The 55,243-nt window shown below is 64.7% G+C and carries 56 protein-coding genes and 4 pseudogenes (1 of these 60 running past the window's edge); 29 read left to right on the forward strand and 31 right to left on the reverse strand.

Annotated elements, in window-relative coordinates:
* Positions 1-111: 111 nt before the first annotated feature.
* The 9 genes and pseudogenes from OEJ37_RS09115 to OEJ37_RS09150 form a co-directional block, all read right to left on the reverse strand.
* Entirely contained in the window at positions 112-426 is a 315-nt protein-coding gene (locus tag OEJ37_RS09115; protein ID WP_174417243.1) for a high-potential iron-sulfur protein, read from the reverse strand.
* A 56-nt stretch (positions 427-482) separates the two neighbouring features.
* Positions 483-824, reverse strand: coding sequence for a cytochrome C oxidase subunit IV family protein (locus OEJ37_RS09120; protein ID WP_152858036.1), 342 nt, complete (start codon positions 822-824; stop codon positions 483-485).
* An 8-nt stretch (positions 825-832) separates the two neighbouring features.
* A complete protein-coding gene (locus OEJ37_RS09125) occupies positions 833-1,540 on the reverse strand; it encodes a heme-copper oxidase subunit III family protein (protein WP_175920031.1) in 708 nt (235 codons plus the stop codon).
* A complete protein-coding gene (locus tag OEJ37_RS09130; RefSeq protein WP_263344061.1) occupies positions 1,537-2,148 on the reverse strand; it encodes a cytochrome c oxidase subunit 3 in 612 nt (203 codons plus the stop codon). The genes OEJ37_RS09125 and OEJ37_RS09130 overlap by 4 nt, the downstream gene beginning before the upstream one ends.
* Positions 2,145-3,899 (reverse strand): cytochrome c oxidase subunit I, encoded by a 1,755-nt coding sequence (ctaD, locus tag OEJ37_RS09135; protein WP_175920033.1) that lies wholly within the window; start codon positions 3,897-3,899, stop codon positions 2,145-2,147. The genes OEJ37_RS09130 and ctaD overlap by 4 nt, the downstream gene beginning before the upstream one ends.
* A gap of 24 nt (positions 3,900-3,923) precedes the next feature.
* A complete protein-coding gene (locus OEJ37_RS09140; protein WP_263344062.1) occupies positions 3,924-5,072 on the reverse strand; it encodes a c-type cytochrome in 1,149 nt (382 codons plus the stop codon).
* A 392-nt stretch (positions 5,073-5,464) separates the two neighbouring features.
* Positions 5,465-5,977, reverse strand: coding sequence for a hypothetical protein (locus OEJ37_RS09145; RefSeq protein WP_152858027.1), 513 nt, complete (start codon positions 5,975-5,977; stop codon positions 5,465-5,467).
* An 82-nt stretch (positions 5,978-6,059) separates the two neighbouring features.
* A pseudogene (locus OEJ37_RS35080) lies at positions 6,060-6,158 on the reverse strand (DUF3293 domain-containing protein); the annotation flags it as partial.
* A gap of 247 nt (positions 6,159-6,405) precedes the next feature.
* A complete protein-coding gene (locus OEJ37_RS09150) occupies positions 6,406-6,915 on the reverse strand; it encodes a DUF1269 domain-containing protein (RefSeq protein WP_174417095.1) in 510 nt (169 codons plus the stop codon).
* 374 nt (positions 6,916-7,289) lie between these two features.
* Between OEJ37_RS09150 and OEJ37_RS09155 the strand changes: the two genes are divergently transcribed.
* The 3 genes from OEJ37_RS09155 (at position 7,290) to OEJ37_RS09165 (ending at position 9,702) form a co-directional block, all read left to right on the forward strand.
* Positions 7,290-7,502 carry a DUF1059 domain-containing protein gene (locus OEJ37_RS09155; protein WP_174417094.1) on the forward strand — a complete coding sequence of 71 codons (213 nt, stop codon included), beginning with the start codon at positions 7,290-7,292 and terminating at the stop codon, positions 7,500-7,502.
* 456 nt (positions 7,503-7,958) lie between these two features.
* The gene (locus OEJ37_RS09160) at positions 7,959-9,362 is read left to right on the forward strand and encodes a GGDEF domain-containing protein (RefSeq protein ID WP_263344065.1); all 1,404 of its coding nucleotides are present in this window, start codon (positions 7,959-7,961) and stop codon (positions 9,360-9,362) included.
* A 175-nt stretch (positions 9,363-9,537) separates the two neighbouring features.
* Positions 9,538-9,702: an FmdB family zinc ribbon protein gene (locus OEJ37_RS09165; protein ID WP_263344066.1), complete on the forward strand. Its 165-nt coding sequence runs from the start codon at positions 9,538-9,540 to the stop codon at positions 9,700-9,702.
* Here the strand turns inward: OEJ37_RS09165 and OEJ37_RS09170 are convergent.
* Positions 9,691-9,921, reverse strand: a pseudogene (locus OEJ37_RS09170) (IS30 family transposase); the annotation flags it as partial. The gene OEJ37_RS09165 and the pseudogene OEJ37_RS09170 overlap by 12 nt on opposite strands.
* A 559-nt stretch (positions 9,922-10,480) precedes the next feature.
* Between OEJ37_RS09170 and OEJ37_RS09175 the strand changes: the two are divergent.
* Positions 10,481-11,749: an alginate lyase family protein gene (locus OEJ37_RS09175; RefSeq protein WP_263344068.1), complete on the forward strand. Its 1,269-nt coding sequence runs from the start codon at positions 10,481-10,483 to the stop codon at positions 11,747-11,749.
* Positions 11,750-12,426: 677 nt separating this feature from the next.
* Here the strand turns inward: OEJ37_RS09175 and OEJ37_RS09180 are convergent.
* Positions 12,427-13,584, reverse strand: coding sequence for a DUF4382 domain-containing protein (locus tag OEJ37_RS09180; RefSeq protein ID WP_263344069.1), 1,158 nt, complete (start codon positions 13,582-13,584; stop codon positions 12,427-12,429).
* A 496-nt stretch (positions 13,585-14,080) separates the two neighbouring features.
* Positions 14,081-14,986, reverse strand: a complete 906-nt coding sequence (locus OEJ37_RS09185) for a helix-turn-helix transcriptional regulator (protein ID WP_263344070.1) — start codon at positions 14,984-14,986, stop codon at positions 14,081-14,083.
* A gap of 63 nt (positions 14,987-15,049) precedes the next feature.
* Here OEJ37_RS09185 and OEJ37_RS35085 point away from each other — a divergent pair.
* Both OEJ37_RS35085 and OEJ37_RS09195 read left to right on the forward strand, forming a co-directional pair.
* Positions 15,050-15,229, forward strand: a pseudogene (locus OEJ37_RS35085) (IS5/IS1182 family transposase); the annotation flags it as partial.
* A 237-nt stretch (positions 15,230-15,466) separates the two neighbouring features.
* Positions 15,467-16,534, forward strand: a complete 1,068-nt coding sequence (locus OEJ37_RS09195) for a hypothetical protein (RefSeq protein ID WP_263344161.1) — start codon at positions 15,467-15,469, stop codon at positions 16,532-16,534.
* Here OEJ37_RS09195 and OEJ37_RS35090 read toward each other — a convergent pair.
* The gene (locus OEJ37_RS35090) at positions 16,434-17,060 is read right to left on the reverse strand and encodes a UDP-N-acetylglucosamine 2-epimerase (protein ID WP_263344074.1); all 627 of its coding nucleotides are present in this window, start codon (positions 17,058-17,060) and stop codon (positions 16,434-16,436) included. The genes OEJ37_RS09195 and OEJ37_RS35090 overlap by 101 nt on opposite strands.
* Before the next feature lie 176 nt (positions 17,061-17,236).
* Between OEJ37_RS35090 and OEJ37_RS09205 the strand changes: the two genes are divergently transcribed.
* Positions 17,237-17,551 carry a hypothetical protein gene (locus OEJ37_RS09205; RefSeq protein WP_263344075.1) on the forward strand — a complete coding sequence of 105 codons (315 nt, stop codon included), beginning with the start codon at positions 17,237-17,239 and terminating at the stop codon, positions 17,549-17,551.
* A gap of 128 nt (positions 17,552-17,679) precedes the next feature.
* Here the strand turns inward: OEJ37_RS09205 and OEJ37_RS09210 are convergent, their stop codons facing one another.
* Positions 17,680-18,531, reverse strand: coding sequence for an aldo/keto reductase (locus OEJ37_RS09210; protein WP_263344076.1), 852 nt, complete (start codon positions 18,529-18,531; stop codon positions 17,680-17,682).
* A gap of 210 nt (positions 18,532-18,741) precedes the next feature.
* Here OEJ37_RS09210 and OEJ37_RS09215 point away from each other — a divergent pair, with 210 nt between their 5' ends.
* Positions 18,742-19,713: a LysR family transcriptional regulator gene (locus OEJ37_RS09215; RefSeq protein ID WP_263344078.1), complete on the forward strand. Its 972-nt coding sequence runs from the start codon at positions 18,742-18,744 to the stop codon at positions 19,711-19,713.
* Positions 19,714-19,814: 101 nt separating this feature from the next.
* On the opposite strand, the gene OEJ37_RS09220 is transcribed toward OEJ37_RS09215, so the two are convergent.
* Both OEJ37_RS09220 and OEJ37_RS09225 read right to left on the reverse strand, forming a co-directional pair.
* Positions 19,815-20,171 carry an STAS/SEC14 domain-containing protein gene (locus tag OEJ37_RS09220; protein WP_175920039.1) on the reverse strand — a complete coding sequence of 119 codons (357 nt, stop codon included), beginning with the start codon at positions 20,169-20,171 and terminating at the stop codon, positions 19,815-19,817.
* Positions 20,172-20,353: 182 nt separating this feature from the next.
* Positions 20,354-21,259 (reverse strand): LysR family transcriptional regulator, encoded by a 906-nt coding sequence (locus tag OEJ37_RS09225; protein ID WP_152858001.1) that lies wholly within the window; start codon positions 21,257-21,259, stop codon positions 20,354-20,356.
* Between the two features lie 118 nt (positions 21,260-21,377).
* Between OEJ37_RS09225 and OEJ37_RS09230 the strand changes: the two genes are divergently transcribed.
* The 3 genes and pseudogenes from OEJ37_RS09230 to OEJ37_RS09240 all read left to right on the forward strand — a co-directional run bounded on the left by OEJ37_RS09230 (position 21,378) and on the right by OEJ37_RS09240 (position 22,661).
* Positions 21,378-21,968, forward strand: a complete 591-nt coding sequence (locus OEJ37_RS09230; protein WP_174417084.1) for a flavodoxin family protein — start codon at positions 21,378-21,380, stop codon at positions 21,966-21,968.
* Positions 21,969-22,040: 72 nt separating this feature from the next.
* Positions 22,041-22,196 (forward strand): annotated as a pseudogene (locus OEJ37_RS09235) (aldo/keto reductase); the annotation flags it as partial.
* Positions 22,197-22,370: 174 nt separating this feature from the next.
* On the forward strand, positions 22,371-22,661 hold the full coding sequence (locus tag OEJ37_RS09240) for a DUF1330 domain-containing protein (RefSeq protein ID WP_263344079.1): 291 nt from the start codon (positions 22,371-22,373) through the stop codon (positions 22,659-22,661).
* A gap of 267 nt (positions 22,662-22,928) precedes the next feature.
* Here the strand turns inward: OEJ37_RS09240 and aroE are convergent, their stop codons facing one another.
* Genes aroE through OEJ37_RS09265 form a run of 5 tightly spaced genes read right to left on the reverse strand, consistent with a single transcriptional unit; the run spans position 22,929 to position 26,835 of the window.
* Positions 22,929-23,762, reverse strand: coding sequence for a shikimate dehydrogenase (gene aroE, locus OEJ37_RS09245; protein WP_175920137.1), 834 nt, complete (start codon positions 23,760-23,762; stop codon positions 22,929-22,931).
* A 7-nt stretch (positions 23,763-23,769) separates the two neighbouring features.
* Positions 23,770-24,981, reverse strand: coding sequence for a CaiB/BaiF CoA transferase family protein (locus OEJ37_RS09250; RefSeq protein ID WP_174417081.1), 1,212 nt, complete (start codon positions 24,979-24,981; stop codon positions 23,770-23,772).
* Complete coding sequence (locus OEJ37_RS09255) at positions 24,981-25,439, reverse strand: MaoC family dehydratase (RefSeq protein WP_263344080.1); 459 nt, start codon at positions 25,437-25,439, stop codon at positions 24,981-24,983. Before OEJ37_RS09255 ends, OEJ37_RS09250 begins: the two co-directional genes overlap by 1 nt.
* Before the next feature lie 2 nt (positions 25,440-25,441).
* Positions 25,442-25,834 (reverse strand): VOC family protein, encoded by a 393-nt coding sequence (locus OEJ37_RS09260; protein ID WP_263344081.1) that lies wholly within the window; start codon positions 25,832-25,834, stop codon positions 25,442-25,444.
* Between the two features lie 41 nt (positions 25,835-25,875).
* A complete protein-coding gene (locus tag OEJ37_RS09265) occupies positions 25,876-26,835 on the reverse strand; it encodes a ketopantoate reductase family protein (protein WP_263344082.1) in 960 nt (319 codons plus the stop codon).
* Between the two features lie 95 nt (positions 26,836-26,930).
* Between OEJ37_RS09265 and OEJ37_RS09270 the strand changes: the two genes are divergently transcribed.
* The 3 genes from OEJ37_RS09270 (at position 26,931) to OEJ37_RS09280 (ending at position 31,340) form a co-directional block, all read left to right on the forward strand.
* Positions 26,931-27,836, forward strand: a complete 906-nt coding sequence (locus tag OEJ37_RS09270; RefSeq protein WP_263344083.1) for a LysR family transcriptional regulator — start codon at positions 26,931-26,933, stop codon at positions 27,834-27,836.
* Positions 27,837-28,073: 237 nt separating this feature from the next.
* Positions 28,074-29,486, forward strand: coding sequence for an HD domain-containing phosphohydrolase (locus OEJ37_RS09275; protein WP_263344084.1), 1,413 nt, complete (start codon positions 28,074-28,076; stop codon positions 29,484-29,486).
* 84 nt (positions 29,487-29,570) lie between these two features.
* The gene (locus tag OEJ37_RS09280) at positions 29,571-31,340 is read left to right on the forward strand and encodes a histidine kinase (protein ID WP_263344086.1); all 1,770 of its coding nucleotides are present in this window, start codon (positions 29,571-29,573) and stop codon (positions 31,338-31,340) included.
* A gap of 157 nt (positions 31,341-31,497) precedes the next feature.
* On the opposite strand, the gene OEJ37_RS09285 is transcribed toward OEJ37_RS09280, so the two are convergent.
* From OEJ37_RS09285 to OEJ37_RS09310, 6 genes are all read right to left on the reverse strand, one after another.
* Positions 31,498-32,388 carry an AidA/PixA family protein gene (locus OEJ37_RS09285; RefSeq protein WP_263344087.1) on the reverse strand — a complete coding sequence of 297 codons (891 nt, stop codon included), beginning with the start codon at positions 32,386-32,388 and terminating at the stop codon, positions 31,498-31,500.
* 65 nt (positions 32,389-32,453) lie between these two features.
* Positions 32,454-32,957, reverse strand: a complete 504-nt coding sequence (locus tag OEJ37_RS09290) for an inclusion body family protein (RefSeq protein WP_152857976.1) — start codon at positions 32,955-32,957, stop codon at positions 32,454-32,456.
* Between the two features lie 406 nt (positions 32,958-33,363).
* Complete coding sequence (locus tag OEJ37_RS09295; RefSeq protein ID WP_174417076.1) at positions 33,364-33,747, reverse strand: GtrA family protein; 384 nt, start codon at positions 33,745-33,747, stop codon at positions 33,364-33,366.
* 16 nt (positions 33,748-33,763) lie between these two features.
* Positions 33,764-34,807, reverse strand: a complete 1,044-nt coding sequence (locus OEJ37_RS09300) for a glycosyltransferase family 2 protein (RefSeq protein ID WP_174417075.1) — start codon at positions 34,805-34,807, stop codon at positions 33,764-33,766.
* A 24-nt stretch (positions 34,808-34,831) separates the two neighbouring features.
* A complete protein-coding gene (locus OEJ37_RS09305) occupies positions 34,832-36,181 on the reverse strand; it encodes a glycosyltransferase family 87 protein (RefSeq protein WP_263344089.1) in 1,350 nt (449 codons plus the stop codon).
* Entirely contained in the window at positions 36,178-37,416 is a 1,239-nt protein-coding gene (locus OEJ37_RS09310) for a glycosyltransferase family 87 protein (RefSeq protein ID WP_174417073.1), read from the reverse strand. The genes OEJ37_RS09305 and OEJ37_RS09310 overlap by 4 nt, the downstream gene beginning before the upstream one ends.
* 1,049 nt (positions 37,417-38,465) lie before the next feature.
* Between OEJ37_RS09310 and OEJ37_RS09315 the strand changes: the two genes are divergently transcribed.
* The 15 genes from OEJ37_RS09315 (at position 38,466) to OEJ37_RS09385 (ending at position 51,431) form a co-directional block, all read left to right on the forward strand.
* Positions 38,466-38,657, forward strand: a complete 192-nt coding sequence (locus tag OEJ37_RS09315; RefSeq protein WP_263344090.1) for a Flp family type IVb pilin — start codon at positions 38,466-38,468, stop codon at positions 38,655-38,657.
* Positions 38,658-38,797: 140 nt separating this feature from the next.
* Positions 38,798-38,980, forward strand: coding sequence for a Flp family type IVb pilin (locus OEJ37_RS09320; protein WP_152857964.1), 183 nt, complete (start codon positions 38,798-38,800; stop codon positions 38,978-38,980).
* A gap of 91 nt (positions 38,981-39,071) precedes the next feature.
* Positions 39,072-39,281, forward strand: coding sequence for a Flp family type IVb pilin (locus OEJ37_RS09325; RefSeq protein WP_174417071.1), 210 nt, complete (start codon positions 39,072-39,074; stop codon positions 39,279-39,281).
* A gap of 28 nt (positions 39,282-39,309) precedes the next feature.
* The gene (locus OEJ37_RS09330; RefSeq protein WP_263344093.1) at positions 39,310-39,849 is read left to right on the forward strand and encodes a prepilin peptidase; all 540 of its coding nucleotides are present in this window, start codon (positions 39,310-39,312) and stop codon (positions 39,847-39,849) included.
* 32 nt (positions 39,850-39,881) lie between these two features.
* Positions 39,882-41,282: an ATP-binding protein gene (locus OEJ37_RS09335; RefSeq protein WP_263344094.1), complete on the forward strand. Its 1,401-nt coding sequence runs from the start codon at positions 39,882-39,884 to the stop codon at positions 41,280-41,282.
* Positions 41,283-41,317: 35 nt separating this feature from the next.
* Positions 41,318-42,157 (forward strand): Flp pilus assembly protein CpaB, encoded by an 840-nt coding sequence (cpaB, locus tag OEJ37_RS09340; protein ID WP_175920050.1) that lies wholly within the window; start codon positions 41,318-41,320, stop codon positions 42,155-42,157.
* A gap of 104 nt (positions 42,158-42,261) precedes the next feature.
* Positions 42,262-44,190, forward strand: a complete 1,929-nt coding sequence (locus tag OEJ37_RS09345; RefSeq protein WP_263344096.1) for a type II and III secretion system protein family protein — start codon at positions 42,262-42,264, stop codon at positions 44,188-44,190.
* Positions 44,191-44,211: 21 nt separating this feature from the next.
* The gene (locus OEJ37_RS09350; RefSeq protein WP_174417066.1) at positions 44,212-44,514 is read left to right on the forward strand and encodes a hypothetical protein; all 303 of its coding nucleotides are present in this window, start codon (positions 44,212-44,214) and stop codon (positions 44,512-44,514) included.
* A gap of 25 nt (positions 44,515-44,539) precedes the next feature.
* Entirely contained in the window at positions 44,540-45,805 is a 1,266-nt protein-coding gene (locus OEJ37_RS09355) for a pilus assembly protein TadG-related protein (RefSeq protein WP_263344097.1), read from the forward strand.
* A gap of 12 nt (positions 45,806-45,817) precedes the next feature.
* A complete protein-coding gene (locus OEJ37_RS09360) occupies positions 45,818-46,351 on the forward strand; it encodes a TadE/TadG family type IV pilus assembly protein (protein ID WP_174417064.1) in 534 nt (177 codons plus the stop codon).
* The gene (locus tag OEJ37_RS09365) at positions 46,348-46,791 is read left to right on the forward strand and encodes a TadE/TadG family type IV pilus assembly protein (protein ID WP_174417063.1); all 444 of its coding nucleotides are present in this window, start codon (positions 46,348-46,350) and stop codon (positions 46,789-46,791) included. Before OEJ37_RS09360 ends, OEJ37_RS09365 begins: the two co-directional genes overlap by 4 nt.
* Before the next feature lie 22 nt (positions 46,792-46,813).
* Positions 46,814-48,022 (forward strand): AAA family ATPase, encoded by a 1,209-nt coding sequence (locus OEJ37_RS09370; RefSeq protein ID WP_174417062.1) that lies wholly within the window; start codon positions 46,814-46,816, stop codon positions 48,020-48,022.
* A 19-nt stretch (positions 48,023-48,041) separates the two neighbouring features.
* Positions 48,042-49,409, forward strand: coding sequence for a CpaF family protein (locus OEJ37_RS09375; protein WP_174417061.1), 1,368 nt, complete (start codon positions 48,042-48,044; stop codon positions 49,407-49,409).
* Positions 49,410-49,442: 33 nt separating this feature from the next.
* A complete protein-coding gene (locus OEJ37_RS09380) occupies positions 49,443-50,420 on the forward strand; it encodes a type II secretion system F family protein (RefSeq protein ID WP_174417060.1) in 978 nt (325 codons plus the stop codon).
* A 36-nt stretch (positions 50,421-50,456) separates the two neighbouring features.
* A complete protein-coding gene (locus OEJ37_RS09385) occupies positions 50,457-51,431 on the forward strand; it encodes a type II secretion system F family protein (protein ID WP_263344099.1) in 975 nt (324 codons plus the stop codon).
* Positions 51,432-51,753: 322 nt separating this feature from the next.
* Here the strand turns inward: OEJ37_RS09385 and OEJ37_RS09390 are convergent, their stop codons facing one another.
* From OEJ37_RS09390 to OEJ37_RS09405, 4 genes are all read right to left on the reverse strand, one after another.
* Complete coding sequence (locus tag OEJ37_RS09390; RefSeq protein ID WP_263344100.1) at positions 51,754-52,710, reverse strand: transporter; 957 nt, start codon at positions 52,708-52,710, stop codon at positions 51,754-51,756.
* Between the two features lie 36 nt (positions 52,711-52,746).
* Positions 52,747-53,274 carry a flavin reductase family protein gene (locus OEJ37_RS09395; RefSeq protein ID WP_174417057.1) on the reverse strand — a complete coding sequence of 176 codons (528 nt, stop codon included), beginning with the start codon at positions 53,272-53,274 and terminating at the stop codon, positions 52,747-52,749.
* Positions 53,275-53,279: 5 nt separating this feature from the next.
* A complete protein-coding gene (locus tag OEJ37_RS09400; RefSeq protein WP_174417056.1) occupies positions 53,280-54,518 on the reverse strand; it encodes a styrene monooxygenase/indole monooxygenase family protein in 1,239 nt (412 codons plus the stop codon).
* Positions 54,519-54,579: 61 nt separating this feature from the next.
* On the reverse strand, positions 54,580-55,243 hold the 3' portion of the coding sequence (locus OEJ37_RS09405) for an SDR family oxidoreductase (RefSeq protein WP_174417055.1). It continues 125 nt past the right edge of the window; 664 of the gene's 789 nt are visible here — the last part of the coding sequence; the start codon falls outside the window, past its right edge — the gene reads right to left on this strand; its stop codon occupies positions 54,580-54,582.

Genomic DNA, 55,243 nt, shown 5'->3' on the forward strand with positions numbered 1-55,243 from the left:
CGCGCCTCATTCGGTTGCGCCCGCAGCCACCGGTTGATCGTTCTCGGTAAGAAGCTTTCGAGTGACGGTTATGGCCGCGGCTGCCCATGCGAATCGGCCACGGCGTTCCTGCTACGCCTTTTTCGCATAGGCACTGCACCAGCCTTTGGCATTGACCTGCTTGCCGCCGAAAACGGTGCACGGCGCCATCGCGACGCCGGTCTTGCCCTGGAAGAACTGGCAGTTCGCACAAGCCTGGCCCGCCTGGAATTGAGGGAACTTCGCATGGTCGACCCGGCTTGCATCCGTCTTGTAGCCGAGGGCCTGCGCATTTGCATCGGATTCCTGAACGGAACCGGCATCTGCCGCCGCCGCGCGGCGTCCGAATGCCAGCGCGGATGCCAGAACGGTGGTGGTTGAAATAAAACGTCGGCGTGAAAATTTCATCGCGTCCTCCTTCATCTGCGAAGCGCTCGTCACATGACGAACGGGTGGCGAAGGGATCAGTGGAAGAAGAGTTCCCGCATGCCGAACGTGTGATGCGCTTCGGCAGCCATCAGCACCATCAGCACCAGCAGGCACAGGGGCGGTATCAGGATCGCGTACACCAGCGCCAGCCGCTCCCACATCATGTGCATGAAAATCGACACGATCAGCCCGGCCTTGGCGATCATGAGCACGACGATCAGCACCCAGCGCAGCAGGCCCTGCACGTTGAAGTAGTCCACCAGGTACGACAACGTGCTCAGGACGAACAGCAGGCCCCAGATTTTCAGGTAGATGCCGATCGGATGCTGCTGGCCGTGCGCGGCGTCGGGTCGTTCGGCGGGATCGGTGTGGTCCATGGCATCCCTCACCACAAATAGAACAGCGCGAAGATGAACACCCACACCAGGTCGACGAAGTGCCAGTACAAGCCGGCAATCTCGACGATCTGGAAGTTGCCGTGCTCGCTGAACCCCGGCTGCAGGATCTTGCGTGCGATCAGCAGCAGGTAGATCACGCCGCAGGTCACGTGAAAGCCGTGGAACCCGGTGATCATGAAGAAGCACGCGCCAAACTGCGCCGCGCCCAGCGGGTTGCCCCACGGGCGGATGCCTTCATGGACGATCAGCTTGGTCCATTCGAAGGCCTGCATCGACACGAAGGTCGCGCCCAGCAGCGCGGTTGCCAGCAGCAGTGCGGCGGCGCGCCTTGCGTCGCGCCGGTAGCCGAAGTTGACGCCCATCGCCATGGTGCCGCTGCTGCTGATCAGCGTGAACGTCATGATGGCAATCAGCAGCAACGGCACATCCACGCCGCCCACGGTGAGCCCGAACACCTTGGACGGGTTGGGCCACGGGACCGTGGTCGACATGCGCACCGTCATGTAGCCGATCAGGAAGCTGCTGAAGACGAAGGTGTCCGACAGCAGGAAGATCCACATCATCGCCTTGCCCCACGGCACCTTGAAGGCTTCGCGGTCGGCCGACCAGTCCGTGACGATGCCGCGCCAGCCGTCGGGCCCGGCGTCGGCGGGCGGGGTGGCGGCGGATTCGGTGGGGAGCGTGGGCGAGGTCATGGCGCGGCTCCATACAACGGCCCGCAGATGGCGGCGACGAACCCGGGCGTGAGCCACCACATCGCCGCCAGCAGCACGAGCCAGACTGCCAGCAGGAAATGCCAGTAGAGGGCGCACAGCGCGATGGCGCGCTGGGCCCGGAACGGGTCCGCGCGCCGCAGAAGCGCAATCGTCACGGCCCAGGCCGCCAGCCCGCCCAGCACATGCAATCCGTGCAGGCCGGTGAGCAGGTAGAGGAAACTGTTTGAAGGATTGACGGTGACGGTCTGCCCGGCCGCCGACAGCATGCGCCAGGCGGCCAGTTGCCCGATCACGAACACGGCCGCCAGCACACCGCCGGACACCAGCCAAGCCACGCGATGCAAGGTCAACTGCCGGGCACGCTGCATGGCAAGGCTTGCCAGCACCAGCGCGCCGGTGTTCCACCACAGCAGCGCCGGATGCGGGATCGGCTGCCAGTCGGGCTCGCGCATGCGCATGGCATACGCGAGCAGCAGCAGCGAAAACAAGGTCGTCGCCACCGCCATGAAGACGATCAGGCCGACGCGGCTCGCATTCGGCGACACGGGCGGTGTGTCGGGCACGAAGGGGCGGGGCAGTGTGGTCATTCGCGTGCCTCGCCGGGTTGAAGCGTCGGGTGGGCCGGTTCAGGCGCGATCGCCGGCGGCTGGCTTTGCGGGATGAAGTCTTCCTCTTGCCCCGGCGGACTGTATTCGTACGCCCAGCGGTAGACGACCGGCGGCGCGGCGCCCCAGTTGCCGTGCACCGGCGGCGTTTGAGGCGTCTGCCATTCCAGCGTGGTGGCCCGCCACGGGTTGCCGTCGGCGCGCTTGCCGCGCGCGAGGCTCCACGCGAGGTTGTACAGGAACAGCAACTGCGCCACCGCAACGATCAGCGCGACGACGGTGATGAACGTGTTGAGCGTCTGCGCCGAGTGTGGAATGAAGCTGTAGCCCTCGTACGCGTAATACCGCCGCGGCATGCCCAGGATGCCGAGATAGTGCATCGGGAAGTAGATCGCATAGGTGCCGACGAAGGTGATCCAGAAGTGCGCGCGCCCGAGCGTGTCGTCGAGCATGCGGCCCGTCACCTTCGGATACCAGTGGTAGATGCCGCCGAACACCACCAGGATCGGCGACACGGCCATCACCATATGGAAGTGCGCGACCACGAAGTACGTGTTCGACAGCGGAATGTCCACGCTTACGTTGCCGAGATAGAGCCCGGTCAGCCCGCCCAGCACGAAGGTGCTGATGAAGCCGATGGCAAACAGCATCGGCACGGTCAGGTGGATATCGCCGCGCCACAGCGTCAGCACCCAGTTGTAGACCTTGAGGGCGGTCGGGACGGCGATGATCAGCGTGGTCGTCGCAAAGAAGAAGCCGAAGTACGGGTTCATGCCGGCGATGAACATGTGGTGCGCCCAGACCACGAAGCTCAGCGCCCCGATGATGACGATGGCCCACACCATCATCCTGTAGCCGAAGATGCTCTTGCGCGCGTGCGTGCTGATGAGGTCCGACGCGATGCCGAAGGCCGGCAGCGCGACGATGTAGACCTCCGGATGCCCGAAGAACCAGAACAGGTGCTGGAACAGCAGCGGGCTGCCGCCGGCATGCTTGAGCGTTTGCCCCATCGACACCACGGCCGGTATGAAGAAGCTGGTGCCGAGCGTCCTGTCGAGCAGCATCATCACCGCCGACACGAACAGCGCCGGAAACGCCAGCAGCGCCATGATGGTCGCGATGAAGATGCCCCACACCGTGAGCGGCATGCGCATCAGCGTCATGCCGCGCGTGCGCGCCTGCAGCGTGGTGGTGACGTAATTCAGGCCGCCCATCGTTGCCGCGACGATGAAGATCGCCAGCGACACGAGCATCAGCACGATGCCCCATTCCACGCCCGGCGTGCCCGGCAGGATGGCTTGCGGCGGATACAGCGTCCAGCCCGCGCCGGTCGGCCCGCCCGGCACGAAGAAGCTCGCCGCCAGCACCAGCACGGCCAGCAGGTAGACCCAGTAGCTCAGCATGTTGAGGAACGGGAACACCATGTCGCGCGCGCCGAGCATCAGCGGGATCAGGTAGTTGCCGAAGCCGCCCAGAAACAGCGCGGTCAACAGGTAGATCACCATGATCATCCCGTGCATGGTGACGAACTGGTAGTAGTGGTTGGCGTCGATGAAACTGAACTTGCCCGGAAAGCCGAGCTGCAAGCGCATCAGGTCCGACAACACGAGGCCGACCAGGCCGATGGCGATGGCCGTCAGCGAATACTGCACGGCGATGACCTTGTGGTCCTGGCTCCAGACATAGCGGGTCCAGAAGCTTTGCGGGACGTGGTCGGTGTGCGCGTAGGTCATTGCGTTTGCTCCGCCGGGGATTCGCTAGGGATTCGTTGCGCTGCTGGCGGCCGGACCGCCCAGCGATTCGATGTAGGTCACCAGCGCGGTCAGCTCCTGCTCGCTCAGGTCGAAGGTCGGCATGATGGGTGAGAAACCCTTCACGACGCGGGCCTTCGGATCGCGGATGAAGGCGCGCAGATAGGCTTCGTCCACCTTCGCGGTGCTGCCGTCGGCCATCGTTTCGGTCTTGCCGTACAGGCCCTTCCAGGTGGGGCCCACACGCGGGCTGCCGTCCACGGTATGGCAGGCGATGCAGCCCTTGGCCGCCGCCAGCGTCTTGCCCTGGTCGGCAAGCGCCTGGGCGCTGCCGCCCGCAGCGGCGGCAGCTGCCTGCACCGCGGCCTGCTGCCGCTGCTCGAACGTGCTTTGCCGCGCCAGCCAGCGCGAGAACGATGCTTCGTCTTCCACCACCACCACGCCGCGCATGCTGGAGTGCCCCGTACCGCAAAGCTGCGCGCACAGGATGTCGTAACGCCCCACCTTGGTCGGCGTGAACCAGAAGGTGGTCACCATGCCGGGCACCATGTTCATGCGCGCACGGAACGGTGGTACGTAGAAGTCGTGCAGCACGTCGCGCGAGCGCGTCAGGACCTGGATCGGCCGGTTGAGCGGCAGGTGTACCTCGGGCGTCTCGATCAGGTAGTTGTCACGGCCGTTGGGATCGGCGGGGTTCAGGCCGAAGGGATTGTCGTTGCTGATGTAGCGCACGTCCGTCGTGCCCAGCTTGCCGCCGGGGCCGGCAAAGCGGAAGCGCCATTGCCACTGCTGGCCGAGCACCTCCATCTGCAGCACGTTGCGCGGCGGCCGTACGTAGTCCGCGTAGACGAAGAGCCCCGGTGCCAGCAATGCCGCCACGCCGACCGAGGTCAGGCCGATCAGCCACCATTCCAGCCGCTTGTTGTGCGGTTCGTAGGCCGCGCGATGCCCGCCGCGGTGGCGGTAGCGCACCAGTGCGACCACGATGAACAGGTTGATCGCGATGAAGAACGCGCCGGTAATGACGATCGTGATCGTCAGCATGTCGTCCATGCGCACCCAGTTCGATGCGATCGGCGTGATCCACCATGGACTGGCAAAGTGAAACCCCACCGCCAATACGATGATCAGGATCAGGGCAATCGCAAGGGCCATAAGCCGCCTCGCTGCGTGTCACGCGCTGGAGCCGCTGATACGACGACGACGCGCGTGGCGTCGTCGTTGTTCCGCCTTGTCGCACTTCGAACTGTCTGCACCGGCACGTCCGGCCGGGACCGATTCGCTAGCGCTGTAAGCGGCTCTAGAACAAAGGTAGTCCTCTCCTCTGCATCGTGCAAGGCAGCGCCACGGGGCGCGCGCCCCTATGCGGATCGCGCGAACGTAGCGGTCACTCGCCGCGATGCAGTGCGAAACGGCCGCCTCCGGCATGGGTTTCCAACGCGGCTGTTTCCCGAGGGCGCCGGGTGTTTCGGGTCTGTTCACGTGTGTGACGTGCGTGCGTCGCACGCCTGAACAGACCCTGTCGGCGCGGCGGGAACAACGGCGCGTCAGCGCATCGCGTCCTGCTTGCGCCGTTCAAGCGTGCCGTAGACGACGGCGGTGACCACACCGAACAGCAGGTTTGCCAGCAAGGGTCCGGAACCTCGCTCAGAGACGAACCATGGGAACACGGCTGTCATCACATAGAAGTTCCACACATACGCGACGATCCCGAAGGCCAGCCCGATGACAGCCTCCATGCCCACACTCGAATCGAAGCGGAACGGCGCAATGATCGCGGCGAGCATCATCCCCATGATGGCGCCGAGCACGTAGTGCAGTAGCAGCGCCGTCCCCACGATGCCGAAGCTGAAGACCGACATCTGTTCGAGCGCACTGCGGCCCATCACCATCGCCGCGATCTTGTGGGTCGGTTGCCACGGGCTTTCGTCGAGCACCATGGTCGACCAGAAGAATTCGAGCACGATCACCAGGGCGCCGCCCGCAAGACCGGCCACGGCAGCGGCGAGCCAATCGGGCGTACGCCGTTGCCAATGATGTGATTGAATGTTCAGTTCCATACGACCTCCTTGCCGACGGTTCAGCTTCAGCACTCAGGTTCAGAAGGCGCCGCTCGCGTCAAAAGTACGTCCCTTATGCGATTCAGAATGGCAGATACGGATGCCAACGCAAGGTACAAAAACCCTGCGCGTTGCATGGCGCCACGGCGTCCTGCTCGAAGTTCGGCATCGGCGCGTCGGCAGGCAGCCGGCGCGCGTCGGTGCGACATGGAACCGAGATGGTGGCGCCGCGCGATTGTGGGCGGCTGATTTGGTGCAACGCAAAAGTGCACGGGATATCACGGAATGGCCTTTGTACCGGCGTGCCGGGGCAGCGGAAATGCCCCGACAATTGTCCTGCGTTGGCGTATGCCGATTTCACACTGGCCTGAAGCCGGCACGCTCGATGCAGAGAAAGCCTTACGCGTTGTGTATGCCGGTTTCGAGTTTCAGGGGAAGATCGGTGTCGTAGGCTCGCCGCCTTCCAGATCCGCCTTCGGAAAATGCTGGGCGACCATCTCTTCGATTTCCTGCTCTCGTAATCCCGGCACGTCGGCCATGATCAGGATCTGGCCTTCCCGGATAGCTTCACGAAATCGCTGGAGTCGCGCGTTCGGCTCGGCGATGCCGATCATCGCGGCCGTCCACGCTCCGAAGCCCGCTCCCGCCAACGTCAAGGCGACGACGGCGCCGCCCGCAATCACGAGCTCCGCTGGCGGGAAAACCAGCGCGGTGAGGCCGATGAGTGCGCCCGTCGCGCCGCCGAATGCGACGCCGCGCTCGAGCGCGTGCACGACATCGCTGCTTTGCAGCAAAGACGCTTCGGGTAACTGATCGAGCGTGACGCTGTGATCGGCGAGGACGTGGATATGGCGCCAGATGATGCGCGCGCGCAGCAAGTCATCGACGATCGCCTTCGCCATCTGCGTATCGGGTACGAGGAAATAAAGGCGTCTCATGTTGGCACTCCTTCCTTTTTGATCAACTCATCGTCAACGGACGTATTTTTTCATTTTAGGTCAGCATTGGCCTCGCGGTACGTACGAGCCAATGGACCTTCGTGCGCGGATTTCGCCAGTCATGTAGTCGGCCGTTAATTACATCCCTGTTTCATTGCTGGCCGCAGGCGGCACCCGCGGCACGTCGTGCAGGCGACGCACGCGAAACGCCGTGAATATCGATGCGCAACCGCGAATTCATTGCACGCGACCTATACTTTCAAAACCATTTCGTCCGCGATAAGGAGGCGCAATCGTGCCCTATGTACGTCGCGCGGCATCCCGCGCGTTCATTCACGCAAGACCCATGGCTACTGTCGTATGAGGAGGACATCATGACGCGCAAATACATCGATTGCCGGGAATTCCCGAGCGAAATGAATTGTTCGGTCGCGCTATCCGCGGATTCCGAAAACGAGTTGCTCGAGGCGGCCGTACAGCATGCGGTCACGGTTCACAAGCATGTCGATTCGCCGGAGCTGCGTTCGCAGCTGAAAACGCTATTCCACGACGGCACGCCACCCGTTGAAACACCGCGTCACGCGTAACGCTCGCGCGACAGATCGAAGCGCAGCGACCACTTCACGGCGGCCGTCTGCCAACGACGTTTTTGCATTGACCGTAGCTGCACATCATGCCGAGATCTTCTTCCGTGTGCGGTCCAGTGGGGCGGCTACGGAAGTTCGGCTATCGTGCGAATACCTCGCTGCCGGGCCGGACTCGTACTTCCGCGTTCGGCCATGCAGAGTCACCCGCCAATTGCGCCGCCTGGTCGCTCCGACGCCAGGTCCATCCTGTAAACCGACGTTCGATTGGCGACGATGAACGTTGCTTCACCGACCATTAACGTCATTCGCAATGCCCGGATTACGGTCGTAAGCCCGGTTCCGATTCAATCCGACGATCTATTTACTGCACGCCGTTTTTACGGTGTCGTGGCCGGTATCAAATGCCAGTCGCTATGCATATACTGGATTCATCTGACGAACGCCGGAGGGGAGACGATGAGCATCGCAGCATCCGCGAACGAGCCGGCCGCCTCAATCCAGTTCATAACCAAGGCTTACGCCAGGCTGCTGCTCACCGGCTTCGCTTTGGTGCCGGCAATGCTGATCGCGTACCTCTATTTCTTTCAGGACCCCTCGCTGAAATTCGAGAATCACGCTTTCCACGAGCTGGCGATCGCCGCCGCGACGCTCGAAGGCGTGTTCGTCACCTACGTATGCTGGCGTTGTTATCGCTTGTCGGGGGAGCCGCTGCTGCGTTGGCTGACGCTTGGTTTTCTGGGCTTTTCGCTGATCTACGCATTGCACGGTGTCTTCACCGGCATGGCGCACCACAATATCTGGCTATTCCTGTTGTATGGGCCGGCCTCGCGCCTCGTCATGTCCATTTTGATCTTCGTAGGACAGCTCTCGTACAGTCGGTCAGCGGACAACGAGGCTTTCCGCGTCGATCGTCGGGCGTGGATGACCTGGATCGCGCTGTTCGTGCTGATCGATGTGCTGGTGGCCTGGGTCGCGTACTCGCCGGTTGCCGGCAGCCCGTGGGTTCGCCTGTCGATGGAAGGCAGTGCACTCGCTTTTTCGACGATCAACGTCGTCGCGCTGGTGTTGCGGCGCATCCGCACCCCGCTCATGCTGATCTACGGCATCTCGGTTGCGTCGTTCGCGCTGTCATCGCTTGCATTCATCATCGGCCGCCCGTGGAACCATATGTGGTGGCTCGCGCATGTGATCTTCGCCGGAGGTTTTTTCCTGCTGAGTTTCGGTGTCGTGCAGGCATTCCACACAACGCGCTCGTTCTCGACCATCTATAGCCAGGAAGAGCTGTTTGCGCGATTACGCGAAGCGATGGCCCGCACGGAACGTGCGTTGCAGGAGTTGCAGCGAACCAATGAGAAACTCGAATACATGGCCGCAACCGATCCCCTGACCGGCGCGGCTAACCGGCGGCGGTTCATTGAACGCGTCGAGGTGGAAATTGCCCGCGCGAGACGTAACGGCGCACCGTTCTCGCTGCTTGCACTCGACCTCGATCACTTCAAGGTAATCAATGATAGCTACGGGCATCAGACGGGCGACCAGGTCTTGCAGCGCTTCGTAAAGAAATGCCTCGACGCGATCCGGCCGTACGACGGCGTGGCGCGGGTGGGCGGCGAAGAATTCATGGTTTTGTTGCCGCAGGCCGCTCTGGATACTGCCCGCTTGGTCGGCGAGCGCATTCGCGCGGCGATCGCCGGCACGCTATTCGAGACTGGCGATGGCCAACCGATCGAGGTCACGGTGAGCGTCGGCATATCGGAGTTTGGCCGTGACGGGGAGACGATCGACGCGATTCTGCGCAAGGCTGACGAGCGCTTGTATCAAGCCAAGCATCAGGGGCGAAACTGCGTGATTGCCGCGTAGCGAGCAGGGAGCGGCGGCTCGCAAGACTCCGGGCATGTGCGCGGGCGGCTGCCGGCCAGGCATGGACGATTAGTGTCTGCACATGTCCTGAACTACAATGCCTCATCGGGGGTGCCGCACGCCGTCCGGGCTTCTTCCGTGGCGACACGTGCAAGCTTGGTGCTGGAGGGATGCCATGCCGACTTACCAATACCGTTGTGAGAAGTGTGGCGAGACGTTCGAACATGTTGAACATCTCGCGGAGCATGAGACTGCTCACCCGCAATGCCCGAAGTGTGGAAGCGAACAGGTTCAACATTCGCCCACGCCGTTTGTCGCAAAGACGTCGAGCAAGAGCTGAGCGCGAGATCTCCTCCCGCTCGGCGAAAGTCGGCGCCAATCTTGAACGGCGCCGTTTCTTCTGCTGTATGCCGCCCGTTTCGGCCGGAATCCGTCGTACCCAGGATTGGTTCCGATCGAACAACCGGGCGATCCGCTGCAGCGATTCGCCCGCGCGCCAGCGCGCCCGCATTGACGCTTTCTGGCTGTCTGTATAGTCGATCCGCCGCCTCCGTTTCATTGCAACATTTCTCGCTGTCGTGCAGCCTCGAGTGTGTCGCGTCGACGGGTTGAATCCGCAGTCGGTAGCGGCCGATTCCCAACAAAGCGAGTGTAGGTCTTGGCGTAAGTTTGTGCGCCGAGCCTTGTCAGATGACGCGCAAGTCCTGCTGCGTCATTGGAGTGACGTTTGCAGTTACATCGGCGGGGCGGGTGCTCACGTGTCCGAGGAAAGTTGCCTGGGCTGCTCAAGTTTTCCAGCGACCTCGCCGCGCAAGTGCGGAGCTCCCTAACTCGACTGATTTCTCGGCTACGCGCGACTCGAGCCTTCAGCGCTGCTTGTTCGTAGGCGGTCCGTAAGCGACGCCTGTTAGATCGGAATGCGCAGAACCGGAATGAGTCTTCCCGGAATGATGGACGAGTCTTTACGGCATGCTTACTGTCAACCATAGCGTCGCGAGGACCGTTCATACGTTTTCAAGCGGTTTTCTCCCGGCGGCCCGTTCATCGGGCGCCGGTTCCTGTTCGAATCCATGCTGGTTCTTTCTCGGCAAGACTGGCGCAACCATCATCGGAGCCGCATGGCATTTCGTCCGTCCTTGCGAGCAGCAGCCACGATTCCCGTTCTTAGCATCGTGATGCTTGGCGGGTGCATCGCCGCGACGCAGCACCATACCGATGCGACCGGTTCATATCAGTCACACGCCAACGTGCAGCCGAAGCCTGCGCCCGGCGCCCGCATGGCCGGCGCACCTTTTTCTCACCCCGGCCTGCTGCATACGGAGAGCGATTTCACGCGCATGCGCGTGAACGTCGCCGCGCGGCGACAGCCGTGGTTCGACGGCTGGCAACGCCTGGTCGCCAACCGGCATGCGTCGCTCGACTGGAAGCCGAATCCGCAGCCGGCCATCTATCGCGGACGCAACCCCGACCACGCAGAGAATTACGCCGCGCTCTTCAACGATGCCGCTGCGGCCTACGCGCTTGCACTTCGGTGGAAGATCACCGGCGACGACGCGTACGCACAACACGCGATAGAAGTCCTGAATGCGTGGTCGCGCACGCTGACGATGATCGGTGGCAGTTCCGACAAGTTCCTGGCTTCCGGTATTTACGGCTATCAGCTGGCGAACGCCGGCGAAATCCTGCGCACGTCCCCACTGTGGCGCGCCGACGATTTCCGGCGCTTCCAGTCGATGATGCTGGACGTGTTCTATCCCATGAACCACGACTTCCTGGTGCGGCACAACGGCGCAAAGATCGACCATTACTGGGCCAACTGGGATCTCGCAAACATGGCATCCATGCTGGCAATCGGTGTCCTGACCGACCGTCGCGACATCTATGCCGAAGCGGTCGACTATTTCAGGCATGGCGCCGGCAACGGTTCGATCGAACTCGTGGTGTGGAAGCTGTATCCGGATGGGCTGGGTCAGGTGCAGGAAAGCGGGCGCGACCAGGGGCATACCATGCTCGATATCGCGCTGCTCGGGGCGTTCTGCCAGATGGCCTGGAGCCAGGGGGACGATCTTTTCGGATATGACGACAACCGGTTCCTGCGCGGAGCGGAATACGCCGCCCGATACAACCTCGGGAAGGACGTGCCTTACACGCAATACACGAACAGCGACGTCACGCAGCCCGTCATCTCGCCGGGGTCGCGCGGTGACGGGCGTCCGATCTGGGCACTCGTCTACAACCATTACGTCGTGCTCAAAGGGCTCTCCGCGCCGGACGTCGAGGCTTATGCCCGCAAGGTCGCGCCGGAAGGCGGCGGTGGCGACTACGGTCCCAACAGCGGCGGCTTCGATCAACTGGGATATGGGACGTTGACATATACGCTTAAATGACGGCCAGCGTCTCGGGCAGATTATCCGGTTTCCGATCATCAGCTCGATGAAGCGCGTTGCAAGCAGGTCGGGCGATTTGATGCAGCGATTCTCCTTTGCGTCAGCGCTCTCACATGAACGCATTCTGGCTGTCTGTATAGTCGATCCGCCGCCTCCGTTTCATTGCAACATTTCTCGCTGCCATGCAGCCTCGAGTGTGTCGCATCGAGGGGTTGAATCCGCAGTCGGTAACGGCCGATTCCCAAAAGGGTGGGCGTAGGTTTGTGCGCCGAGCCTTGTCAGATAACGCGCAAGTACTGCTGCATCATTGGCCGGCGGCTTGCAAGCGTATCGGGTAGCGGGGGTGTCATCGGTCAGACGTAAAGTTGCTTTGGCCGCCCGCGTTTACCAGCGGCTCCAGCCCAGCCTATCGGCGTAGCCGGTAAAAGCAAGGCCCGCGATGCGCGGGCCTTTCATCAGCAATTGCCTTTCTTCGCTTGTCCGGGCGGGCAGAAACCGTTCCCCGGACCACCTTGCGGCGCGACCACTATCGGCTGCCCGGGAACGTAAGCCACGCACCCGCTGAGTGCACCGATCACGCTCGCCGCGGCGAGCAGTGCGATAACCCCTTTTTTCACTTCGTTCTCCCGTTTAAAGGGAAAGGGCCGTTCGGCCCTTTCCGTTATGCCATTGGACCGTCAGAAACTGAAATTGACGTTCGTCTGGCTCGTCGTTGCATTGACGTTCGTCGATTGCGTTGCCCCCGACGCTGCGTCCGCTTCGATCGTGTATTGGCCTGCCGCCGCCGGCGCGGCAGCCAGCGCGACCGGCAGCGAACCCGAGTACGTGCCGACGATCGGCGCGGCCGTCGGCACCGACAGCGCGTACGCACCCGTATCCATGTTGGCGTTGACCGACGTGATCTCGTATGCGTTTGCATCGATCGTCTGCAGCGCGCGCACCAGCGCGTTCGCGCTCGCCGTCACCGTGCCGCTGACCGTGCTCATCGTCGAGCCAGGCAGCGTGATCGGCACGTTCGACGTCGACACCGCCGTGCTCGTGTTCACGACAACCGGCACCGAGCGGACGACGCCCGACGCGACATTGTTCTGCACGATCACGACGTCGTAATTGCCCTGCGTCGAGCTCTGGATCAGCGGCGACAGCACGAACTTGCCGGTGCTATCGGCCACCGTGCCGCGTACGACCTTGCCACCTTGCTCGGCATAGACCGTTGCGCCCGCTTCGGCCTGCGCGACGTAGCCCGAAATCGCGCCGCTCACGACCGTCGGCGTTGCCGTCACGACCGGCTTGAGCGCAAAGGTGCCATTGCCGCGCTGCACGATCGACTTGCACGCATTGAAATCGAGCACGAGGTCGACGAGCGTGTTCGGCTGAACCGTGAACGGCGTGATGATCTTGTAACCGCTTTGCGTCGCGCTCGGCGTCGCGAGCGCCTGCTCGTTGCCGCCCGTCGGCACGACCGAGTTCGCGAGCGTGTTGCCCTGGTTCTGCGCGAGCACGAGGCGAACCTGCTGATACTGGCCGGCCGGCAGCGCGGTCTGGCCGAGATCGGCGAGCGCGCCGTTGGTCAGCGACAGCAGGTCGATCTTCTGCGGCGTCGGCAGCGTGATCGTCGACCAGCCCGCGTCGTTGTCACCCGCGTTCGAGCTGGCATTCACGCGCACCTGCGACACGGTGACGAACACATGATCGAAGCCGCATGACGGAGCATCGGTCATCGCGACGTGCAGCGTGCCGTTCTGCACGCTGCCGCCGTCGTCTCCGCCGCCGCAGCCGGCAAGAACGAAAGGCACGAATGCAGCGCAAAGGGCACTTTTAAAGAGCTTGTTCATTGTCACCCCCCATGGGTGTTATTGTGAGTGACGGAAGAATAGCGTCGCTTCAGCTTACTATTTGGGCATATTTGAAACGAACAGTAACTTTTGGTTCGATCGGTAAATTGTGCGCGAGATTAATGCCGCGTCAGGAGGAGCGAAGCGAAACAGCGAAGCGTTTGTTGCGACGGAGTGCGCAATGCAGGTGGCTCGGGACACGGCAACTGCGGCGCGGCAGTAGTGCGATGCAGCCGATGCCGCAACGCGATCGATCGGAGCGGATGCCCTAAGCAGATATTGCGGCGTAGCTTCCGGTGCAGGGTATTTTCCGGTGCTCTAAATCATGACCCGAAGATACTGTTGAATTTCCGGGCACTGACAGTCGTTTTGCGACGGAGTTGGCGCGGGCTGTTGCCTCAATCACGCCAAACCCGCTGCCGGTTTGAACGCCGTTTCCTGTTGCCTCATATCCTGACGATCCCGCAAAGCAGCGCAGTAGCACCGCGGTTCTCAATCAACGGTTGTCCGCGCGCCATTGACTGGGTTTGACGCCGGTCAGGCGCATGAATGTCCGCGTGAAGTGGCTCTGGTCCGCAAAGCCACACAGATCCGAGATCATGTTCAGCGGCATGGCGGACGTGCGCATGTACTTTTTTGCCAGCTCTACGCGTTGATTGATCAGCCAGCGATGCGGCGGTAGCCCTGTGGTCTGATGAAAGGCCTTCACGAAATGACCGCGAGACAGACCGCAGGCTTTCGCCACATCGACAAGCGAAATTTTTCCGTTGAGGTGTTCGAACAGAAGTCCTTTTGCCTGACGTTCCTGCCACGGCGTGAGTTTGCCGGTCTGCCTTTCCCGCTGCTGGCCGATGCCGCCGTACTGATGCGCGATATGCGCCTGGAACGCGAGCGCGACATGGTCGATGAAGAGTTGCGACGCATACTCGGGCCGCGCCAGTGCGGGTAGCAACGCTTGTCCGAGGTGATGGACAACCGGATCGGTTGCACTCAAGTGCGGCGGCAAATATAGCTGCGGTCGTCGCTGGCCGCCGATTTCATCGGCCGTCTCCTCCAGCGTTCGGCGAGGCAGATGGAAATGGAGGCAGTCGAACGCCCCCTTCAGATCCGCCACCCACCTGCGGTCGAGGTCGTGAATCGTCACGGTCCCTGCCTTGTAGGGGACGAAGCGAGCAGCTCGTCCGTCGAGCCACAAGTCCTGTTCGCCGAAAGCGCGCAATTGCAACACGATGAGATCGGCGTCTTCGAGGTCATAGGGCGCGGTCCGGCCCATATTTCTCCGCGCCGACTTCAGCCGACTGATACCGACCTGCGCGGATGGCAATGTCTGGGTGACGACGTTCTGCCTTACGTCGGCCGGAATGAATTCGGAAGTGGCGTTGTCCGACGGTGCAGTAGCCATAAACCCGCGAGAAGGTCAAGGATCGAACTTTGGAGCCTACCAAATCTAAATTGAGGTTGCCGACGACCAGCCAGGCGGTGGGAGCATGATGGGGTGCTTGACGCGATGCAGCAAAGGCTGGACCGCCAGTTCGACGTCGTGACGATACGACGCCGTACCGTCGAACATGTGTTCGGCACGCTCAAGCACTGGATGGATTCGACCCCTTTGCAAATCCGCGCGTTCGTCGCGACGCAGATCGCGGCGACCGGACAACATTGGCGCCACGGTTACCGTGGCGGTTTGGAAGTAGTTCAAGGGCAGCGCCGGGGGCGGTGGTGGGTATTTGAACTTGCGATATCCTTCAATTGCCGAGGTTCGCGATGATTCGCAATTTTGCGTGTCGTCCGTTTCTGGGCGAAGCGTAGCGGCAATACCGACACAATCGAAAAGGCCTGGATTAAACACCGATATAACCATTCCAACCAAGGCAAAACAATGATGACTTCCAGCGACGGCCTGACCAGCCCAGCGCGGCTCCTGCGACTCGCCTCATGGGTGATTGCGATCATCTTCGCCGTCTTTCTGAACATGCTCGGCAGTCTCGTGATCCGCGACATGGCGTTCGCCCCGAGGGGCGGGCCGCCCGTCATCGAGCAATTCGCGGATGCTCCGGCGAAAGCGCGGCTGGACGCAGCGCGGCGCAACCTGCAGACGCAGCACGACACGCTCGCCGAGAAGGCCGACACAATGGAGGTGGCGCGCGGGCGCGCCGCGAAGGAGTACACGGCCGAGAAGGAAAGTTTCCGCAACTGGCTGGCAACCCGCTCGGTGACGGGAGACAGTGCGAGAGACCCGGACATTCTGGCGAGAACCCGCAAGCTGGATACGCTCCAGGCAGTGGTGATCAACTGGCAGCATCAGATCGATGCGATCCGCGACCAGCAACGGGCACTGGCATCGCAGCAGACTCAAGTGGACACGCAAATCGCCGAAGCGGACGCTGCAGCCGAACGGCGCTTCGACAAGGCGACCCGGCATTACGAGTTGCAGGTGTTCGGACTGCGGCTTGCACTGACGTTACCGATACTGCTGGTCGCGATCTGGCTGTTCATACGCTACCGCAAGGCGCGCTACTGGCCTTTCGTATATGGTTTTGGCCTGTTTGCACTGAGCGCGTTTTTCATCGAACTGGTCCCGTACTTGCCGAATTTCGGCGGCTATGTCCGGGTCCTGGTCGGCATTGCGCTCACGGTATTCGCCGGCCTTTACATGATGAAGGCCTTTCAGCGCTATGCCGAACGTAAGCGGCTCGAATTGCAGCAGGATCAGGGAGCGCGCGCACGCACGATCGGATACGAAAAGGCCGTTCGCTCACTCGAAAAAAAGCGCTGCCCGTCATGCGACAAACAATGGAATCTCGGTGGCGACGACTCCACGTTCTGCGTGCATTGCGGATTGCGGCTCTTCAATGTATGCGAATGCGGTGGCCGGAATTTCTTCTTCTTCCCGCATTGCCATCAATGCGGTGCTGCACAGGGAAATGAGTTGCCGGCGTCATCCGATTGACGGTCGGCGTGTTTGCAACACGCACTCGCTGGATGCCGGGTTTTGCCTCCAGTGTTGAGATTGATTTGACTCTGAACTGTTCATGTCGCCGGGATAAGACAAACGGGGAATGCTGCTCAGACAACCTTGAATCGAGGGCCTGCACGAGCGCCGGCCTGCGACCGCCTTGGAGAGTTGTCGATGTCCCGTGCGGGTCGGTGAGCGCATCGGCCTTCGACATCAGGTACACGAACGGCAGATACTCTTGCGGTCCGATCGGATTGACGTTGCGCAGATCGCCCAGAATCGAGCGGACGGGGCCGCTCACGTTCGGATTCAGATGCATCGGATAGACCAATTCGATGTCGTCGCGCTTGAGCGCGAGTTCTCGAAGCGCATGGCATACGTGCTCGAGCGGTTCGCCGAAACTCTCGCGTCCGAGTGGCTCGCCGCGGTGCGCCTCGCTTGGGCCGGTTTGAGTCAGCCGCCACTCACGAATACGGATTGACGTCGTTTTTCCTTTTCGCTGGCTGGTAGACGGCTGCAACTTGATCCGCCTGGATTTCTGGAACAGATCGGTCTACGGGCATTCTCGTTGCATCCCAATATTCAGGTTGCCGTGAAAATACCGATGCGCCAAGCGCCACAATTTTGAAATATCAATATGCAGCGTGAGATCCGACTGGCATATTGATGTGACGATTGTGATTCTTCGGAGGCTTCATGGACAGCGATTCGCTTGTCTGGGCAGGAGTGCCGCACAACAGCGATGGAGTCGTCTTTCAGGTTCGCGTGCGGCGCGGGCTTCAGCGCTTTCATATTGCGCGGACGGTTCTCGAGAAGGCGCTCGATCTCGAGCGATTGGCGTCCGATGCACGACAGCTCGAGTGTTTTTATGAACACTTGGGGCCGATCCTGGGCGCCGCCCGGAAGACGCGCGCGAGTGCCAAGGCGGATACCGTCGCTCTGAAAATTTCCGATTTCGCCCGAGCGGGCAAGACGTGGGCCGGGCAGGATTCCCGGGCGGTGACACGATGAGCACCGTAGCGAGGTTGACGAGCCTCAAGGCCTGACGAGCGGGCGCAGCGAACCCGACGCATGCGCGTTACTGCATTCGGCGATGGGGCGGCCCGTTTGACCGGTCGGACGCCGCCCCCGATTGCGCATCAGAGGCCGAGTTTTCGTTCGCTCATCCACTTCACGATCGCCGGATCGCGATGGGAGAAGAAGCTGCTCGTGCCGGTCTCGAGCGTTGCGATGGCCTGCATGTCTTCCGCGGACAGTTCGAAGTCGAAGACGGCCAGGTTTTCCAGCATTCGCTCCTTTCGCACGGATTTCGCCAGGGCGACGATTCCACGCTGTACCACCCAGCGCAGCACGACTTGTCCCACGGTCTTGCCGTGGCGCTGTGCTATCGCCACGAGTTGTGCGTTGTCGAACAGGTTGTTGCGCCCTTCGGCGAAAGGCGCCCAGGCTTCAGGCTGAACGCCGAGCCCCCGCATGAAATCGACGCTTTCGTCCTGCTGGTGGAAAGGGTTGACTTCGATCTGGTTGACCGCTGGCGTCACCTCGTTGAAACACGCGATGTCCATCAGGCGATCCGGGTGGAAGTTGCTCAGGCCGATCGCGCGCAGCTTGCCGGCGCGATGCGCTTCCTCCATCGCTCTCCACGCGCCGTGAACGTCCGAGAACGGTTGATGGATCAGGAACAGATCGAGGTAGTCGAGGCCCAGACGCTTCAGCGACTTGTCGATGGCCACGCGAGCCCGTTCGTAGCCCGCGTCCTCGACCCACAGCTTGCTGGTGACGAACAGTTGGTCGCGCGGTACCCCGCAACGCTTGAGGCCACGCCCGACAGCCTCCTCGTTCTTGTAGGACGCAGCGGTGTCGATCAGGCGGTAGCCTGCCTGTACCGCATCGACGACGCAGCGTTCGCATTCCGCCTCGTCGGCAATCTGAAAGACGCCGTAGCCGACGATCGGCATCTTCACCCCGTTGTTCAGTGTCACATCCTGCATGGTCGTTCCTTTGCGCTGAAAGTCGAAGGCGGCATGAGGCGGGCTCGGGACGAGCCGGCGCCCTCGGCCCCAAAGCGCTACTTTAGAAGGCGCAGTTTCAAGCGAATAGTCGAATTCCTGTTGCACCAGTATCAATTTGAGATTGATACTGGTGCAACGCGAACCCGACACCCGAACCCGACCATTCGCGCTTCAACGCAAGCATCGACCATGCCCAGCAACGACTTCAAGGCCATCGCAACCTTCGCCAAAGCCGTGGAACTCGGCAGCATCCGACAGGCTGCGCTTGCCCAGGGCGTCACGCCGCAGGCTGCGAGCCAGGCCATCGCGCAACTGGAGCAGCGCCTCGGTGTCCGGCTATTGCATCGAACCACGCGCAGCCTCGCCCTTACCGAGGAAGGGCAGCGGTTTCTGGAGAACACGCAGCCCGCACTGGACGCACTGGACCGGGCGCTTGTGCTGGCGCGGGAATCCAAAGACGAGATCGCGGGGCCGTTGCGTATCGTCGGGCCGAAATCGTCATTCGCCGCCATTCTCATGCCGCTGCTCGACGCGTTCTGTCGCGAGCACCCCGGTATTCAGCCGGATGTCCAGCTCGATGACGGAATCGGCAACTGGGTGCTGGATCGCGTCGATGTCGGCTTCAGGATCGGGGTGTCAGCCAGCGAGGGCGTGGTCGGTCGGCAGCTCTTCCCGATCCAGATGATCGTGTGCGCGGCGCCTGAATACCTCGAAGCACACGGCACGCCATCGACACTGGATGACCTGGCGGCGCACCGTTGTGGTGTGTTCCGGCATCCTGCCACGGGCAAGGTGGCGCCCTGGTACCTGAGCGTCGATGGCAAGCTCGAACATCGGCAGATGTCCCCTGCATTTGCGACGAACGATTCGGAGCTCGAAGTGCAGGCCGTGCTCGCCGGGCAAGTGATCGGGCAGCTCGCGGGCTTCTCGGCTGTGTCCCATATCCGGGCGGGACGACTGGTGCCGGTTCTCGTGCAGCATATGAGCGCGCACATCGGCCTGCACATTTATTATGGAAGCCGAACTGCTCTGCCCAAGCGAGTGCGGGCATTCCTGGATCTCGCCTTCGAGCGCCTGCACGACAGCAACGATTACGTGCTCGCCGACAAGGAACTGGAGCGGTTCAAGTCGCGGCCGAAGCGATCTGTCCGCGCGCGTTAGCTCGATCGATTCATCGAGCGTGAATCGCCTTCCGGTCGATTGCCGAAGCGCGCGACCGGTTGAATCCGCAACCGTGAAACGTCATTCGCGAGCAGCGCCGCTCAGGTGTTGAGCCAGGCGCGCGCCTGCTCCAGCTCGCTGACGCGGAACGCCTTGACTTCGGCCTTCGTAAAGAACCGCGCCAGATGTGTCGACGCACGGATCCAGCCTTCGTCGGCCACCACGGCGGCGCGCGTGATCTTGCGAGCCACGGGAACGCCGAGCGTGATATCGGTCCACAGCGCTTTCGGCTCGATGCCGGTGAAATGCTCGATACGTTCGAGCACGCGGGTTTTGCCGTTCGCCTCGAGATCACCGCGCATGCGCTCGATGGCTTCGCGCAGGTCGTGGTCGGTGACTTTGCCTTCGACGGAAATTTCGACGACAGGGGAATCGGGCTCGGTGTGATACTGGATCATGGCAAGACCACCTGACTAGGGAGACGTTACACACCCAGGCGCGGCACGGACGCGCCTGGCGTTCGATGATCTTTTCATGGTAGCCCTTTCCATACGGCTCCGGTAGCACCGTTCGGAGCAGGGTGACGGTTGCGCCCCATTACCATCGTCGCGCCGCCCCTTCGAGCCGCTACACCTGAAGGTCAATCAAAATAGGGCTCCAATAGCCGCTCGATCCAGTCCATGAAGGCCCGGACGCGTGGCGACAGGTTGCGCCGATGGGCCACCACGAGCGACGCGGCGAGGGGCTCGGGACGCAAGTCGGGTAGAACCTCCACCAGCGCGCCGCTTTCGATGTGATGCGCGAGCGCCGAATATCCCGCCTGGATCAACCCGATGCCCGCCAGCCCGGCTGCATGATAGGTCTGCACACTGTTGACCTGCATCGCGCTCGGCAACGGAAGCGATGCATACCCGTCGCCGTCCGGGTATTCCCATCCGGCATGCCTGGCGCCGAGTGTCAGCGTGTAGTGGACCATCCGGTGCCCCTGGCTGCGCAGATCATCGAGCGTGTGCGGTATGCCGTACCGTGCCAGGTAGCTCGGGCTCGCCGCATTCGTCATGCGCAGCTTGCCCAGCGGCCGGGCAATCAGCGTCTCGTCGACGATCGGACCGAGACGGATCACGCAATCGAACCCTTCCTGGACGAGATCGACACGCCGATCGGTGCTGGAAAGTTCCAGCTCCAACTCCGGATATGCCGCCATCAGTTGCGGGAGCGCGGGAACCACGACGCTTCGTGCCAACTCGGTGGGCATGTCGACGCGCAACCTTCCCCGCAGCGGTGCGCCATTACCTGAGAACATCGATTGCAATTCCTGTACTTCGGCCAGCAGGTCCCGTGCGCGCAAATAAAAGGCGCGTCCGTCTTCAGTAAGCTGCACGCGCCTCGTGGTCCGATGCAACAGCGCAACACCCATATCCCGCTCAAGTCCGCGGATCACCATTGACACACGTCCCTTCTGAATACCGAGGCTTTCGGCCGCACGCGTGAAGCTCGTCATTTCGGCGACACGGGCAAAGATCAGAAGCGCGTCAAGGTTTTGCATTGTTCATCCAGGGAGTAACAGAACGTTCAGTTTGTCATCATTTATAACTCAGTTGCGACTCAGTAGAGTGGCTTCCCATGTTGTCCACCGAGGACAATCCGAACGAAAGGGAGCCACCATGACTCAACACACCTCTCCGGTTAAAACGGTCGTCGTCTACCACTCCGGCCATGGGCATACCGAGCGTATGGCGCGCGCTGCCGCCGAAGGCGCCGGGGCCGTACTCGTCGCAATCGACACCGACGGAAATATTGCCGAGGATGCCTGGAATACGCTTGCCGGCGCGGATGCGATCCTGTTCGGCTCGCCGACCTACATGGGCGGCCCCAGCTGGCAGTTCAAGAAGTTTGCCGACGCATCCTCGAAAGCCTGGTTCGAAGGTGCGTGGCAAAACAAGATCTTCGGCGGCTTCACCAATAGCGCAAGCATCAACGGCGACAAGCTCAATACGCTCGAATACTTCGTTCTGCTCGCCGGGCAGCACGGCGGCATCTGGGTCAGCATGGATATCAAGCCGGCGAACGTGAAAGCCTCGATGCGCGACGACCTGAATCGCATGGGTTCCTATATCGCGCCGATGGCGCAGACGCCTGCCGATGCGTCGCCTGCCGAGATGTCGCCGGGCGACCTCGAGACGGCACGCCGCTATGGCGCACGCGTCGCAACGATCGCCGGACAGTTTCGGTCCGGAAAATCTCAAGGCAGCTGAAATTCTCGCGCTCGGGACGTGACGGACCGGACGCCGCCGCATCCTGTCCAGCCAATCTCGACAGGAACAGCGATGAAATACAAGCAACTCGGCCGCACCGGCCTGTATGTCTCCGAGCTGTGTCTCGGCACGATGACGCTGGGCGGCAATGCCGACGCCTGCATGTGGAAGGCGATCGGCGCGGTCGATGTCGCTCTCACCGAGGACGAGCTTGCACGTCTTGATGCCGTGAGTGCGTTTCCTCGCTGCTATCCCGGCTGGATGATCGATCGTCAGGACGCGAGCTTCAGGCCCGTTGCGTCGAATTAGAACCGGCTACCGTGCACCCATGTCGTCGACATCGGCGGTTGTGCGAATGCGCCCCGCGTCGAGTCGAATGCACCCACTGAAAGAGAGATACACATGCCAAAAGGTTATCTGATCGCACATGTCAGCGTCTCGGACGCAACTGCTTACGCCGCCTACGCAAAAGCCGCCGGCGATGCGATGAAGAATTTCAGCCCCAAGGTCATCGCTGGTTGGGGTGAGTATGAAAACCTCGAAGGCGAGGCCCACGAGCGGCACGTGGTCCTCGAATTCGATTCGTTGGCCGAGGCCAGGCGCTTCTATGAAAGCCCCGAATATCAGGCGGCCAAGGCGCTCCGCGCCGGCGCAGCGACCGGGACCTTTGTCATTCTCGAAGGGACTTCATGACGCTGGCCGCGAAGCGTCCGAACGTCAGATCCTCGCTTCGATCCAGTGCCGGGCATTTTCACGAATCCCGGCCGCTCTCGCGTTCGTGAAGGCGCGGATCGACCACGGTGCATGCGTGAAAGATGGCCGCGCATTGCTGATCGGTGCCGGGGCAGCGGACAGCGGGCAGCGCGATCGCGATCGCTTTGCTCGGGGCGCTTGCCGAACACGTTGTGCTTGATACCGTGCAGCAGCGAGATTTTCTTCATGCGTATCTCCATCGCACCTTCAGTCCAGCGGCACCGTGAGCCGGTCGATCACGGCCCGCGTCCCGGGGCGCACGCCGCGCCACCAGTCGAAGGCTTCTGCCGCTTGCTCGACCAGCATGCCCACGCCGTCCGCGACAGTCCGCACGCCGGCATTGCGCGCGAGCCGCAGGAAAGGTGTCAGCCGCTTGCCGTAAACGAGTTCATAGGCTGCGCCCTCCGTGCTGAACACACTCGGCGGAACGGGTGGCAGGTCGCCGGTGAGACTGGCCGACGTTGCGTTGACCACCAGATCGAAACGTCCCATTGCCCCGAGATCGCCGTAGCCGCAGGCGAGCAGCGGGCCGCACGCGTCGACCTGAGATGCGAGGGCTCGAGCTTTGGCCAGATTCCGATTCGCGATGACCAACTCGGCGGGGCGCGCCGCCAGGAACGGCAGCAATGCGCCGCGTACTGCTCCGCCCGCGCCGAGCACCAACACGCGTTTGCCGTCGAGCGGCAGGCCGAGGTTCACCTCGATATCGCGCACGAGTCCGATTCCGTCGAAGTTCTCGGCGACGATGCGGCCGTTGTCGAACTTCATGGCATTGACGGCTCCGGCAAGCTTCGCTCTTTCGCCGAGTTCGTCGGCCATCGCGAAGGCCTTCAGCTTGAAGGGCGCGGTGACGTTCATCCCCTTGCCGCCGGCCGCGACGAACGCCCGCACGGTTTCTGCGAAGGCTTCGTCGGGTTCCAGCGGGCCTTCGATGGCCGCATAGGTCATGTCTTGCTGCGTCTCTTGCGCAAAGAGTCCGTGAATCAGCGGAGATCGAGTGTGACCGATCGGGTTGCCGATCACCGCGTACTGGTCCGTCATCATGGCCTCACTTCGAAAAAAGAACGCCGTCGGTCTGCATGGCGTCGATCTCGGCAGGGCCGAAGCCCAGCGACCGCGCCACTTCCGCGTTGTGCTGACCGAGGTCGGGCGCGACGTCGCGGATCGTCGTATCGCAATCCGAGAAGCGGAACGGCAGGTTGGGCAAGCGCAGCGTGCCGTAGCGCGGATGTTGCTGCTCGACCACCATGCCGCGCGCCCGGATCTGCGGATCGGCAAGCACCTCGTCGATGCGTTGCACTTTCGCGCACGGGACGTCGATCGCGTCCAGCAGCGCCAATATCGACGCCACGGAACGGGCGGCGACCCACGGTTGCACGACGGACAGGATGTCCGACCGATGGGCATTGCGCCCCACGCTGTCGTGGAATCGCGCATCGGTACCGAAGCCGGCCGGCCCGCCATGAGCCTCGACCACGGCGGCGAAACGTTTCCAGGCATCGTCCACCTGCGCCGCGATCACGAGATCGCCGTCGGCGGCACGGAACACGCCGTAGAGCGTCGAGGTCGGCATGTCGTGACCCGTCTGTTCGGGTAGCGCGCCTTGCAACGTGTAGCACTGCACCGCGTATTCGTGCATCGACACCAGCGTGTCGTACAACGCCATGTCGATATGCTGGCCCCGGCCGCTACTCGCGCGCCCGAGCAGCGCGGCGTTGATGGCCGCCACCGCATGAATGCCGGTGTACATGTCGCCCAGCGAGATGCGCAGCAGCGGCGGCGGTTCGCCCGGCGTGCCGACCATCTGCATGATGCCGCTCCTGGCCTCGGCGATCAGGCCGAAGCCGGCGCGATGAGCATCCGGTCCGGTATGGCCGTAAGCGGAGATCGAGCAATAGACGAGGCGCGGATTGCGTGCCGACAACTCGGCATATCCGAGCCCCAGCTTGTCGAGCGCGCCCGGCCGGTAGTTCTCGACGAACACGTCCGCCGAGTCGCACAGACGCTGCATGAAATCCTTGCCGCGCGGGTCCTTCATGTTGACGCTGACGCCGCGCTTGCCCATGTTGAGCTGCAGGAAGTAGCCGCTTTGCCGGTCGTCGAGCACGGTAGCGTGCTGGCGTCCCGCATCGCCGCTGCCCGGTCGCTCGACCTTGATGACTTCGGCGCCGAGCGCCGCGAGGCAGCGTCCCACGTAGGGGCCGGCCAGAAAGTGGCTGTAGTCGACGACGCGCATACCTTCGAGAGGGCGGGCTTGCATCAGAATGCTCCCGGCCGGCGCGGCACCATCAGGCGATGCTCGCCGCGCTGGACCACCTGGCCATCCTGATTGATCAACTCGGACGGCAGCACGACGATGCCCCAGTCGGGGCGGCTCTTGCTTGCCCGCATCGAACCTACGCGGAACTTGACGCGCAGCACGTCGTCGACCTTGATGGGCAGGAGAAAGTCCCACGTCCAGCCGAGCGACATCCCCGGCAGGAAGCGGTAGTCGCTCTGCGTCTTGAGCCCATCGGCGATCGACAGCCCGAACAGGCCGTGCGCGACGAGGCAGCCGAAGTGGCTCGCATTGGCGTACTCCTCGTCGACGTGCACGGGCGTGCGGTCGCCGGTGAGGTCGGCGTAGGCCAGAATGCGCGCTCGGGTGACGGTGTAGCCCGGGCTTACGCATTCGTCGCCCTCACGGGCGTCGTCCCAGTACTTCTCGGCGATCGTCATGGTCACGCCTCCGCGCGCGGGTTGATCGCCAGCGCCTGCGCGACGCATGCTGCCGGCCGGGCCTGGATCAGTTCGACGGCGAGGCCGTCCGGCAGGCGCACCCAATTGCGCCCCTGCGGCATTTCGCTTACGCCATGCCGTTGCGCCGCGGCCAGTGCGGCCTCGAGGTCTTCGCACATCACGCCGAGATGCGCGAGCCGGCCTTCCGGACCTTCATGATGTAGGTCATGGATGAATTGCAGGCCGCCGAGTGTCCAGTACTGCCGGGGTTCCTCGCGGGTACCGTCCACCTCGCGCATGGTCATGCCGAGCACTTCCTCGAAAAAACGGATGTGCCAGCGGATGTCCTTCACCCGGATGGCAACGTGCTCCAGATAGGCCTTCGGAATATTCATGCGGTTGTCTCCTTTGTCTGCCGGGGGTGGCGCTTCAGCGCTTACGCCGGTCCCATGCAGGTGTTGAAGTGTTGTCGGTCGGCCATGGCGCGCTCGATGCCTTTGATGCAGGCCACCAGCGTCGCGTTGACCGGAGTCGGCACGCCATGCCGCTGTCCCAGGCGCACGACCGAACCGTTGATGAAGTCGATTTCGGTGACCGAGCCTTTCTCCAGGCTTTGCAGCATCGAAGTCTTGAAGGCTGGAGACAGTCCCGCCGCGGCCAGCGTCCATGCCTGTTCGGAATCGGTCATGGAGAGCTTCACGCCAGCGGCCCGGGCGACCGCCATCGCCTCGGCGACCGCCGCGACGGCGGTCGCCTTCAACAGCGGCTCGTCATAGAGTTGCCCATAGGTCAGGCCAGTGACGCCGGTCAGTGCGCCGGTGGCAACGTTGACGAGCAACTTGTCCCACATCGTGCCGACGATGTTGTCGCTCACGATGGTGTCCAGCCCGGCGGCATTGAAGGCTTCGGCAATCGCCAGCACGCGGGGCGTGAGTCGGCCATCGAGTTCGCCGACGTACGTGGTCTTGCCGGCCACGCCGGACTGGATCTGCCCCGGGCCGCGCATGACGCCGCCGACGTAGGTCTTGCCCGCCAGCACCCGTTCGCGGCCGACGATGTCGGCGAGCACATCCTCGTGCCCGAGGCCGTTCTGCAACGACAGCACCAGCGTATCGGGCCCGATCAGCGCTTGCGCGCCGCGCATCGCCGATTCGGTATGGAATGACTTGACCAACACGACGACCAGATCCGCAGTGCCGGCCTCGGCGGCCCGCGTGGTGGCACGGACCATGACGCGCCGAGATCCGGCGTCGTCGTCCACCCGCAGACCGTCGCGACACATCGCCTCGACGTGCGGCATCGAGCGGTTGAGCAACCAGGTCTCGTGGCCGGCTTCGGTGAGCGCCGCGCCAATGGCACAGCCCAGTGCGCCGGCACCCAGAATCGCGATCTTCAATGGCATCTCCTTGACATGGAATCCACGATACGAGTTGCTGTTCATGCCGGCAATGCAATGACTACAATGACGTCATTGTGTTTCGCAATAACGCCATGACGCCGACCGATCTCCCGGAACTGAAGCTGCTGCAGCTCTTCGATCTCCTGTACGACACCCGCAGCGTCACGCGCGCGGCGGAACAGCTCGGGCAAAGCCAGCCGACCGTCAGCATTTGGCTCGGACGTCTGCGCGAATTCCTGCAGGATCCGTTGTTTGTCCGTACGCCGGGCGGCATGGCGCCGACGCCGCACGCCGACGCCATGATCGGGCCATGCCGGGAGATTCTCGAATCGTTGCGGCGTTTCGCGGCGTGGGAAATCGCATTCGATCCCGTGACCGCGCAGCGGCGTTTCCGCATCTGCATGACCGACGCGAGTCACATCACGCTGCTCCCGCGCTTGCTGGCGCACGTACGCGCGCAAGCGCCCGGAATCCGCCTCGAGGTGGCGGGAATTGACGGCAATACCGAACGAGCGCTGGAATCCGGCGAAGCCGATCTCGCAATCGGCCATGTGCCGTGGCTAGGCGGCGGCATTTACCAGCAGCAGCTGTATTTGCAGGATTGGGTATGCCTGACCAACCGGCATCATCCGCGGTGGCGCGCAAAGCTCGGGGCGAAGCAATACCGCGCGGCGGGGCATGTCGCGATCACGGCGGGAACCGGGGCGCAATTGCTGGAACAGGCGCTCGTGCGTGAGCACGTCGAGCGGCAGGTGGTGCTGGAGTTGCCGGGCTTTCTCGGGTTGGCCGCGATCATCCAGACCACCGACCTGATTGCCACGCTGCCGCGACACATCGGCGAGACACTGGCAAAGGCCAGCGGCCTGTCAGTCCATCCATGCCCGATTCCCGTCGAGGGTTTTGCCGTGCGGCAGCACTGGCACGCCAGATATCACCACGAAGCCGGCAATCGCTGGCTGCGCGGTTTGGTGGTCGAGTTGTTTGGCAATTCGCACTGACCTGTCGTATCGTCTTCAGCTATCGGTGGCCGATGCGTCCGGATCCATCGGGTGTGGGCGGCGTGCCGGCGCTTTTCGAGGACGAGCATGGCAAGTACCTGCGATTCCCGGCAACGCGGGCGGAAGGAATCAAGACCCCGCGACAAGCACGTATCAGCGTTTCTCCCAATATAGAAACTGCCGCACGAGCCGATGTTGCAGAGAGAGAAGATGTAAATAATTGATCCGAGGCCGATTATGACGACATCTGCAACAAACGGGCCGAACGTGGTGCCGCCTGAAACGACCGGCGCGGAAGTCGCATCCGACGACACGTGTCGCGCGCCGTCGATCCTGCTGGTCGACGACGAACCGAACGTGCTGTCGGCGCTCAAGCGCGTGTTCCGGCCCGCGGGCTACGACATCCTGACCGCCGACAGCGGCGAGGCCGCGCTCGAGATACTGGCGTCGACCGAGGTCGACCTGATCGTGTCCGACATGCGGATGCCGCGCATGAGCGGTGCGGAATTTCTGGCCCGCGCGCGGGCGCTGTACCCGGAAACGATGCGTATCCTGCTGACCGGCTATGCGGAGATCGCGTCGGTCGTGCAGGCCGTCAACGAAGGCGGCGTGTATCGCTACCTGAACAAGCCGTGGGACGATCACGACCTGCTGCTGACCATCGAACAGGCGCTGGAGCAGCGGCACTTGCGCCGCGAAGCGGCCCGGCTGGCCGCGCTGACGGAAGCGCAGAACGAGGCGCTGCGCCGTTTCAACACGGAACTCGAAACGCAGGTGCGCGCGCGCACCGAGGAACTCGGCCAGACCGTGATGTTCCTCGAGGCGGCGCAGCGCGACCTGAAAAGCAGTTTCACGGCGATGGTCCAGGTCTGCGCGAGCATGATCGAGCTGCGTTGCGGGACCGCCGGCGGACACGCGATGCGCGTGGGCGAGATCGCGCGCCGGCTCGCGCTGGCGTCGGGGATGAGCGAGTTGCACGCGCAGGACGTCTATTTCGCGGGGCTGCTGCACGGCATCGGCAAGTTGTCGCTGCCCGACGAATTGCTGCACAAGCCGCTTGCGCGGATGACGACGGACGAACACCGGCTGTTCCAGCAGCATCCGCTGCGCGCGCAGATGGTGCTGACGCCGGTCGCGCAATTGCACAAGGTCGCGTCGATCGTGCTGCACCAGTACGAGCGCTTCAACGGACGCGGCACGCCGGACGGGCTGGCCGGCGACGCGATTCCGCTCGGCTCGCGGATCGTGGCGATCGCGCGCGATTTCGAAGGGCTGCGCAACGGCGAAATCGGTGTGCCGCATTCGGTCGAACAGGCGCTCGATGCGTTGCGCTCGCAGGCCAGCGTGCGATACGACCCGCAGATCGTCGAGCGTTGCATCGAGCTGATGCGGGATCCGGCGAGTCTCGGCATCGCGGCGTCCGTCGCGGAGATCAAGTCCGCGCAGCTGCGCGAAGGGATGCAGCTCGCCGACGATCTGCGCACGCATCGCGGCGTGCTGCTGATGACGAAGGGCAGCGTGATGTCGGCGCACCAGATCGAGCTCGTACGTCGTTTCGAGACGCGGGAAGGATCGCCGTTCGACATCCTCGTTCTGGCCGGCCCGGCCGCATCGATGCAGGCGCAAAACGCGGGCGCGCCGCCCGGCTGACGCAGGACACACGGCCCGATGGCCGCGATGCGCGATCGACCGCGCACCGCGGCAATGCCTTCACATCGATTGGGGCGCTCGATCATGCACGGCACCTATGACCTCCTGCTCGTCCTGCTGTCGCTCGCCATCGCGACGCTGGCCTCGTATACGACGCTCGACCTGGCCGCGTTCATCTCGCTGCTCGACAACCCGAAGCTCAAGCGTGCATGGCTGGGCGGCGGCGCGGCCGCGATGGGAACCGGGATCTGGTCGATGCATTTCGTCGGCATGCTCGCGTTTTCGCTGCCGATCCCGCTCGGCTATGCGCTGTCGGATACCGGCGCGTCGCTGGCGATCGCCGTGCTCGTGTCGTATTTCGCGCTGAACGTCGTCACGCGCGCACGGCTGGGCTGGCGGCGGCTGTGCGCGGGCGGCGCGCTGATGGGCGGCGGGATTGCCGGCATGCACTACACGGGGATGGCCGCGATGCAGATGCAGCCCGGCATTCGCTACGATCCCGCGCTGTTCGCCGCATCGATCGGCATTGCCGTGATCGCATCGACTGCCGCGTTATGGATTGCACAGGCGCTGCGCGTGCGGCAGGTACGTCATGCGACCGCGCAACGCGTCGGCGCGGCAGTCATCATGGGCATCGCCATTACCGGCATGCACTATACGGGGATGGCGGCCGCCCATTTCGCGGCGGACGCGCGATGCGGCGCGGCGAACGGGATCGACGCGCCGTGGCTCGCGACCACCGTCGCGCTGTTTACGATGGCGACGCTGATCGTCACGCTGCTGCTTTCCCGCTTCGATGCGCGCACAACCTTTCTGCGCGGGATGGCCGACACGCTCGAGCGGCTCGTGAAAATGCGGACCGCGGAACTCGAGCGCGCGTTGCATCGCTACGAGCAGACGACGGAGATGCTGCAGCGCACGCGCGAGAACATGGCGACCGAGATCGACGAACGCAAGGCCGCGCAGGCGCGGCTCGAACAGGAGAAGGATGAGCAGCGGCGCCTTCTGCACGTGCTCGAGGAAACCCACGTGCAGTTGCTGCAATCGGAAAAGCTCGCGTCGATCGGCCAGCTAGCGGCGGGCGTCGCGCACGAGATCAACAATCCGATCGGCTTCGTCAGCGCGAACCTCAATACATTGAAGACCTGGGTGCGAAGTCTGCTCGATGTCATCGCGGCGCATGAAGCGGCGCTGCCGCAGCTCGACCCCGCCGCCCGCGATGCGCTGACGGCGATGAGCCGCGCCGCGGATCTGGACTACGTCCGCGACGAGATCGTGACGCTGATCGACGAATCGATCGATGGCGCGGTGCGGGTGCGGCGCATCGTGCAGGACCTGCGCGATTTCTCGCGCCCGGTCAGCGACGAGTGGAGCGTGGTCGATCTCCATGCGGGCCTCGAGAGCACGCTCAACGTCGTTCATAACGAACTCAAGTACAAGGCCGACATCGTGCGCGATTACGGCGACCTGCCACAGGTCGAATGCCTGCCGTCGCAGCTGAACCAGGTATTCATGAACCTGCTGGTCAACGCGGCGCAGGCGATTCCGGAGCGCGGCGTGATCACGATCCGCACGTCGAGCGACGGCGAGCAGGTGTCGATCGCGATCAGCGATACCGGAACGGGCATGACGCCCGACGTCGTCCGGCGGATCTTCGATCCGTTCTTCACGACGAAGCCGGTCGGGCAGGGAACCGGGCTTGGCTTGTCGGTATCGCACGGCATCGTCGAGCGCCATCGCGGCACGATCGACGTGACGAGCGAACCCGGGCGCGGCACGACGTTCTGCGTGCGGCTGCCGATCCGGCGGGCCTGCGACAACGCGGACGTGGCGGAGCTGGAGCAACGGGCATGAGGATGCGATCGTGACTGCCGTGCGTGTGCGGGAAACGCGTGCTCGATTCAGCGTGAATTCGATGCTCGCGTACCAGGGGTGGTGCGCGGCGATGCGAAGTTCATCGGCACCGTGAGCGGCGGCTGGCCGCGCACCCGAGCGCAGCGCGCGGTGGCGCTCACGTGATCGGCCATTGAAGGATGACAATCCCGTCGTTGTAATCGCTGTCGGCGCCGTCCTCGGCGCCGAGCCAGCCGAGCCACACCTGGTCGCCCGCGGACAGCGGCGCCAGGCGCGCATCGGTCGCGGACTTCCTGCCGTTGGCCGACGCGTCGATCCGGATCTTGCCGCCTTTGGAGTTCAGCGTGAACTGCCTGACGCTGTCGTTGCCGTTGCCGGCGAACGACGCGGCCGGTTCGGGCGCATCGTCGATGAACAGCTTCAGGTCCTGCCGGTCGGCGGCATTCGCGTAGAAGATCGCCTTGAAATCGGTATTCGGCGGCAGGCTGAAGTTGCCGTCGCGGTCCGACGACGGCTTGAAACCGGGCTGTTTCGTATCCGGCCGGCTGCCGGCGATCTCGATCGTCGTTTCCCAACGAAAATAACCCGACACCGCGCCGTCGCGGTCGAGCACGGCGAAGTCGGCCGTGCACGTGGTGGCGCCCGCGGCGAGCACGTCGCTGCGCCAGTAATGGTCTTTCATCGGCTGGCACGGCGGATGCAGCAGGTCGTCGGCATTCGGTACCGGCGTCGTGGCGTCGCGCACTTCCGGTTCGATCGGCGCGACGATGCCGGCGTCCTTCAATGTGAACCGGACGAACAGCACGCTCACCTCGGCGCGCAGCGCGAGCGCGGTTTCGCGCAGGTGAAGCTGGTCGCCCGGCGACAGGCCGGCAAAGAGCCGGCTGTCGTTGTGGCCGAGCTGCCCGTTGTCGCCGGGGCTCAACACGTAGACGTGCCGGCCGTCGATCACGGTCGGCGCGTCGGCGTTCCGGCTCGCATCGGGGTAGGCCGATAGCAGCGTGACGGCATCGACGATCGCGAGCACATCGCAACGAAGACCAGACATGAGCGCTTCCTCCGCAACAAGGGAATGATGCGGGCGACCGCCGCGCGGCCGCCCGCGTGCTGCGATCAGTTGTGGATCGAGATGAACGGATCCCACTGGTAGCAGCCCAGCGACTGGCAGTTGCGGTCGATGATCTGGAAGTAGAAGTGGTAGGTGACGCGCCCTTCCGACAGCGTTTCCGACGACCAGTAGTAGTTGTCGACCTTCTGGCAGGTCGGCGTGGACGGCGAGCTCGGGTTCGGAATCGGGATCGACGCGGTGGCCTTGCGCGGCGTGGGTGTCGAGATCAGGTCCTTGCCCTGGTTGGCGATGAAGCCGTAGAAGATCACCTGCTTCTCGAAGCCCAGCGACAGGCTCGTTTCGCGCCAGCGGATCAGGTCGCCGACCTGCGCCTTCAGGTCGAGTTCGCCGCCCGCCTGCCCGGAAACCACGTTGTCCTGGTTGGTGACCATGTACACGTGCTTCCAGTCGATCAGCGTCGGGCTTTTCGGATCCCTGCTGGGATTCGGATAATTCTTGAGAATGGTTTCGGTATCGATCGAGACGAGTACATCGGTAACGCGTGACATAGAAGCTCCCGTTTGAAGTAATGGGACTTATCGTTGCGCGAATTGCTTCGTGCAGCCGCCGTCGCCTTGTCCTGCAAGGCTTCGTGCGGTATGTGGCACGTCCGGTTGCGACGGCGAATGCAGGTTATCCCGTTCGGTTAATTATGAAAGCTGTAAAAGTAAACAGGGTCGATAAAATGATTATCGGCGGTTAATTTGAAAATCGGATTCAATCGAATCGATGCGTTGCATAAATAGAGTTAAATTGAATCTGTTAATTGATTGGCTGATTATTTTCGGGACGAGAAAGGGGGAGCTGGCCGGCGCGATCGCGAGCGATCGTCGCCGCGGTGGCGTGACGATTCGAGAGCGGGAAGGGGCGGTTCGCAGCAGGCAGCGGGCCGCCGGGCGGCAAGCGATCGCGTGCTTACCGGTAGGTCCAGAGCCGGTGCAGCACGAACGTCGACGGCGGGACCAGCAGCGCGATCGCGACGATGCTCGCCGCGCGCGACACGTCGAGCGCTTCGGCGGCACGCGCCAGCAGCAGCGTTTCGACGAAGCCGGCCAGCGTGACGACGAGAAAACGCAGCGCGTTGCGCGTGCGTACCGTCGACGAGAAGCTCCACAGCGTATTCGCGAGATACGAGAACGCGGTGGCGCAGAGGAATGCGGCCGCATTCGCGGCGACCAGCGTCGCATCGAACAGCGCGAACAGCGCGGACGCGACCAGCGTGTGGATCGCGGTCGAACCGAGTCCGGACAAGCCGAAGCGCACGAGCCTCGTGCGCTCCGCATGGAGCAGGTCGATCATGGCCGTTTGCGCGCGTTCAGCGTACGTCGATCCGCGCACGGTTCGGCTGCACGCGCCGGCGTGCGATCTGGCGGCGCGCGTCGCGCGCGACCGGGAGCTCGATCACCTTGGCGTGCGCCTGGTAGCGGCGGCGGATCAGATAGACGGGCCGTTGCTTCGACTCGTCGTAGATCCGCCCGATGTATTCGCCGACGACACCGATCCCGATCAACTCGATGCCGCCGATGAACAGCGTGACCGAGATCAGCGACGCGTAACCAAGCACCGGATTGCCGAACAGCAGCGTGCGGAAGATGATGAACGTGCCGTACAGGAACGCGAGCGCGGCGATGCCGACGCCGATATAGGTCCAGCTGCGCAGCGGCACCGTGCTGAAGCTGGTGATGCCTTCCAGCGCGAAATTCCACAGCTTCCAGCCGGAGAACTTCGAGTGCCCGGCGCTGCGCGGGTCGCGCTGGTATTCGACGATCACGGTCTTGTAGCCGACCCACGCGAACAGCCCCTTCATGAAGCGGTGCCGCTCGGGCAGGCTGCGCAGCGCGTTCACGACCTTGCGGTCCATCAGCCGGAAATCGCCGACGTTCTCCGGCAGCTTCACGTCCGACAGCAGGTTGTGCACGCGGTAGTAGATCGCGGCCGCGGTGCGCTTCGCGAACGAATCGCATGCGCGGTTGCTGCGCTTCGCCGCCACGACTTCCGCGCCGTTGCGCCAGTGTTCGATCATCACCGGAATCAGGCTCGGCGGATCCTGCAGGTCGGCGTCGAGCGGGATCACCGCGTCGCCGGCGGCTTCGTCGAGGCCGGCCGTCAGCGCCGCTTCCTTGCCGAAGTTGCGGGTGAGATCGATCACGCGCACGCGCCGCTCGCCGGTGCTGATCCGGATCAGGCGTTCGAGCGTGTCGTCGCGGCTGCCGTCGTTCACGCAGACGATCTCGAAGCGGATCGCATCGATGGACGTCAGCAACGGAATCACGACGTCGAAGAAGCGCTCGACGGCCTCGCCTTCGTTATAGAACGGCACGACCAGCGAGATGAGCGGCGTGTAGAGTGGTTCCCGCATGATGATTCCCCTTGTAATGTCGCTTCACCGGCCTGCGCCGAGCGTCGGGCGGTGGTGCGGTCGGACCGGATGTGCGAAGCCGGTCTCGGTCGAGTCGTCGCGCGCGTCGGGCATCGACGGCACGTCGTGTCTTTCCTGCGCGATCCGGCTGACGAGCAGCGCGAGCGATGCCAGCGTCACGAGCGGCATGAACTGGAACGGCAGATGCGAGACGATCACGAGGCCCGCGAGCGGCATCGTCCACAGCAGCATCAGCCATTCGCGATCGAAGCGCCGCCAGCCGTGCGTCCACGCATAACGCGCGTACCACGCGATCACGATGCCGTACCAGGTCAGGTCGTAGTCGTACAGATAAGGGCTGACGAGCAGGCATGCGCACGCGAGGGTCGCGGCGCGCAGCGCGTAGGAACACGTGCCGCGCCACGCGTAGACGACGGCGATCGCGGCGACCGCGGCCGACAGCAGCTGCAGGCCGCGCGCGACGATCGCGGGCCAGCCGGCCATCGTCGCGAGTGCGAACACGGTCGGCATGCGCGCAAGCTTGGCGTGGCCGGCGCCGACGATCGCGTAGACGTTGCCGATCACATGCACGAACGTGATCCACGGGCCGACACCGAACGCGAGCGTCGCGAGCGCGGCGCTGCCGGCGATCGTCGCGGCCCACGCGGCCAGCGCGCGCCACTGGCCCGCGCACAGCAGCGCGAGCGGGAACAGCACCGCGAGTTGCGGCTTCATCGTCAGCAAGCCGAAGCAGATCCCCGCGCATACCGGGCGGCGGTTCAGCGCGAGCAGGCCGACGCCTGCGAGTGTCGCGGTAAGGAGGCTGGTCTGGCCGACGATCACGGTGAGGAACGCGCCGGGGAACGCGAGCGCGCAGAGCCACGCGGCATCGCGCTGCACGGTCGCGCGGATGGTCGCGGCGAACAGCGCGTAGGTGACGCCGAGGCACAGCACCAGCGCGACCATGTACGGCAGCCAGCCGAGCGGCGCCACGAACAGCAGCGTGGTGGGCGGATAGAGCCACGGCAGCGTGCCGTCCGCGATACTTATCGTCGGGATCGCGAGCTTCTGGATCGCGAACAGCGCGGGGAAATGCCATGCGTCGGCGCCATGCCCGTGTGCGGCGAGCCATGCGGCGCTCCAGATCGGCGAGAAATCCTGCGACAGCTGTTCCAGTGCACCTTTGTGCGACAGGAACACGCGGGTCACGTAGATGACGATGAACAGCAGTTCCGTCAGCAGCGCGGCGGTCGCATAGAGGCGCACGCGATCGCGATTGAGCCAGTGCGGATAGCGGCGCGGGCCCGCGATCGGGAGTTCCGGATGCAGATCGACGGCGGAATGCGCGTGGCGGGCGAACGAAGGCGCTTTCATTGCATGCTCCGGGACATGAGTGCCGTGCGGCGCACGACGACGAACAGCACCGCGAGCAGCACGACCGGCCCGATCTGCGGCAGCTTCATCAGCCGGTTGAACAGCTCGAAGATCGGCAACAGCCACGCAAGCACGAGGATGCCCTGGTCTCCGGGCAGCCAGCCTTCGTCGAGGCCGTGCGCGATCAGGCAGAAGATCGCGATGCCGAGCCAGGTCAGCTCGTAATGCCACAGATATGGCGTCGTCAGCAGCGTGGCGACGGCCAGCACCGCGCCGCGCAGGCGCATGTCGCGCGTGCGGCGCCACACGTCGACGGCCGCGGCGATCGCCAGCAGCGCGACCGCCGCTTGCGCGGCCAGCGCAGCCGCCACCGGCGCGCCCGCGAGCCGCAGCGCGGCGAACGGCGTCGGCGACGCGAGCCAGTACGATGCGAGCATGAAATGCTGGTCGCGTACCGTCTGCATCGCGTGGCTCAACCCGTGCAGCGCGCCGGGGCCGGCCAGCGCGATGCCGGCCGCCGCGAACAGCGTCGCGCTGATCGCCGCCGCCGCAAACGTGCGCCATGCCCGCGCCGCGATCAGCACGAACGGGAACACGACGGCCAGTTGCGGCTTGATCGCGAGCAGCCCGATCAGCACGCCGGCCGCAACCGGGCGCTTGCCGAGCAGATGCAGCGCGAGCGCGGCGAGGCCGGCGGTCAGGATGCTGTTCTGGCCGAACAGCGCGGACATGCACACCGCCGAATACGCGACCACGACGAGCGCCGCGGCGCGCGGGTGCGGAAGATGCGCGCGCAATCCCGACAACCGCGAGACGGCGAACGCGTAGCATAAAAGACTGCCCGCGAAAAAGAGGAAATATGCGGGCAGGAAAGGCACAAGGGCAACCGGCGCGATGAACAGCAACATCGTCGGCGGATAGAGCCAGGGAAGCGGCCGGTGCTGCAGATACGCACCGAAGTGCGCGGCCTCGGCCTGCAGGAATGACGTGGTGTCGTAGGCCGCTGCGGCATGGCCTTGCAACACGAGATGCGATGCGGTCCAGAAGACCGAGAAGTCGATGCCCGGGCGGGCGCTGGAATTCGACGTGAAGCCGTCCGTCACGACGCCCCAGATGGCCAGCAGCGCGACGAAGAGCATCAGCATGATGCAGCTGTACGGAACGATCCGGTCAGCTGTCAGCCATTGAGCACAGCGTATTGCGCGATCGCGCGTTCCACGATTGGCTGTGTACATGATGCCCCGTATGTGGTGGAGGCTGCTTGGTCTGTCGCAGCCGTTTCACGTTGTCGTGCCGCCGGATCGAATCGCTCTGAACGGCGTTGTCCGGTGAATGCATTGTTGAAGAAAAAATCTCGAGTTGCAAACCACGCACCGAAAGCCGGGATCCCGATTAATCGGTGACAGGTGTGAAAACCGCGTTTTCAGGCACGAGAAAACGGCCCGGGCCGGATTTATGTTTCTGGCTTGAAACATTCCGCGTTTTCGAGCGGTGTCGCATCCCGCCCGTGCCGTGAAACGCAACCGGCTGCCCGCGTCCGGGAAAGTCCCGAGAAAATTTTTTGGACCCTTTGTGCAGCGCGGCGGCGAGCGTTCCGGCGTACCCCGCTCGCGGGAATGCATATATCAAAGTTGAAACATTTCGGCCGTCGCGCCATTGGCACGGAAACCCGGAGATCGCCGGAACCCTTGATGCGCCGGGATTTCGCTCGAGATGGCCTGCTCTTTGCGTAAGCGTTGGCACGGCAGTCGGCGGCGTGACGACCGGGCGGTTCCAGGAACAGACGGACGGAACCAGCTTCGGAATCATCTGCGGAAAAGAAGGCCGGAGCGCGACGGGGAACACGCAGCTCCAGGTCAACGAACCGCGAGAACTTTCGTCGATCGGCCAACGAGACCCGGGATCGTCAGGGCAAAAAGAAATCGGTATCGCAGCAGTCGGGGAATAAAAATGAAACAGCAGAGCACATCGCGGCCCGCGAGCCGCGGCAAAAGCGATTTTCAGCATCGCCGGGAGTTTTGCTCCCGTTCAATCGAACTCCGTGCGTCGAGCGGCAGCCATGCCGTTCAGGTCGATCGTCCAGCCCGGTTTATCCGGCTCGTCGAATCGGACGCGCATCTTTCGCGTTCCCCCTCACAGAAATCCGTTCGCACGGACAGGTGTGCGCATCCCTGTTCCCACAGCTGAGCGTCACGTTTCGATTTTCTTGTAGTGCCGGTGGTGCCCGTCCCCGACGTCTCGATCGACGAAGGGAATTTAATAGCAGTCCGAATGGAGAATGCTCATGGTAAGAGTCATCGAAAAGATCGCCTGGTTCACGACGGACCAGAGCGGCGTGACGGCCATTGAATACGGCCTGATCGCCGCGTTGATCGCGCTAGGCATCGTCGTCGCGTTGACGACGATCGGTACGGATCTGTCGACTGTGTTCAGCACGGTCGCCGCGACTCTGGACTCGGCAGTAACGGCCATCTGATGGATGGTACGGCGAACGGCTCATTCGGATCGTTTGTCGCCACCACACGGCATTAGCAACTTCCTCGACGTATCGAAGCCAGATCGATCGATCCAGCCGGCACGCGAGGGCTTTGAAAGTCACCACGTAAGGAGATCATCATGTCCAAGCTCATTCAACAAGTCAGCCGCTTCGTTCGCGATGAAGACGGTGTAACGGCCATCGAATACGGCCTGATCGCCGCATTGATCGCGGTGGGCATCATCGTGGCAGTGACCGCGGTCGGCACGGAACTCAAGGATGTGTTCACGACGATTGCTGCCGATCTGACCGCTGCGGTTTGATGTCATCGAGAAGCAGAGCGCGTGGACGGCTCGGCCGGTGCAGTGTTCGAGCCGTCCCCCGTGATCCGATCAACCGGAACCGGAGACCATCATGCAAGCCAGGGTGCGTGTCGCATGTCGACGTTGGATCGATGACGAGCAGGGTGTCGCGTCGATCGAGTATGCGTTGCTCGGGGCGATGTTCGCCGTCGCGGTGCTCGGCAGCGTCGTCACGCTGAAAGACTCGCTGGCCGATATGTACGCGGGGATCGCAACAGCCGTGACGGCTGCAGTGACCACCGCGCTGACCATGGTTTCCTGATCCATCGATTCGCTACGCGAGGTTCGCCATGTTACCTGTTGCGCCGCCTTACCCGGTTCCGTTGTGCGTGACGCTGCTCGCGGTCGCGGCGGCCGGCACGGACATCGCGTCCCGCCGCATTCCGAACCGCCTCGTCGCGGCCGGGCTGGCCGGTGCGCTGGTCGCCCAGTGCATGCTGCACGGCGTCCTGGCAGGCGCACTCGGATGGCTTGCGGGCGCCGCGACCGGCTTCGGCCTGCTGCTGCCGCTCTACCTGTTGCGCGGGATGGCGGCCGGCGACGTGAAGCTGATGCTCGCGATCGGCTCATGGGTTGGCGCGGAAATGACGTTTTACATCGTGCTGGCCACCTTCGTGGCCGGCGGGATCGGTGCCATCGCGTTCGCGCTGCTGCGCGGGCGGATGCGCCAGATGTGGGCGAACGTCGGCGCGCTGCTCGCGCATCGTTCGCAAGGGGCGCGCGCAGGGGCAGCCGACAGCCCCGCGGAAATCGCATCGGTCGGCACGCTGCCGTACGGCGTCGCGATCGCGGCCGGCACGCTGGGCATGCTGTTCGCGTCGTGCGCATAGCGCGACGAACCCGCAACGAGGACGGAACGACCATGAACACGAATCACACCGAACCGAGACGCGACGCGCAGGTATCCAAACTGCCCGATCCGTTGCCGTCGCGGGAGGCCAATACGAAGCTGGGCGCGCAGTTGCCGGCGGCGCCGCGCTCGCTCGGCGAAACCGGGCTGAGCACGACGTTCGTCGCCGGGCTGGTGCTGAAGTCGACGCTGATGCTCGGCCGCCCGTCGTACGGCGACCTGGTCGAGCGGCACTGCCTGCCGCTCGCGGTGCTCGACGACGTCTTCGCGTTCCTGGTGCGCGAGCATCTCGTCGAGCTCACCCATCGCGGCGCGACCGATCTCGACGTGACGTTCCGCCTGACCGACGCGGGCCGCGTGCTCGCGCTCGAGGAACGCGCCCGCAGCAGCTACAGCGGGCCCGCGCCGGTCACGCTCGCCGCGTATCTCGAATCCGTGAGCGTGCATTCGGTGCGCAAGCTGCATATCGACCAGGGCGACGTGTGGGCCGCGTTCGAAGGCATCGTGATCGACACGTCGGTCATCGACGCGGCGGCCGCGGCGCTGAACGCCGGCCGTCCGCTGCTGATCTACGGCCCGGCCGGCAGCGGCAAGACCTTCCTCGCCGAGCGGCTCGGCTCGCTGATGCACGGCCGCGTGCCGGTGCCGCACGCGATCTGCGCGGCCGGTGAAGTGATCCAGATCTACGACCCGCTCGTGCATGTCGACGCGGAACCGCAATCGGGCGGCCAGTCGGTCGATCGCCGCTGGCGCCTGTGCAAGCGGCCGGTCGTGCTGTCCGGCGGCGAACTGACGCTCGACGAGCTCGACCTGCGCCGCGACGAGGCGGCCGGCTTCTACCAGGCACCGCCGCACATGAAAGCGAACATGGGCATGTACATCGTCGACGATCTCGGCCGCCAGCGCGTCGAGCCGCGCGACCTGCTCAATCGCTGGCTGCGCCCGCTCGATCGCGGCGTCGATTTCCTGACGCTCGAATCCGGCAACCGTTTCGTGCTGCCGTTCGACGTGTGGCCGGTGTTCTCGAGCAACCTCGCGCCGGAGCAGTTCTGCGACGACGCGTTCCTGCGCCGCCTCGGCTCGAAGCTTCACGTCGGCGCGCTGTCGATCGACCACTACCGCGCGGTGTACGACGCGGCCTGCACATCGCTCGGTCTCGTCTCGGCGAGCGATGCATTCGAGTTCCTGCTGCATCGGCTGCACCTGCCGACGGGCAAGGCGTTTCTCGCGTGCTTTCCGGCGGATCTTCTGCGCCTTGTCGCCGCCGGCGCGCGTTACCGCGGCGATCCGCCCGAGGTGACGCACGACGCGCTGTACGACGCGTGGGCGAGTTATTTCGGCGCAGCGCCCGAACGGGACGGCAACCATACGCCGCCCGTCGAGCGAGGCGGACGTACGTACATCACCGGTTGAGCCGTTTTTTTTACGAATCGTCGAGGAGCATTGCCATGAAAAACAGTCGAGCGCTCATGATGCTGGCCGTCGCGATGGTCGCGGGTCTTGCCGCGGTCGTGTTCGCGTCCCACTGGCTGGTGCAGACATCCACGAGCTCGGTCACGCCCGTCGCGGTGGCGGCCGCCGATCTGAACCTGGGCGAGCCGCTCGGGCAGAACCAGATCCACATTGTGAGCTGGCCGTCGAGCAGCGTGCCGCCCGGCGCGTTCACCGATACGAAGGTGCTCGAAGGGCGGGTGGTGCGCACCAGCCTCGCGCGCGGCGAGCCGGTGATCGAGTCGAAGCTGGCGCCGCTCGGCACGAAGGGCGGGCTGTCCGCGGTGATCGCCGACGGCAGCCGCGCGATCACGGTGCGCGTGAACGATGTGGTCGGCGTCGCGGGCTTCGCGCTGCCGGGCACCTACGTCGACGTGATCGTCAACACGCAGGAGCAGCAGGGCAAGACCGACGGCCAGAGCATCTCCAAGATCGTGCTCGAGCACATCCTCGTGCTCGCCGTCGCGCAGCAGGTCAGCCGCGACGACACCGCACCGAAGGTCGTCAACGCGGTCACGCTGGAAGTCACGCCCGACCAGGCCGAACGGCTCGACCTCGCGCGCAGCGTCGGCACGCTGTCGCTCGTGCTGCGCAACCAGATCGACCAGAAGACGATGAATACGGATGGCGCGACCAAGATGACGCTGCTCGGCAAGCCGCCCGTACCCGATCTGCCGCCGCTTCCCGCTCCCGCACAGGTGCGGACGGTGCGCGTGCACGTCGCGTCGCACGCGGCAGCGCGGCGCGACTGCGTCGGCGTGCTGACGGGCGTGAAGGGCAGCGTGGAATGTTTCTGAAGCAGATCAACACAGCCAGATAAACAGATCGGCCGCCGGCAGGGTACGGCGGCCTCGGAAGTCGACAACCGGCACGGCGCCGGTCTCTCGGGGGATCACACAAAATGAAGATCAAACCGCAATGCACAGGTACCGGCCCGCTGCGGACGCGCGTGGCACGGGGCACGATGATGGCCGCGATCCTCTGTTCGGGATGGCTGACCGTCTATGGCGCACTGGCCCAGGAAGGCATCGAGGCGGGCGTGCTGACGAAGGGCGGCGCCAGCGCGCCGGCCGCGATCGGCAAGGGGCCCGTGCAGATGACCATCAGCATGGCGCCAGCGCCTGTCGCCGCGGCCGCCGCTGCGGCGGGGCCGCTGCGCGGGCCGAACTGCATCGGCGCCGTGCGCGAGTCGACCAGCGTCAGCGTGCCGCTCGGCAAGTCGCTGCTGGTGCCGATGCCGGAGCCGGTCCGTAATCGGACGATCGGCAACCCGGCCGTCGCGCAGGCGACGATGGTGTCGCCGCAGACGCTGTACATCCTCGGGCTCTCGGTCGGCACGACCAACATGATCGTGCAGGGCAAGAGCGGCGCATGCCGCGTGATCGACGTCGCGGTCGGTGCGGACGCCGGCGGCCTGCAGGCATCGCTGCAGCAACTGCTGCCGGCGGAGCGCGACATCCACGTGTCGACCGCCGCCGGCACGATCGTGCTGGCGGGCAGCGTGTCGAACTCGCAGGCCGCGCAGCAGGCCATGCAGATCGCACGCGCATACGGCGACAGCGGCGGCGACCCCGCCGCGGGCGGCAAGCCGGGCGGCGGCGTGCTGAACATGCTGAGCGTCACGTCGCCGCAGCAGGTGATGCTCGAGGTGAAGGTCGCCGAGGTGTCGAAGACGCTGATCAACCAGATGGGCAGCGCGCTCAACATCCAGGGCGGGTTCGGCTCGTGGAGCGGCGCGCTGGTCAGCAGCCTGCTCGCGGGCGTCTCGAGCGCGGTCGCCTTCAGCAAGGCGAACAACAAGCCGTTCAACATCGCGGCCGATGCGCAGAACACCGACAACCTCGTCAAGATCCTCGCGGAGCCGAATCTCGTGACGATCAGCGGCCAGGAAGCGACGTTCCTCGCCGGCGGCAAGATCTTCATCCCGATCCCGCAAAGCAGCGGCAACGGCATCTCGACGATCACGCTGCAGGAAGAGGAGTTCGGCGTCGCGCTGAAGTTCACGCCGACGGTGCTGTCGAACGGCCGGATCAGCCTGAAGGTCGCACCGGAAGTGTCGGAGCTGTCGCAGACGGGCGTCACGCTGAGCGCGTCCAACATCGGCGGCACGTCGATCCTGCCGCTGATCACGACGCGGCGTGCGTCGACGACGGTCCAGATGAGCGACGGCGAATCGTTCGCGATCGGCGGGCTGATCAAGGACAACGCGAGCGGCGCGCTGAAGGCGATCCCGGGTGTGGGTGAAGTGCCGGTGCTCGGCGCGCTGTTCCGCAGCACGTCGTTCCAGCAGGACCGCACCGAGCTGATCTTCCTGATCACGCCGCACCTCGTGAAGCCGCTGCAGACCGCGGACGTGCCGCTGCCGACCGACAGCTTCTCGAAGCCGAACGAGGCCGACGTGTATGCGACGGGCAACATGGAAGGCCGCCGCGGGGTTCGCAAGCCGGGCGCACAACCGATGAACGGCGCAGCGGCGGCACCGCAGGCACCGGCCCAGGCGCCGGTACCGGCACCGGCACCGGCACCGCAATCGGAAGCGCCCGCCGCCGCGGCCGCCGCGCTGCCCGCGCCGCGCGCACCGCAAGGCACGGACGCACAGCCGCCGGTGCCGGCCGAGCCGCAGAAGACATCCGCGCCGGTGGCGGCCACCGCGCCGCAGCCCGACACGGCAAACGCGGCCCGCGTCGCGCGTATCGAAGCCGCCGCCGCACGCCTCGCCGCGGCCGGCCCCGACACGTCGGCCCAGCCGGCGGCGCGACCGAAGCAGCGGGTGCCCGCGGTTGCCCGGGCGCAGGTCGCGCGCTCGGAACCCAAGTCCACCGATCGTTGAAGCCATCCAAGGGGAAGCTCCATGAAATCCGCCTACCTCGTATTCGTGCGCCGCGCGGCGCTCGCCGCACCGCTCGCGTTCGCGCTTGCCGGCTGCATGTCGTCGACCCCGGTGTGGGACAGCCGCTTCGGCGACTCGGTCCGCTCCGTGATGCAGGCCCAGATCATCGACCCGCATGCCGCCGAACACGCGGCATCGGCGTCGGCGGCGGGCGTCGACGGCGGCGCTGCCGCGGCCGCGCTCGACAACTACGACAAGTCGTTCAAGCAGGTCCAGCCGCCGGCCAATGCGTTCGTGATCGGCATCGGCAAGTCCGCGCAATAACGACAGCACGCTCAGGGAGAACGCCATGTCCAGCGCAGCTCGTTATCCGAAAGTCACGCGTCGCGGCCTCCATCGCCAGCGCGGCGCCGTCGCGATCATCGTCGGTCTCGCACTGGCGGTGATGATCGGGTTCGTCGGCCTCGCGCTGGACCTCGGCAAGCTGTACGTCACGCGCAGCGAACTGCAGAACAGCGCCGATGCGTGCGCGCTGTCGGCTGCGCGTGACCTGACTTCGGCCATCAGCCTGTCGGTGGCCGAGGCCGACGGGATCGCCGCCGGCCACCTGAACTTCGTGTTCTTCCAGAACAAGTCGGTGCAGATGGTGACGAATTCGAACGTCACGTTCAGCGATTCGCTGTCCAATCCGTTCCTGCCGAAGAACTCGGTCACGACGCCGGCGAACATCAAGTACGTGCAGTGCACCGCGACGTTGAGCAATATCGCGCACTGGTTCATCGAGGTGCTGAACGTGCTGCCGGGCACGCAGCTCGCGAACGCGGCCACAGTGTCGGCGAGCGCGATCGCGACGGTCGGCGGCGGGCAAACCACCTGTGCGATCCCGGTGTTCGTGTGCCGCGCGACGGGCGCGCCGTCCTACAACGTCGGCGACTGGATCACGTCGCCGTCCGGTTCGACCTACGGGCCCGGCAACTTCGGCTGGGCGGCGCTTGACGGCTCGACGAACGAACCGACCATCGCGAGCGAGCTGTCGGGCAACACCTGCAATATCAAGAGCCCGCCGGACCTCGGCAGCACCGGCCTGAAATCGGCGTCGCTGCGCGCCTGGAATACGCGCTTCGGCATCTATACGAACGGCGCGAACGGCTCGAGCGGGCAGCCCGACTTCACCGGCTACGCGTATGTCGGCCCGAACTACGGGCCGCCCGGGACGGCAGGCATCAAGGGCGACGCGTACACGCAGTTCGTGACCGACCGCGCGAGCTTCAAGTCCTACCAGGGCGACGGCCCGCCGCCGGCAGGCAGCGGGATCGCCACCAACGGCACCACGACGGCGAGCAACTACCAGACCTTTGGCGGCGACCGCCGTGTCGCGCTCGCGCCGGAAGGCGACTGCTCGGCGCTGAACGGCGCCAGCGGCAAGGTGCACGTCACGCAATGGGATTGCGTGCTGATGCTCGATCCGTTGCCGTTCAGCGCCGGCAGCGGCAATGTCATAGCCCACCTCGAATACCTCGGCTCGTCGGTGTCCGGCAACAACCCGTGCGCGACGCACGGGTTGCCCGGCGACGGCAGCGCGTCCGGGATCCAGGTGCCGATGCTCGTTCAATAGGGAGAGGCGATCATGAAAAGGTCCCCGTTTCGCCGTTCGCGCACCCGTGGCGCAGCCGCCGTCGAATTCGCGCTCGTGCTGATGCCGATGATCGTGCTCGCGACCGGCGTGGCCGAGTTCGGCCGCGCGATCTACCAGTACGAGACGTTGACCAAGGCGACGCGCGACGCGGCGCGCTACCTGTCGATCTGGCTGCCGACCGACAGCGCGTATCCGGTGTCGGCGGCGCAGTGTCTCGTCGTGTACGGCAGCACGACCTGCGGGTCGGCCGGCACCGAGCTGGTGCCGGGGCTCACCACGTCGATGGTGACCATCTGCGATGCGTCGCATACGACCGGCTGCAGCGACGCGTCCGACCCGTCGCAATTCTCGAACCTGCCGACCTACGACGCGAACAACAACGCGGCGAGCGGCACGGCGACAGGTGCGATCAACGTCGTCGAAGTGAAGGTCAAGGGCTACACGTACCAGCCGATCCCCGCGTATCCGGGGCTGATGTCGATCACCTTCGGCAACATCATCACCGTGATGAGGCAAGTGTCATGAGCGCGCGCCCTTTCCCCCTGTCGCGCCGGCGCGGCCAGCGAGGCTCGACGATGGTCGAGTTCGGGCTCATCGCGTCGGTGCTGATCATGCTGCTGATCGGCATCTTCGAATTCGGCCGCGTGCTGTTCTACTGGAATACCGCGAGCGAGGCCGTGCGCCTCGGCGCGCGCACGGCGGTGGTCTGCGACGTGAATGCCGCCGGCGTCGCGAAGCGCGTGACGGCGCTGCTGCCGCTGTTGTCGACCGCGAACGTATCGGTGAACTACTCGCCGGCGAGCTGCGACGTGACCACCTGCTCGTTCGTGACCGTGAGCGTCACGAACGTCACGGTCAAGACGATGATCCCTTTCGTGAACGTCACGGTGAAGATGCCGCCGTTCACGACGACGCTGCCGCGCGAAAGCCTGAACTCCGCGACCGGCGGCAACGCTTGCAATTAATCGAACAGACGAGGTACACGACATGATCAACATCCTCGTAGCTTCCGACGACACCGCGCGGCTCACGCAGATCGCGCGCCTCGTGGCCGACTGCGGACGCTATCGCGCGACACGCGCAACCGGCCGCCCGTCGCAGATCGAGCATCGCACCGACGGGCTCGACGCGTTCGACATCCTGCTGGTCGACGGCACGTCGTTCGACCCGTCCGAGCTGTCGGCGATCGAGCGGATCTGCCGCGCGCACGCGGGCCTGACCTGCATCCTCGTGACGGCCGACGCATCGCCTAACGTGCTGCTGGACGCGATGCGCGCGGGCGCGCGCGACCTGCTGCAGTGGCCGCTCGATCGGCAGGCGCTCGGCAACGCGCTCGAGCGTGCCGCCGTGCAAAGCACGCGGAGCGACACCGACGATACGCGGATCGTGTCGTTCATGTCGTGCAAGGGCGGGACCGGCACGAGCTTCGTCGCCAGTAACGTCGCGTTCGAGATCGCCGAGGGTTTCAAGCGCCGCGTGCTGCTGATCGACCTGAACCAGCAGTTCGCCGACGCGGCGTTCCTCGTCAGCGACGAAACCCCGCCGTCGACGCTGCCGCAGCTTTGCGCGCAGATCGAGCGGCTCGACAGCGCGTTTCTCGACGCGAGCGTCGCGCACGTGACGGAGAACTTCCACGTGCTCGCGGGCGCCGGCGATCCCGTGAAGGCCGCCGAGATGCGCGAGGACGCGCTCGAATGGATCCTCGGCGTCGCCGCGCCGCGCTACGACTTCGTGATCTTCGACGTCGGTGTCGGCATCAATCCGCTGTCGATGGTCGCGCTGGATCGCAGCGACCAGATCCAGATCGTGCTGCAGCCCGCGATGCCGCATGTGCGCGCGGGGCGCCGGCTGCTGGAGATCCTCGTGTCGCTCGGTTATTCGACCGACCGGCTGCGTCTGATCGTGAACCGCGCAACGCGCGCGAGCGACCGGACCCGCACCGCGCTCGAGGAAGTGCTCGGCCTGCATGCCGCGTGCACGATTCCCGACGATGCCGAAACCGTGCTCGAGGCGATCAACCAGGGGCATCCGGTATCGCGGCTCGCGCGCGGCACCGCGGTCGCGCGTGCCTTGCAGGGTTGCGCGAAACAACTCGTCGAGGGGGAAGTGCGCGCAGGACGCAGCACGGCGCACAGCGAACCGCTGATCTCCAGGCTCTTCGGGCGCAAGGTCACGCCGAAGCTCAAGTCCATGTAACTCTTTCGGGGAATTCATCATGTCATTGCGCGAACAGATGTCCTTGCACCGGGCCCAGCCTCTGGCGGCGGGCAGCGAACCGGCCGGCCCGGCGCATTCGTCGGTACGCGACGCATACCAGAAGCTGCGCCGCGAAATTCACCAGGCCGTGCTCGAACGCGTCGAGCTGGAGCGCCTGTCGCGGCTGCAGCAGGAGCAGGTCCGCCAGGAAATCTCCTCGCTGATCTCGCGCATCCTCGACGACCAGCGCACGCCCGCGAACGACATCGAGCGGCGGCAGCTCGCGCTCGACGTGTACGACGAGATGTTCGGCTTCGGCCCGCTCGAAGGGCTGCTGCGCGACCCGAGCATCTCCGACATCCTCGTGAACACGTACCGGCAGGTCTATGTCGAGCGCTTCGGCCAGCTCGAACTGACCGACGTGACGTTCTACGACGACGCGCACCTGATGAAGGTGATCGAGAAGATCGTGTCGCGCGTCGGGCGCCGCATCGACGAATCGAGCCCGATGGTCGATGCGCGGCTGCCGGACGGCTCGCGCGTGAACGCGATCATCCCGCCGTCGGCGATCGACGGGCCGCTGATGTCGATCCGGCGCTTCGCGGTCAGCCCGCTGAAGATCGACGACCTGGTGCGCTTCCACAGCCTGACGCCGCCGATGGCGGAGCTGCTCGACGCGCTATCGCGCGCGAAGGTGAACGTGCTCGTGTCGGGCGGCACGGGCAGCGGCAAGACGACGCTGCTCAACATCCTGTCCGGCTTCATCCCGCGCAACGAGCGGATCGTGACGATCGAGGACGCCGCCGAGCTGCAGCTCCAGCAGCCGCACGTGCTGCGGCTCGAGACGCGCCCGCCGAACATCGAGGGCAAGGGCGAGATCACGCAGCGCACGCTGGTGCGCAACGCGCTGCGGATGCGGCCGGACCGGATCATCCTCGGCGAAGTGCGCGGCGCCGAAGCGCTCGACATGCTCAACGCGATGAACACCGGGCACGAAGGCTCGCTCGCGACGATCCACGCGAACACGCCGCGCGATGCGCTGACGCGGCTCGAGAACATGATCAACGTCTCCGGCCTGTCGCTGCCGCCGAAGACGATGCGCCAGCAGATCGCGTCGGCGATCTCGGTGGTCGTGCAGGCGGCGCGGCTGACGGACGGCAAGCGCAAGATCGTCAGCATCCAGGAACTGACCGGGATGGAAGGCGACATCATCAACATGCAGGAGATCTTCACGTTCAAGCGTACGGGCGTGGATCGCGACGGCACGGTACGCGGCCACTTCTGCGCGACCGGCGTGCGGCCGAAGTTCGTCGAGCGGCTGCAGGCGTTCGGCATCAACCTGCCGGATTCGCTGTACGACCCGTCCCAGCGTTACGAGACGAACTGACGGCCTGTCGCTGCTTGCATTCGGGGAGGCTTCATGAACACGATCTTTTACGGTTTTGTGATTCTCACCTTCGTCGCGGTCGTGCTCGCGATCGAAGGCGTCTATCAATGGTGGAACGCGCGGCACGGCGCCGCCGCGCGCCGGATCGAATCGCGCATTCGCGCGATGTCGGCCGGCGGCAACGTGCAGCAGGAGCGGCTGTCGATCCTGAAGAAGCGGATGCTCGACGATTCGAAGCCGTTCGACCGGCTGCTGATGCGCTTGCCGCGCGTGCACTCGCTCGATCTCGTGATCCAGCAATCGGGCCTCGACTGGACGCTCCCGAAGCTGATCGTGCTCAGCGCGGTGTTCGCGGCAATCGCGTGGCTCGCGCTGAGCTTCGCCACGTTGCCGCAACTGGCCGCGCTGCCGGTCGCGCTGCTTGCCGCGTGCCTGCCGACGATGCACATGATGCGCCGCCGTGCGCGCCGGATGCTCAAGCTCGAGCGGCAGTTGCCGGACATCTGCGACATGATCGCGCGCGCGCTGCGTTCCGGGCATTCGTTCACGGGCACGATCGGGATGGTCGGCGAAGAGTTTCCCGATCCGATGGGCGGCGAGTTCCGGATCACGTTCGACGAGGTCAACTACGGCGTGTCGCTGCACGACGCGCTGATGAACCTCGCGACGCGCGTGCCGGTGCAGGACCTGCGCTACTTCGTGATCGCGGTGCTGATCCAGCGCGATACGGGCGGCAACCTGGCCGAGCTGCTCGACAGCATCTCCGCGCTGATCCGCGAGCGCTTCAAGCTGTTCGACAAGGTGCGCGTGCTGTCGGCGGAAGGGCGGCTGTCGGCGTGGATTCTCGGGCTGCTGCCGTTCGGCACCGCCGCGGTGATGGCGGTGGTGAACCGCGAGTTCCTGGCCGTGCTCTGGGAGGATCCGGCAGGGCTCAAGCTGGTCGGCGGGATGCTGATGTCGATGCTTCTCGGCATGTTGTGGATTCGCCGTATTGTCCGGATTCGTGTCTGACGCGCGAATCGAATAACGAACCGTTGCGAGGCTGTCATGCAAAATCTGAGCGTGGTCCAGGCCGTGATGCTGGGCGGCTTGTTCATCTTCGTGGCCGGCGGCGTGCTCGTCGCGATGCTGCTGTTCGCGCCGCGCAGCATCCAGCGCCGGCTCCAGCAGGCGGGCGGTGCCGGTGGGGGCGCCGTCGCGGGCTCGGGCGACGGCGACGACCTGGCGTCGCGCTGGGTCGCGAAGCTGGTCGAGCTGTCCACCCCGATCTCGAAGCTGTCGGTGCCGAAGGAGGGCTGGGAGAATTCGCCGCTGCGCATCCGGCTCATGAATGCCGGATGGCGCAACCAGAGCGCGGCCGCACTCTACTTCACCGCGAAGACGCTGCTCGCGCTCGCGTTGCCGTGCGCGGCGCTGCTGGGGCTGATCACGACCAAGCTCGGTGATGAGCGCGAGTTGTTGTCGGTCATTCTCGTGGCGCTCGCCGGAATCGGCTACTACATCCCGAACGTCGTGCTGTCGAAGCGGATCAAGGCGCGCCAGCAGAAGATCTTCGAGGATTTCCCGGATGCGCTCGACCTGCTGACGGTGTGCGTCGAAGCGGGGCTCGGGCTCGACGCGGGGCTGATGAGGGTGAGCGAGGAGCTGCGGTTCCGCAGCGAGGTGGTCGCGAGCGAACTCGACCTGCTGCTGCTCGAGATGCGCTCCGGCTTCACGAAGGAGACGGCGCTGCGTAATCTCGCGCTGCGCACCGGTGTCGAGGACATCGAATCGTTCTGCGCGATGCTGATCCAGGCCGATCGCTTCGGCACGAGCATCAGCGAATCGCTGCGCGTGCTGTCGGACATGCTGCGCACGCGGCGGCGCATGCGCGCGGAAGAGCGCGCGGCGAAGATCGCGCTGAAGCTGCTGTTCCCGCTGATCTTCTGCATCTTTCCCGCGCTGATGCTGGTGCTGCTCGGGCCGGCGATGATTCACGTCTATCGCGTGCTGCTGCCGACGTTCGTCACCATCGCGCCGTGAGCGCCGTGAGCGGCGGGCACGCGCGGCTTCGCCTGTGCAGCTGAAGGTTTTGCGTGCCGGCCCCGACACACGCGCCGGCCGGCACGGCAACAGGCTTCATGGAGGCTCCCTCCCCAGGCGGCGCCGCGAGACAGGTCGACCATAGCGGCGTCAATGCATCCTGGACCCATGGTCGGCCATGGAACAAGCCGTAGTCCACCGCCTTCGTCGGCTGCCCCCTACTGCTGCCCCTGAAGGCCGTTGCCGGCCTCCCGGCCGGTGCGCGGGGCAACGAATCGCGCCGCTCGCGCAAGCCGGTTCGCGTGCCCGCCGCGTCACCGCATCACTGGAAGTGATGCACATAACGCAGCACCATCCGCGTCCCCTGCGGCCGGTTTCGCGCTTGGAACTCGAAGTACGTATTGAACAGCAGGTGATCGTGCGGCGAGAAGCTGACCATCGCGCCCGGGCCGATTGCCAGCACGGCCTCGCGCGTACCGGGCACGTCCTGCCCGTTTTCCTTCATGTCGGTGGTCTGGCGCAGCCAGTAGCCGTTGAGCCCCAGCCGCAGGCCCGGGCGCACTTCATACTCGGTCGCGAAGTTCGCATGGATCGCCTGGCCGGCCCGGGTCGACGTCACGTCGGGGCCGAGCGACGCGGCCGGCTGATGGTTGGTCGCGTTCCACAGATAGTGCAGGCGCCATGACACGGTCCATTTCGGCGTCAGCCACAGCGTCGCCGCCCAGTACGGGTCGAACGACCAGAAATGGCTGCCCGGGTTGATCGCGCGCGACGGATCGTACGCGCCGGTCGGCGCGATGAACTGGAATTCCACGCGCTGCGCGAAGCGCGGGCCCTGCGCGCCCATCACCGGGTCGAACTGGATGAACGGGCCGATCAGCAGATCGCCGAACCCGGCCCGTGAATTCAGCGCGACGTTGCCGATGCCGTCGTCGGTACGCGCCGATGCAATCCACGGCAGGATCACGTCGAGGCCCGGATGCATGCCGGCGAACGTCAGCGGCGATTGATAGACGAGCTGGCTCAGGCCCGCGAACAGGTCGATGTCCTGCTTCGGCAGGCCGACCTTGTTGCCGGCATTGTCGTTGATGCGGCCGGCCGTGTAGTACTGCAGGTACTGCGTGCCGTACCAGCCGGAGCCGGCCGGCGGCATCCCGTCGAGAAAACTGGTCATGCCGAGGTTGACCGGCGGCAGGTCGGCCGCGTTGGCCGACGCGTGGCCGGCCAGGCCGGCGATCGCGAGGCCTGCGACGACGAGCAGGCGAGAGCCGAGTTTCATGTTCACCACCTCCTGGATATTTATTTGTATAACTAATCAAACGATGCGTGAAAGATCGGGGTGATCGGCAATCGCACGATACTGGCCGGCGTGGAACACGAGCGGAGCCTTGCCGAACGCGTCGAACTGCTCGATCTGGCCGATGAAGAGCAGGTGATCGCCACCTTCGTAATGGCCGACGTTGCGGCACACGAAGCGCGCGCTCGCACCGTCGAGGCAGGGCACGCCGCCGCTGTCCGAATCCACGTGAAGCACGCCGTCGAACTTGTCGGCACTGGGCGTCGCGAAGCGGCGCGACAGGTCGATCTGGTCGTGCGCGAGGATGTTGATCGCGAAGTGGGTGGCCGCGACGAAATCGGGCCGGCTCGGCGCGACCTTGCGAAGGCTCCACAGCACGAGCGGCGGATCCAGCGACAGCGACGAGAACGAGTTGGCGGTGAGGCCCACCTTGCGTCCGTCGGCCGCGCACGTGGTGATCACGGTGACGCCGGTCGGGAACTGCCCGAACGCGGCACGCAATTGCATCGGGTCGACGCTTGGGCTGCAGGTAACGGTCGTTTCCATGTCGGTTACTCCGAACGGGTACTGTGTTCGCGGATCAGCGCCGCGCACGCCGACGGCTCGAACCACCACGGCGAGAACCGGCGCGGATCGTCGAAGCCGTCGACGATCGCCGCGGCGAGCGACGGCAACTGGCCGGCCGCGCCGAGCAGTTCGAGAATGTGCGGCGGCGGCGGCGTGAGCAGCGAGTTGGTCCAGCGCACGACATGCTGCGCGTAGGCCCAGTAGCCTTCGAACGTCTGCTGCATCCAGTCCTCGCCGAACGGCGCGGCATCGCGCGCGACGATCGCGTCGAAATAGGCCTTCGCGCATTTCGCGGCGTTGTTCGATCCTTGGCCCGTGATCGGATCGTTGACCACCACCGCATCGGCCATCCCGAACACCGTGCGGCCCGACGGCAGCCGGAAGAACGGCTTGCGCACCGTCGGCGCAAAGCGCCCGGACAGCGTGCCGTTCGGATCGGTCAGCTCGACGTCGCGGCAGCGCTCGAATTCCCACGGCACATACTGCTGCAGGAACGACAGGCTTCGATCGAGGTGCTGCTCGGGCGTTTTCACGTCGGCCCAGCAGTCGAGCGGGCCGCCCGGAATGCCTTCGAACACCATGATTTCGCACGGGCCCGTCGTGGTCAGCGCGGGAAACACGAAGTACTCGCCGATGCCGGGCAGCAGGTTGAAGCGCACCCGCGAATACGGCTGGCTCGGCGCCATCCCTTTCACGTAGGTGAGGGCGAGCGCGCGTTGCGGGCGGTCGAACGCGCTGCGCGCGTCGTCGCGGCCGAGCAGGTTGACGATTTCGCCCTTGCCGGCGGCGAGCAGCACGAGATCGTGGCTGCGCGCCAGTTCCTCGAGTTCGGGCACGTCGACGTCGCAGATACGCACGTCCGCGCCGCGGCGCCGAACGCCGTCGAGCCAGTCGGCCATCTTCACGCGCTGGTCGACGGACTGCGCATAGCGGGTCAGCCGCGACGACCAGTCGATCGCCTTGCGGCCGTTGCCGTCCGGGTGCGGCACCGCGATGCCGATGCCTTCGACGGACGGGCACGCTTCCTCCCAGGTGTTCAGGCCGAGATCGCGCTCGATCTGCAGCGCGGTATGGAACATGCACTGGCTCGACATGACCTTGCCGGCGCGGATCTGCTCCGCGTCGCGGTTGGTCGCGAGCGTGACGTGGTAGCCCTGGTCGAGCAGGGCGAAGGCGAGTTGCAGGCCGGACTGGCCGGCGCCGACGATAGCGATGCGTCTCATGAGAATGTCCTTGGATGGCCGGATGCCGGCCGGAATGGTTGCGGGGAGCGGCGGCGGGCGGTCATTCCGCCAGGCGCGGAATGGCCGGCACCGCCTGTTCGGGGCCCATCGCGGAATAGCCGCCGTCCACTGCGTAGTCGGCGCCCGTCACGAAGCTCGCCGCATCGCTGCACAGGAACGTCACGACCTGCGCGACCTCCGACGGATCGCCGACCCGGCCGAGCAGGTGAAACGGCGCGGCGACGCGATCGGTCTTCGCGCGGTCGCCGTGCGTCAACTCGTCCATCACGCGCGACCACATCCACCCCGGCGACACCGAGTTGACGCGAATCCGGTCGGGCGCGAGATCCATCGCCATGCTGCGCGTGAGCTGGCGGATCGCCGCCTTGGAGGTCGGATACAGCCAGCGGCCGGTTTGCGCGCACTGGGCCGAGATCGAGCTGAAGTTCACGATCGCGCCGCCGCCGCGCCGGACCATGTGCGGATGAACGGCCTTCGCCAGCATCGCCGCCGACACGACGTTCACGTCCATCGCGGCGAGCCAGTCGTTGCGGGTCGCCTGGATGCCGTTGTCGACATAGCTGCACGCGAGGTTGACGAGCATGTCGATCGCGCCGAACCGTTCGGCGATGGCCGACACCGCGCGCTCGATCGCACGGTCGTCGGTGATGTCGATCGCGACGAACATCGCGCGTTCGCCGAGCGCATCGGCGACGCGCGAGCCG

The sequence above is a fragment of the Burkholderia sp. BKH01 genome, assembly GCF_025685725.1.
Classification (GTDB): domain Bacteria; phylum Pseudomonadota; class Gammaproteobacteria; order Burkholderiales; family Burkholderiaceae; genus Burkholderia; species Burkholderia pyrrocinia_C.

Excerpts from the sequence above, each read along its gene's own strand:
- OEJ37_RS09390 (WP_263344100.1), bottom strand. The coding sequence starts at position 52,710 with ATGAAACTCGGCTCTCGCCTGCTCGTCGTCGCAGGCCTCGCGATCGCC.
- OEJ37_RS09350 (WP_174417066.1), top strand. The coding sequence starts at position 44,212 with ATGAAATCCGCCTACCTCGTATTCGTGCGCCGCGCGGCGCTCGCCGCA.
- OEJ37_RS09240 (WP_263344079.1), top strand. The coding sequence starts at position 22,371 with ATGCCAAAAGGTTATCTGATCGCACATGTCAGCGTCTCGGACGCAACT.
- OEJ37_RS09335 (WP_263344094.1), top strand. The coding sequence starts at position 39,882 with ATGAACACGAATCACACCGAACCGAGACGCGACGCGCAGGTATCCAAA.
- OEJ37_RS09320 (WP_152857964.1), top strand. The coding sequence starts at position 38,798 with ATGTCCAAGCTCATTCAACAAGTCAGCCGCTTCGTTCGCGATGAAGAC.
- OEJ37_RS09400 (WP_174417056.1), bottom strand. The coding sequence starts at position 54,518 with ATGAGACGCATCGCTATCGTCGGCGCCGGCCAGTCCGGCCTGCAACTC.
- aroE (WP_175920137.1), bottom strand. The coding sequence starts at position 23,762 with ATGACGGACCAGTACGCGGTGATCGGCAACCCGATCGGTCACACTCGA.
- OEJ37_RS09160 (WP_263344065.1), top strand. The coding sequence starts at position 7,959 with ATGAGCATCGCAGCATCCGCGAACGAGCCGGCCGCCTCAATCCAGTTC.
- OEJ37_RS09205 (WP_263344075.1), top strand. The coding sequence starts at position 17,237 with ATGGACAGCGATTCGCTTGTCTGGGCAGGAGTGCCGCACAACAGCGAT.
- OEJ37_RS09195 (WP_263344161.1), top strand. The coding sequence starts at position 15,467 with ATGACTTCCAGCGACGGCCTGACCAGCCCAGCGCGGCTCCTGCGACTC.
- OEJ37_RS09280 (WP_263344086.1), top strand. The coding sequence starts at position 29,571 with ATGCACGGCACCTATGACCTCCTGCTCGTCCTGCTGTCGCTCGCCATC.
- OEJ37_RS09370 (WP_174417062.1), top strand. The coding sequence starts at position 46,814 with ATGATCAACATCCTCGTAGCTTCCGACGACACCGCGCGGCTCACGCAG.
- OEJ37_RS09285 (WP_263344087.1), bottom strand. The coding sequence starts at position 32,388 with ATGTCTGGTCTTCGTTGCGATGTGCTCGCGATCGTCGATGCCGTCACG.
- OEJ37_RS09310 (WP_174417073.1), bottom strand. The coding sequence starts at position 37,416 with ATGTACACAGCCAATCGTGGAACGCGCGATCGCGCAATACGCTGTGCT.
- OEJ37_RS09270 (WP_263344083.1), top strand. The coding sequence starts at position 26,931 with ATGACGCCGACCGATCTCCCGGAACTGAAGCTGCTGCAGCTCTTCGAT.
- OEJ37_RS09365 (WP_174417063.1), top strand. The coding sequence starts at position 46,348 with ATGAGCGCGCGCCCTTTCCCCCTGTCGCGCCGGCGCGGCCAGCGAGGC.
- OEJ37_RS09210 (WP_263344076.1), bottom strand. The coding sequence starts at position 18,531 with ATGCAGGATGTGACACTGAACAACGGGGTGAAGATGCCGATCGTCGGC.
- OEJ37_RS09220 (WP_175920039.1), bottom strand. The coding sequence starts at position 20,171 with ATGATCCAGTATCACACCGAGCCCGATTCCCCTGTCGTCGAAATTTCC.
- OEJ37_RS09385 (WP_263344099.1), top strand. The coding sequence starts at position 50,457 with ATGCAAAATCTGAGCGTGGTCCAGGCCGTGATGCTGGGCGGCTTGTTC.
- OEJ37_RS09380 (WP_174417060.1), top strand. The coding sequence starts at position 49,443 with ATGAACACGATCTTTTACGGTTTTGTGATTCTCACCTTCGTCGCGGTC.
- OEJ37_RS09360 (WP_174417064.1), top strand. The coding sequence starts at position 45,818 with ATGAAAAGGTCCCCGTTTCGCCGTTCGCGCACCCGTGGCGCAGCCGCC.
- OEJ37_RS09115 (WP_174417243.1), bottom strand. The coding sequence starts at position 426 with ATGAAATTTTCACGCCGACGTTTTATTTCAACCACCACCGTTCTGGCA.
- OEJ37_RS09230 (WP_174417084.1), top strand. The coding sequence starts at position 21,378 with ATGACTCAACACACCTCTCCGGTTAAAACGGTCGTCGTCTACCACTCC.
- cpaB (WP_175920050.1), top strand. The coding sequence starts at position 41,318 with ATGAAAAACAGTCGAGCGCTCATGATGCTGGCCGTCGCGATGGTCGCG.
- OEJ37_RS09290 (WP_152857976.1), bottom strand. The coding sequence starts at position 32,957 with ATGTCACGCGTTACCGATGTACTCGTCTCGATCGATACCGAAACCATT.
- OEJ37_RS09355 (WP_263344097.1), top strand. The coding sequence starts at position 44,540 with ATGTCCAGCGCAGCTCGTTATCCGAAAGTCACGCGTCGCGGCCTCCAT.
- OEJ37_RS09140 (WP_263344062.1), bottom strand. The coding sequence starts at position 5,072 with ATGGCCCTTGCGATTGCCCTGATCCTGATCATCGTATTGGCGGTGGGG.
- OEJ37_RS09260 (WP_263344081.1), bottom strand. The coding sequence starts at position 25,834 with ATGAATATTCCGAAGGCCTATCTGGAGCACGTTGCCATCCGGGTGAAG.
- ctaD (WP_175920033.1), bottom strand. The coding sequence starts at position 3,899 with ATGACCTACGCGCACACCGACCACGTCCCGCAAAGCTTCTGGACCCGC.
- OEJ37_RS09345 (WP_263344096.1), top strand. The coding sequence starts at position 42,262 with ATGAAGATCAAACCGCAATGCACAGGTACCGGCCCGCTGCGGACGCGC.
- OEJ37_RS09295 (WP_174417076.1), bottom strand. The coding sequence starts at position 33,747 with ATGATCGACCTGCTCCATGCGGAGCGCACGAGGCTCGTGCGCTTCGGC.
- OEJ37_RS09215 (WP_263344078.1), top strand. The coding sequence starts at position 18,742 with ATGCCCAGCAACGACTTCAAGGCCATCGCAACCTTCGCCAAAGCCGTG.
- OEJ37_RS09145 (WP_152858027.1), bottom strand. The coding sequence starts at position 5,977 with ATGGAACTGAACATTCAATCACATCATTGGCAACGGCGTACGCCCGAT.
- OEJ37_RS09130 (WP_263344061.1), bottom strand. The coding sequence starts at position 2,148 with ATGACCACACTGCCCCGCCCCTTCGTGCCCGACACACCGCCCGTGTCG.
- OEJ37_RS09225 (WP_152858001.1), bottom strand. The coding sequence starts at position 21,259 with ATGCAAAACCTTGACGCGCTTCTGATCTTTGCCCGTGTCGCCGAAATG.
- OEJ37_RS09125 (WP_175920031.1), bottom strand. The coding sequence starts at position 1,540 with ATGACCTCGCCCACGCTCCCCACCGAATCCGCCGCCACCCCGCCCGCC.
- OEJ37_RS09165 (WP_263344066.1), top strand. The coding sequence starts at position 9,538 with ATGCCGACTTACCAATACCGTTGTGAGAAGTGTGGCGAGACGTTCGAA.
- OEJ37_RS09395 (WP_174417057.1), bottom strand. The coding sequence starts at position 53,274 with ATGGAAACGACCGTTACCTGCAGCCCAAGCGTCGACCCGATGCAATTG.
- OEJ37_RS09255 (WP_263344080.1), bottom strand. The coding sequence starts at position 25,439 with ATGACGATCGCCGAGAAGTACTGGGACGACGCCCGTGAGGGCGACGAA.
- OEJ37_RS09175 (WP_263344068.1), top strand. The coding sequence starts at position 10,481 with ATGGCATTTCGTCCGTCCTTGCGAGCAGCAGCCACGATTCCCGTTCTT.
- OEJ37_RS09375 (WP_174417061.1), top strand. The coding sequence starts at position 48,042 with ATGTCATTGCGCGAACAGATGTCCTTGCACCGGGCCCAGCCTCTGGCG.
- OEJ37_RS09120 (WP_152858036.1), bottom strand. The coding sequence starts at position 824 with ATGGACCACACCGATCCCGCCGAACGACCCGACGCCGCGCACGGCCAG.
- OEJ37_RS09180 (WP_263344069.1), bottom strand. The coding sequence starts at position 13,584 with ATGAACAAGCTCTTTAAAAGTGCCCTTTGCGCTGCATTCGTGCCTTTC.
- OEJ37_RS09330 (WP_263344093.1), top strand. The coding sequence starts at position 39,310 with ATGTTACCTGTTGCGCCGCCTTACCCGGTTCCGTTGTGCGTGACGCTG.
- OEJ37_RS09300 (WP_174417075.1), bottom strand. The coding sequence starts at position 34,807 with ATGCGGGAACCACTCTACACGCCGCTCATCTCGCTGGTCGTGCCGTTC.
- OEJ37_RS09155 (WP_174417094.1), top strand. The coding sequence starts at position 7,290 with ATGACGCGCAAATACATCGATTGCCGGGAATTCCCGAGCGAAATGAAT.
- OEJ37_RS09185 (WP_263344070.1), bottom strand. The coding sequence starts at position 14,986 with ATGGCTACTGCACCGTCGGACAACGCCACTTCCGAATTCATTCCGGCC.
- OEJ37_RS09275 (WP_263344084.1), top strand. The coding sequence starts at position 28,074 with ATGACGACATCTGCAACAAACGGGCCGAACGTGGTGCCGCCTGAAACG.
- OEJ37_RS09250 (WP_174417081.1), bottom strand. The coding sequence starts at position 24,981 with ATGCAAGCCCGCCCTCTCGAAGGTATGCGCGTCGTCGACTACAGCCAC.
- OEJ37_RS09150 (WP_174417095.1), bottom strand. The coding sequence starts at position 6,915 with ATGAGACGCCTTTATTTCCTCGTACCCGATACGCAGATGGCGAAGGCG.
- OEJ37_RS09325 (WP_174417071.1), top strand. The coding sequence starts at position 39,072 with ATGCAAGCCAGGGTGCGTGTCGCATGTCGACGTTGGATCGATGACGAG.
- OEJ37_RS09305 (WP_263344089.1), bottom strand. The coding sequence starts at position 36,181 with ATGAAAGCGCCTTCGTTCGCCCGCCACGCGCATTCCGCCGTCGATCTG.
- OEJ37_RS09315 (WP_263344090.1), top strand. The coding sequence starts at position 38,466 with ATGGTAAGAGTCATCGAAAAGATCGCCTGGTTCACGACGGACCAGAGC.